The following is a 57,671-nucleotide window of genomic DNA, read 5'->3' on the forward strand; positions in this document are numbered from 1 at the left end:
GATTGGATTGGAGGAGAATGGAGATTGTCGGGAGATCTACTCATATATTTTGAAAATACAAAAAGACTTAGCCTTCTTACGATTGGCAAAGTCTCAATTTGTTGAATTATTAAATCGGCTATCTAAAGAGTTCACACAGACCCATGCTCCAACGGAGCCACAGCTTGAATATTTATGTTATACGACGGAATCACTTCTTCGATCAACCAAAATTCTTTCTTGATCTTGGTCTGTCATTGCTCTGCTATATGTTCCAATAAATCTCCTGGTTGACAACCCAAAGCCGTACATAATTTATCAATTACTTCTAATGACACATATTCATTCGTATTGAGCTTCGCCATTGTAGCAGACGAAATCCCCGTCATTTTAAGTAAGTCCTGCTTCTTTATTTCCCTGTCGATCAATAATTTTTGAAAAGGTTTGTAACTAATCATCTGGTATTCCTTTCACATATGAAGTGAATTTTCTTTAATTATATGAAAGTATATTTCCTTTAGCAAAAACAACTCCAGCTACAACCAATTCTCATCCGAACGGAATCTTTACTTCAAGCAGTTACATGAACTACTATCAGAGGATATACAAAAGACTCAAAAGACTCTATTCCTTTTTGATGACGCAGACTTTTCTATTCAAGCTATTTTAGAGCGTGAAATCTATTTGCAAGGTTTTAAAGATGCTCTTCATCTACATAACGAATTAGATTTATCTTTAAATTGAGAGCCTTTTGGCTCTTTTTTCTTTTGATTCTGTCGTATAACGTTTCTGTATTCATGGCGTCCCACCGGTTTAAGCCCCGCCAGAGGCGGCCGCGATGCGGTTAGTCGATGCGGATGTGTCCGCTGGAAATGCATCCTTGCAGATGGCTTACTGCGGACCGAAGGAGCCGCCAGGCTCCGAAGCATGAATATAATGTTATATGATGCCGCCCTTTTTTAATAGACCCAAGTATTAACCCTCTGACAACATAGCTGTCAAAGGATAACATGTCACGCTGTCTTTTCCTTTTCGACCTTTTGTTTTTCCAAGTATAATTTAAAGTTAGTAATACCAGCTAGTAACAATTGTAACCCTTCACTTATAGCTTCTGAAAAATCGGGAAACTCAAAACTGAAGTTCCCTTCCTTAAGTCCTTCTATACCGAAATCCGTGATATCGGCAATTTTTTTGATTTCAATATCATTCTGAACTGTAACTGACAATGTCAATCGTTTTTGAAGCTCTTTTGCTATAGCATCATTGACTTCCCAGAGTTCTTTGCGATCTGATTTTTCTTTCTTTATTAATCCGAAAATAGCATCAGAAATTTCTTTTGGAAGTCTCTTATTTATTTCATTGGGTTGGACAGGACTTTCATTTAGGTGTGCGTGCATCAATGCAATATTTGACTTGTTGAAAACACAACTACCTGTCAGCAAGTGATAAATGGTACATCCCAGTTGGTATAAATCAGTTTCAATAGAATGTTTTTCACCCTTCCATTGTTCAGGAGCTGCATATGCTGGTGATTTGAAATTAACTACGGTATGTGTTCTAGTAGCAGCATCAATATATCTTGCTAATCCAAAATCGCCAACTCGTGTAACTCCGAATTTTGAAAGAAAAATATTCAAGGGTTTTATATCTCTATGCAAAATATTTTGTTTATGTGCGTAATCTAGTGCTTTACAAATCTCCCACGAAATATACAAGGCTAAGTAATAGTATGTTTCTTCATCAAGAATTGTCTTGTATTTCGAGACAAACTCGTTTAAGTTCATCCCATCAATATATTCCATAACAATATAATGATACTCAAATGAAATATCTGACTTTTCAAGTATGCCATAGTCAAGTACCGATACAATATTGGGGTGACCAATTAAAGAAGCGCCTGTCTTTGCTTCATCAAAGAAAATTGATATTGCTTGTTTCTCAGATCCCTGTATTGTAGTTTTTATCGCTATATTTCTATCAAGAAGTTTATCTCTACCAAGCCAAACTTCGCCCATCCCACCACGAGCAATTAACTCATTCAGTACATAACGATTATTTAATTCCATCTTCGGAAAAAACAAAGTATTGCCCCCCTACAAATGAATGTCCAATCCTACTATCAATTTACATTATTCATCATTTTTTGTATAGAGATTTGGTTTTTGAAGTTTCACATAACGTTCTTGAATTCACGAACCCTCACTGGCTTAAGTGAACGATAGCGAACGGGTCGTCAGACTCAGCCAGTGTAGGGTTGTCCGGCTGCTTTAGCTTCCTTGAAATCCCCCTGCCGGACCGAGGGCGTATGCCCGAAGCGTGAATTTGGTGTTAGGCGATGCCGCTCTGAAATAACCCTCAATTAGTGTCATTAGATCTTTGTAGTGAACTCTTGAATATATTTTTTTCGTTCTTCTCTATATCTTTCTGTGTAATTGCCTTCTTTAAATTCATTTATTACGCTTCTCCAAAAGGATATTGCCGTAATATTTTCTTCCATCTGAGAAACTAACCAATTCGCCTTATACATGTTAAATGCCATTATTGCTGCTTTACGACCTATACCTGATCTTCTATACTTCTGTAAAACCATAAAATCGTATATTACATGTGTTGGATCGGGATCAATATCCATATTCTCAAATAGAACTACCAAAAAACCTACGATTGAACCTTCCACTTCCATAAAAAAAGGGTTCCACCTACCGTCTCCCTCCCAATAAAAATTTAAGTTAATTTCATACTTTCCATTCCTATTTACATCTCGATTTGTGTATTTACTAAAATCATATTCATAAAATTGATACAGATTAGTTAATGTGTCTTTATTCTCCGGCTTAACCGGAACAAGTTTTAGTTCCATATTGACTCCTTTTAGTTTCGCTCTTCGCGGTTTCGCCTAACGTCTTATTTACGAACTTCGTGAAAACAAGGAAAATAATAAATCAAACGAATCATCGTATTTGAAATAGTCCTTTTGAATCATGTTTATATTCTATCATCAAATGGAAGAATATTACGACTGCTAACTATAGTTAAAAACAAAAAAATCCCTGTCTTCACAACAGAAACTTTTTTGAATAAATGATTCACACGGGCATCCCATCAATGACATGTACGTAAGAATCATCAAACGTTAACTCTACATAATATATAAGAGAATAGGTTTATTCCATGTGTACCACTTGACGTTAAGCTTCGTCGACATCAATTAAGAACACCCGCTCCTGGAATCCGCCTCGTGCCTCGGCTTTGTCCGCCCGGAGCTTGTCCAGCTCAGGTACATTCGCTCCATGTACTTCTGCCAGCGCTCGGATGACTTCGAGCATATCCGCTAGTTCTTCCAGCGCGTCCTGATCTTTGTCCGCTGCAAAATACTCCTCAGTCTCTTCACGAAGCTTCGTTCGCAGTTCCTGCTTATAGTCCTCTGAGTCTAATATGCGTGTCCGACATTCCTTACCCTGAGACATAATGATATGCGGGATCTGATCCCGCACTGCTTGTTGTATGTAGGCATTTCAAACAACACCCTTTCTGATATGAAGTTTAAAAATTCAACAATTTAATTGAACGGGTTTTCTTTAAATATAGACGGATACCGCTTAGACGGATCAGCTACGATCCGTTGTGACAGAGACTCTAGAATAGAGTCTGTTTTATAAAGCAACATGTCTACTTCCTCCAGCTTCATCGTCTCCCTGGATGCTTCTTCCTCTCCGGAAACCAGATAATGCATGGTACCCATAAACAGCACCATATCTAAACACGGCTCCGCATCCGAGCGAATTAGTCTAAGCAGATCGTTCATGGATAGACTAATGGATAAAGGCATGATTTGATTTCGATGTACATAAATGGCCTTCGCCATAGAAAACATAGCGCGATCACAAAGAATGAGGCAATTTAGCCATTGATTATGATCACGCATCATCTGGGCAAGCTGCATTTGGTATTGGGCAAGCTTTTGAAAATCCATCATGCAATTCAATATGTTGGTGTCACTATACTTAGGCAATTTGAAATCAGCTTCACTATGTAGTTGGTTGCTTAAGGAGTAGTGTTTCATGGGGGAATCAACTCCTGATTTAGAATTTCATAAATAAGGGTTTTGCAAAATCCTGAAACAAATGTGAGCAACGTAGCATATCATTAGACCACTAAAATGTATAATTTTCTAGCTATCGGACAAGCTTCATAATGAATATTACTATATAGTAGTTTTTAATTCAATTTACTTACTAACGCATATTAATTAGATGTAACTCTTTCTCTACACTTCTAACTATAGAGAGGTGTATTCATGTCAGAACTATTAGAATTAGTCGGTACACGTATTCGAGATATTCGAAAGTCTAAAGGGCTTTCCCAAGAAGCTTTAGCCGAAAAAGCAGGTTTCAATTCGAGTTATATTGGTTTCATCGAGCGTGCGGAGAGAAATATATCTTTGAAAAATCTGGAGAAAATAGCGAAGGCATTGAACGTGGGCGTCTATCAATTGCTTACATATGTGAAGGAAAATGATGAGCTTACCGAAGAAGATTCGAGTATAAAAGCCATTTTGTCTCTCCTAAGAACTCGTGAAACCAAAGATACTGAGCTGGCCTTAAAGATTCTTACGGATATATTTATTAGAATGGATGAACGATGAAACAAAAAAAAGGAACTGCACTCTGCAGTTCCCCACCTACCTCTTACGACAACGCCAGCATCGCTTTCATATCTTCCTCTGCGGTCGTAATTAGCTTCAAGCCAAACATCTCCACCAGTACATCCAGTACACCCGAAGAAATAAACTCAGGCGGCTTTGGCCCAATGCGAATATCCTGGATGCCAAGGCTGAACAAGCCTAGCAGGATGGCAACTGCTTTTTGCTCAAACCAGGACAGCACAATGCTGACAGGCAGCTCATTCACCGTACAACCAAAAGCATCCGCTAAAGCCAGAGCGATTTTCACAGTAGAACCGGAATTGTTGCATTGCCCCAAATCAATATAACGTGGAATGCCAGTATCTCCAACGGTGCCGTAGTCCACGTCATTAAAGCGGAATTTACCACAAGACGTGGTCAGAATAACCGTGTCGTTCGGCAAGGATGTAGCCAGCTCGCGGTAATAGTTGCCGCCTTTGCCTGGTGCGTCACAGCCCGCGATGACGAAGAAACGGCGGATATGTCCGTCTTTGACTGCCTGAATGATCTCAGGTGCCAGCCCGATGACCGTCTCATGATGGTATCCTGTCGTAAGCACTTGTTCAGAGTCTACATCTGCGGCTGGCAGAGCCAACGCGCGTTCAATCAGTGGAGAGAAATCGTCGTTCACAATTTTGGCAACACCCTCCAGCCCTGCTACTTCATAAGAGAAGAAGCGGTCTGCATATGTGCCTTTAATCGGCATAACACAGTTCGTCGTAGCAAGAATCGCCCCTGGGAATTCCTCGAACAATCTGCGTTGATCGTACCAGGCCTTGCCGATATTGCCCTTGAGATGTGCATATTTCTTCAACGCCGGATAACCGTGGGCAGGCAGCATCTCCGAGTGAGTGTAGATATTGATGCCCTTTCCTTCGGTCTGACGCAGTAATTCTTCCAGCGCGTACAGATTATGTCCGGTCACGACGATGCATTGACCTTCGATTTTATTTTGGCTGACGGTAATCGGCTGTGGAATGCCAAAACGATCCGTATGCGCACGATCCAGCACATCCATGATCCGTACAGCTGCATTTCCGACCTTCATCGCCATTTCCAAATGCTCTTGTACATTAAAGTTAGAATTGGTTAAGGTCATATATAACGCTTCATGCGTGATCCGATCCACCTCAGGATCGGTATATCCCAACTGACGTGCATGTGTGGCATAGGCAGCAATCCCTTTTAATGCAAAAATCATTGTATCCTGCAAGCTCGCTACTGTCTCATTTTTTCCGCACACCCCAATGACTTTACACCCGCCACTCGGCGTCTGTTCACACTGATAACAAAACATATCGTTTTCCTCCAAATATTGATAGATATTTGTTCGTTATCTACAGCGTAACAAACCCCTGAACGTGCGGGTGTGATTACACACACACTTTTTAGCACAGATTATCATGAGAGGGCGCAAGGCAATTCCGCAATCCAACATTCCTATTCCGACGAATTTTCCTGAATTCCCCCGCCCTTACGGTACTGCACAGGCGACACGCCCATGGTTTTTTTAAAAGCAGTGCTAAAATAGTGCTGACTATCGTATCCCGTACGTTCTGCTATATCAAGCACAGACAACGTCGTAGAGTCCAGTAGCTGCACTGCTTTGCGGATACGGGCACGCGTGACGAGGGTCACGAAGCTGTCGTTGAGCTCCTTTTTGAGCACACGGCTAAGATATACAGCCGATACCTGTAGCCGCGAGGCAAGAGCTTCCAGCGTCAGCTCGCGATCGGCATAACCTTCCTGAATAAGCTGCCGTGCCCGGCGTACGATGGGAGATAGCTGCGCTTCACCGTACACCCGATCCCGGCTCACCCGGTACGCATTGATTGCGCCTTCCAGCCCACCCTCGTTGGACTCCACATGGGTGTGAACCGCTATATTCAGGTAGCCTCCAATGGCCTGCTCTATAGAAGCGCCGATCGTCTCGGGTGCCTCCTGCCACAGGCATATGCCGATCAGCCCGTTCGCATCGCGAAACAACACATGCGATCGGTCCTCCAGCAGTTCGCCAATAATATTTTCAGCGGCGAAAAGAAACAACTGGCGGTCATTCTCACGCATAATCGTCTGCCGTGCTTCTGCTGCAGGCCACCGTACCGCGCCGATTTGAACAGGTGGCCGGGATGGAAGACGTAAAAACGCCAACTGCTCCATGACGTCTTTTCCCGTGTGCTGTCCTTCCAGCCATTCCAGACAAAACCGCTGACGCAGCAGCGGAATATTCCGTTCAATCTGCCCGGCAGCTTGTTCTACATAGGCGGCGCGTTTGTGCTCCTCGTCCAGTCGCTGACGAAGCCGTGACAATGCAGCGTGAAGCTGATCCGCATTTACCGGCTTCAGAATATAATCTTCTACGCCAAGCCGGACAGCTTCCTGTGCATAAGCAAATTCATCATGCCCGGAAATGATCAGGCAACGGCACTCCGAGCGTCCTTCCCGCAGCCGCCGAATCAGTTCAATTCCATCCATGAATGGCATATTCATATCGACCAGCACGATGTCGATGCTAAGCTGACCAACCAGTTCCAGCGCTTCTTCACCGTCCTCGGCCTCTGCTACAACCTCCATGCCCAGAGCCGTCCAGTCTAGGCAGTCCCGAATCCCCTCACGAATGATCGGCTCATCATCTGCGATCAATACTTGATAACGTTTAGCCGTGGCTATGCTTACTTCTGGTATGGCTTGGTCAATCAGACTCGCCGTTGTCGCGTTGTCTGTTCCCTTGGATTTCGTCATCCTGACCCTCTCCTTTGTCATAAGGCTTCTTCAGTTGCGCCATATCCAGCAGCAACGGATGAGTGATTGTAACGCAGGTACCTGTCCCTTCTTTACTGTCCAATGTAATTCCATATTCCTCGCTAAAAGACAATCGGATACGCGCTTGTACATTCAGCATGCCGTAGCTTCTGCCATTTGTACGAACTTCCTTTTGTTTCCGTCTTCCTTCCATCGCCTCCAGCGGTATTTCCAGCCATTCACGCAGCTCACACAGACGCTCCGCCGTCATCCCTGCACCGTCGTCACGTACCGTCAGCAGCAGCTTGCCGTCCTCGGCTTTAGCTTCTACGCAAATCGTGCCTGGACCACGTCTGGCCTTAATGCCGTGGTAAATCGCATTTTCCACCACAGGCTGAAGCATAAGCTTCAACACAAACAGATCCTTTAGCCCGTCGGGTACATTTAATTCCCAGCGAATTCGGTCACGATAACGGGTTTGCTGGATTTGCATATAGCTTGAGATATGCTCAATCTCAGAGCTCAGTGGAATAAAGTCATCCCCTTTGCTCAGTCCAAGGCGGAACAATCTCGATAACGCCCCCACCATATCGGATACCTCGTCTGCTCCATTTTTTCGGGCCATCCAATGAATGGTATCTAGCGTATTGTATAGAAAATGCGGTTTAATATGCTCTTGAAGACTGCGTAGTTCGGCATCCCGTTTTTGTCGTTCCCTCAGTTCGCTAAGCGACATGAGACAGCGGATTTGCTCCAGCATCCGGTTAAAGCTCCGGCCCAGCATTCCGATTTCATCCCCGCGCTCACTCCATTGGCGAACCGTAAGATCCCCCGTCTCTGCCGTACGCATATAAGACATAAGCCGGAAAATTGGCTGCGCGATAGAACTGGACAATCGCAAGGATGCCGTTAAGCCAAACAGACATACAATGAAAACAAAACAGACAACGTAGAACTGAATTTGCCGCACTTCCAGTGTAGATTCGCGTGCCGGGAATACTCCCACGGTTCTCCAGCCCGTGAACTCGGAAGCCTGGAACATGAACAGCAATTCCCTGCCTCCGGCTTCACGGGTAAACATCCCGCTATCCTCTGGCCCGAACCATTGCGACGGAATGCGCTCAATCAAAGGCATATCTGGCATATATACACTGCGTCCCTTGGCATCTGTCACCATGACATACCCGCTTTTGCCCAAGGTTACATCTCTGGCAGCTTGCGACACAGCCCGCAGCTTGAGATCAATCATAATTACACCCAGTACATGTCCTGTCTCCGAATCCGTGACCGAACGGACGACAGAGACAATTTCACTGTCCTTGTACCGGACATGAGTGGTCACATTACGGTGACTTGGCTGTCCCAGCACAGTGAATATCCCTGCATGCTGCGCCGCCTGTGTGTACCAGTCTTCTTCCGTCAGGCTGCGTGTGCTTCGAGCATACATTTCATTGCTGATATAATCTCCTTTTTCGTTCACGATCAGAATCCCGGCAATTTCAGGATATAACGTGGTAAAACCCTGCAAAAATTGCTTCATTTCATACAAGGTATCCTGCTCCTGTACGGAACTTACAACCTGCTTGGAGCCGGGAGCCTGGTTAAGGAGAGGCTTCTGTGCTTGCTCCGCCTGACTTTCTGGCATCACACTACTCGTATGACCCGCGTGACCATCAGCCAGCGTCCGTCCTTTCCAAAACTCCCCAATTTCAGGGTTAAAGGCAATCAGATACGTCATGTTCTGTAAATTTTCCATTTTGGTATCGAGTGCTTCGTTCACCTTGCCAATTAACTGCATCGTATGGTTTTCCACCTGCCGCTCAATAATCCGCTCCACCGTCCAATTCACAAGCAGGCCTAGTCCCAGTGAAGGCACGATGCCAAACAGCAAGAACAGCACCATGAGCTGATAGCGTAAAGGCATATTGCGCAAGCGTAACCTCGGCATCATTTGATGCATCCCTAAGTGGATGCTCTTCCAATATTTATTTTGCATAATAATCATCTACATTCGCTCGGGTGACGACGGAAATCCCAGTATCCACCCGCACGGGCAGCGGGGTGTTATCTCCAGACGAAGAAGGTGCAGGAATCGTCAAATGATGATGCAGATGGAACAGATATTGAAGTGACCAATAGCCCATATTCCATGTCCCTTGGGCAATCGTTGCCGAGATGGTCCCATCACGAATCATATCCAGTGTCGCTTTATTCGTATCAAAAGAAATAATTTTTAGCGGATGACTGCCTTTTTGGCTCAGTGCCGCCTCACCCACACCTGTTCCTCCGGTGGCTTCGGTCACAAAAATACCCGCCAGTTTCGGATAAGCCTTCATCAACCTTAGCGATTCATCCCTGGACACCATCACGTCAGCACGACCATCTACCACTTCCACCACCTTCATGGCAGGATACTGCCGCTGAATGGTATCGCGAAAGCCGCGCGAGCGTTCCTCATGATTTTGCTGCCCCGGCAGTGTCAGAACAGCGACTTGGCCTTCACGTCCCAACAGCTCAGCCATTTTTTCCGCAGCGGTCACACCCGCCTTATAATTATCCGTGCCCAAAAATGTATACGCCCGGCTCCCCGGCGCTCCAGCGTCAAACAGCACGACAGGAATGTCCGCATCCAGCGCCTTATTAATGACCGGGATCAGGGAGTGTGGATCAATCGCTGATATGGCAATGCCTGCGGGTTTACGGGCAATCGCCTGCTCAATGATGGTCATCTCCTCCTGTGCATCATACCGGGTCGCCCCCCGGTACTCCACCGTTACCCCCAAGGCATCCCCAGCATCCTCGAAGCCTTTGAGCCCGCTTTTCCAATATTCCAAACCGGACTGGAACGTAATCATCATATACGTTTCTCCGATGCTGCCTCGCAGCCCTTTTTCCTCCCAAGCTCCATTCAACCGCTCGGATTGTTCATATCTGAACACATAGAGAGCAAAGGCCGCAATCAACAGCATGTACACCAGCAGCGTTTTCTTCATCCTTCCTCTCCTCTTCCTATGCGCATCCTTAAATTTAATTTGCTTTGTTTTTATTTAGATTGTAAACGCAATCATATTAAATTGGAACCACTTCACTCTCCATACTTTCAGGTAGCGTTAATCCTGCACTAATGTTCCTACGGTACAATACCTACAATTGTGCTAGGAAAAACATGTGCGAATCTTGAGGAAAAGGAGTGATATGGATGAGCAAGCCGCGTATCGCAGAGTGGACAGAACTACGGGGTCTTGCCTACCTCGCTGTCGTGCTTCAGCATTGCATTGGCGAATATATTTATCGCAGCGACATCCAACAGCCGGATTCCGTTATGCTCGCGATGCTGTACCATTTGACACGTTTTGGCACACCGACGTTCGTTTTCCTGTCTGCGGCGCTGTTATTTTATAATGGTAACAAACCGATTGGCTATTCCCGTTATATTGGCAGACGGTTTCGAGATATTTATGTTCCTTTTCTCTGCTGGACGGTTGTTTATTGGGTATGTACTCAGAACTGGTCAACCGCGCAGTGGGGAAATTTATCCTTTTACAAAGGTATGTTCGAGGAAATGATCATCCCTGTCAGCGGATATCATCTATGGTTTGTGGTCATGATCTTTCAGTTTTATATTTGGTTTCCTTTATTTGCAAAAGCAACCGAGCAGATTCGAACGTTTCTACGTCGTTATAGCACCAAAAAGCGCAAGCAGCTTGTTTTGGCTGTCATGCTGATTGCTGCTGCGGCTTATGCGTTGCTGTTACAATGGTCCTACTATGACATGTCTGCATGGAGCGCTTGGTTGCCATCCTTTGGGCAGACCCTGTTAGATTACCGCACTTATAACTTTGTTATGTATTTTTTCTATTTTATGCTGGGCGCAGTGTGCGCCTATATGACGGACACCTGGCGGGGATTGGCCCAGCAGACGTTGCCATGGAATGTATTTGTTTTTATTGGTCTGTTCATGCTCATGGGTCATACGATGCTGATCCAGTCGGGCGATACGATCAATCTCAATATTTCTACCTATCTGAAGCCAAGCACCTTCGTACTGATTGTCTCGCAGTTGCTTTTGTTGTATGGGCTGCTACTTCATTTGCAAAAAGACCCGCGTACCGAGCCGTTTCGTCGTATGCTAAACTGGATCGGACGCTATTCCTTCGGAGGATATCTGGCCCATGCGCTCGTGCTGTCCTTCATATCCTTTTACACCCGTCCGCTTGCCCTAGGGGATCATCATTTTACAGCTACGCTCATTACGTTTGTCGTCGTGGCAAGTGCTTCTCTCGGTATCAGCTGGCTCTTTGCCCATCTGCCTGGCGGCAACTGGATTGTTGGCTCCAAAGGCAGACAGCGATTGAACTGGCGGCTTCATTTTCAGTTCCTTTCCTCCAAACGTGCTTCCAAAAGCACGCAGGAGCTTGGCTAATCTTCTGCCCCAGCGTTTCAGCATAGGGATTCAAATACCGTCAAAGGCTTTTGCAGGGCTCACGTATTGAGCTCTGCTTTTTTGCTGTCTAAGTGTGATGAATCATGTTCCAAACTGATTAACATTTTATGACATGGATATGTATTTTATTTTAAAATAAGTCATTATATTGAATAATTATAAGCATTACGTGGGAGAAATCACAGTTTTGCATAATAGGAATGGGGGGATGAACTCAGCATACCATCGTCGTTGTTAAGGATCTGGTCCAAAACTTGGTGAGGCTGCTTCCTGGTCTGAAACATACGGTTGAACTGATTAATCAGTTCATCCAAAAGTATAGACTGCTCCAGTACACAGGCATGTCCTAGACCATACTCTGCGTAAAGATTATGCATGTGTTGTCTGGCATGTTCCATTTGTTGAATTAACGTTACCTTTTCATCCTTGTTCATCCTACATACCTCCTCATGAATTTCATTTTAAGAAGGGATGTACAAATAGGCCAAGATCAATTTTGAAGCAAAAAATTACAAAAAGAGACCAGCAATAAGCTGGCCAATAAAATGAATTAGTACTCATCAAGATCCACCAATGTGTCCTTGAACTTGGATCGTGCCATGGCTTAAATTTGCAGTTTGAGCTGGTACTGTGAATACCAGTAAGAAACTAGTTACCGCCAAGCAAAAAGCCATCTTTTTGATCATTTTTCTCCCACACCTCCTCATAAATAGAATGGAACTGAGCTTGTGTTTTAGGTGCCGCATTTGTTTTGAAATGAAGAAATAATCCAAAACAATTGGCAATGAGTAATACATGGTTAATTGTAACAGCTTTTTCAAAGGCGATTAATAAACATTTGAAACCATATGTATATCTGCCTTTATTTAGGCTGTACTTGGCTATCTTGTACCAAAACCTTACGTATTCTTCTGTTAACACTTGTTGTGTGTACATGTCAGAAGAAGGTGACTCCTGATACGCTGCAATTTGCGATTCAAACCGTCGGAGAATATGATCTACATCTACATTATAGCGATTAGCCACTTCAAGGACATTCAATAGCTCGGCTAAAATCTCTTTTTCGGCAGCTATATGTTCTACGTAATCTGGCAGAACACTAATATCACCAGACATAAGCCTGTTAACATAAGTATTAATTTTCGCCCACTGTTGATACTTGCGTTTCCAATAAAGCGTATCAGAGTCCTGCTCTTTTACCCAATTTAAATCAGCATAACCACGAATATGCTCTAATGCTTGGTCATGGTTGCCTTTGGCATCACAAGCGTTAGCACACAACAATTCGGCATAAACTATGTATACAAACAATGGTCTGCTTAGCTTTTTTCGTGGCTCTGTTCCTTTTCGCTTGGAATTGTGAACCAGATGATATTGGAGTTGTCCTAACTGACCCATTTGATGTGCGAATTCATACACCTTATCCCACATGCTTAATGATCTATAGACATTCGCCAAATCTTTTAAAGCATCCAGTTGCTCTATCTCATCTAAGCGATCCACAAAAGGGGCGAATTCAATAGCAGCCTGAAGGTTTACTGCCCGATCCTGTCCGACTTTGATTTGGAACAAGCGATACTGGCAGATTGCCAATCGCTCTGAATGTTGCTGCTTTTCGCTTTCAGCTACCTTTTTGTATAGGTAAGCGGCTGCTTCGTTGTAACCGTCTTGGTATACATTTTCGGCGACTTCAAAGAGCGATGGCAGATAATTAGGGTTATCCAATAATAGAATTACAACTCGCTGCAAGCAGTCCAATCGCCCTAGCTCAATGCATCGGTACAGGAACGGGCTGATTTTTTTCCAGTTGAGCGGACATTCTTCAATGCATTCTTCAATATAGCGTTCGTAAAAATAATCCGGTGGTAAATTCATTCCCGCAGTAATACTATCCAGTTGGTGAACCGACATAGATCGATTGCCCGTCACAATACCACTAACTGTACCTACATTCAAATCGATCGTGTGACCAAACTCGGTCATGGTTAAGCTTTTGCGTTTTAGATAGGTTTGAACTTCTGCCTGTATCGTAGGTGTGATTTCCATGGATAAACCACCCTTTCAGCATCTTCATAGATTCCCATTTCAATAATTCATATAGTTTTGAAACTAATAGTATACTTATTGTTTTTCATTCATGATAATACCATCTTTTGGAACATCGATAAATACTTTTACTTTATAGATTTTTATTTTTTTATTAGGAGATTATTGGTTGATAGATTATTATGATAAGGAGAAGGTCACTTGAAAAATACAGGTATGACACGTCCCTTGGACACGTTAGGCCGGATTGTTATTCCTAAGGAATTGCGAAACTCTATGGGAATTCAAGCTGGCGAGTCTTTGGAATTTTACTTGGATGTTGAAACAGGATTGTTAAGTATGCGGAAATATATCGGTGTTTGCTGCCATTTATGCTATTCGGTTCAGGATTTAAGCTATTTCAGAGATTCATTTTTATGTAAAAAATGCATACACGATTTGAAAGGAAACAGCGTCATTTGATCGTCATCACAACTTTGGTTGAACATCTAAGAAGCCTCATTCGTGAGCATCCCACAGCCAAGCAAGGCGAATATGCTGAATGGATTGGCGTGTCACATAGCCGTATTTCCCAGCTTAAAAGCTATTGTAGGTTTCACTTCACTCGCATCCGAGCAAAACTCAATAACCAGTCGCTGTTAATTTCAAGGTGACTGGTTATTTTTTTAATTTGAATCCATACTGACCAAAATTCAACAAGTTAGATTACCAAAACTTATTGATATTGCTGTAAAATATGGATTTAAACTCTTCAAGATGATATATTCTGACTATATGTAATCTTCCTAAAGACGCTTTTAACGGACTTAAACTAAAAATTTGTTAGTGGGTGTATAAATGAAGTCACATGTTCTAATTTATGATGGTTATGTTAGTTTTGAAATTATGCTGGCAACCTATTTTATGAAAACCAAAGGGGATATTGTTACGATTGGAGTAACCAAAGAACCTGTTATTTCCTATGAGGATTTTAAAGTTACGCCTGCGGTAGCCCTTGATGAAGTGGCTGCGGAGGACATTCAACTCCTCATTATACCTGGTGGAGATAACACTCAATTAAAGACAAACAAACAACTTCTAGCTCTCATTCATACCCTGAATAATGATCATAAAGTGATCGCGACCATTTGTTCTGCGACTGAACTATTGGAGCTAGCAGGTGTTTCTCCTAAAAATCATGTGAGTCATCCATCGGGTCTGGAGATCCACAAGAATATCATATCTGCTAAACCCAATAAGTATGTAGATTTTGCAATCGAAATAGGCAAGATCATGAACATTTATACGGATGATGAAGATTTTAATGAAACCATTGATTTTTTTAAGCTTTTTAAAGATAGCTGATTCTCCTCACAACAGTCACTTTATGAAGGAAGTTGAAATATAAGGATAGGATGGGTTCTCCCCATCCTTTTTTGTCGTAAAACAATTCTTCTTCAGAAGACTAAGGCTTCAATTGAGCTTCATTTGAAGTTCCAGATTTACGGTCGAATGTAATCGGACCTTTACGGTTTACAAGCCGCTTCAAATCCACGGTCATTTCATTCTTCAATTTATCGATGAGTTGATCCTCCCGAATGCCTTTGCTTTTAGCAACGTCGGCCAACGATTTCCCTTGCCCCAGCTCTTTCTCTAACTGGACAGGGGTGATACCCAGCAGCCTAGCTACTTTCTCGTTGAGATGGTGATTCAAGCCGCCCGGCCTTTTGCCGTGTCTATGTCTATGCACATGTCCATGCCCGTGGTCATCCTGTGGATCAATATTCCACTGGTGGGCTTCTCCTTGGACAGAATCGTTGGGAGTGAGAGCTTGCAACGGATTACCCGATTCAATACCAGATGCTCCTGCACTCGCAGTACCATACATCATCACTCCTCCATATAGGATAGCAGCGGTCAATTTCCATTGTTTTTTCATGTTGTGGCCCCTCCTTTCATCCTTTTTCATCTATATTTTCTCTTTCAGCTTTTTTTATTCATTTTATATGTTTTTCACAACATTCCTTATTTAAAAATAACAAATTCTTGAAAATTGCAATCTGTTGTACAATGGCGGGTAACAACTAGAAGTCGCTACAAAAACATTTATAAGAGATGCGGGTGATGGCCATGGAGTGGTATTTTGCATACAAAGAAGAATTGGAAAAGGTATTTCGTCAAGCTGAGGAACGGACGGCCACATTTCAGGCTCCCTTTCAGCAAGAGGGGTTAGACTACCTGGCACGGTTTAATCCGTTGCGTGAAGACAGTACTCGTAATTACATATGCTATTTGCTTCCATTTTGGCTGCAGGAACTCACCGGACTGCCTCCCGAAACATGTCGCAAGCTGTCACTCGGCAACGTGTTCGTCATGGCTCATTATTTAATCCAAGACGACGTGATGGACACAGCAGCAGACAACCGTAAAACGCAACTTGCCTTAAGCCAGCTTTTCTATACCGAGTGCCAAAACATTTATCAGGATCTTTTTCCGGCAACCTCCCCTTTTTGGACATATGCCCGGACGTATGTGGACGAATGGGCCGTTAGTGTGGTATCCGAAGGAGCAGCAGACTATTTTCAAGGTGACAGAAATAAGGTCGCACTGAAAGCCAGTCCATTAAAAATGGCCGGAACGGGTGCTCTACTGCTCGCAGACCATGCTGACCTGATCGAGATCGTTACAGCGATGACGGATTTGACCCTGCTCGTGCTCCAAATGTCGGATGATTGGGCAGATTGGGCAGAGGATTTGATGGAGCATAGCTATAACTGCCTATTGTCCCATATTAGCGCCGAACGGAAGAAGCCGTATTGTGAAGGACTAGGACCACAAGAAATTCAGGAAGCGATTTATGTGCGAGGCGCACTCGCTAGCTATGTGAACATTGCGAATCAAGCCGTTCAGGAGCTAGAGACGATGGAGCCTACTATCCACGGCCTGCATAGGTTCGCACATTCCATTGCAGCAGAACTCAGCGAAGAGGCAGCAGAAATTGAAGGCGGACGCTCACATTTGCGAAGAGGCGGGCTTGATTATTGGCTCTCCAAAAATATGAAGTAATGCTAGATTTTTCTGAGTCTTACGTGGTATACTGACTAGGTAAATATAACCAATCGAATGAGAGGGTGATTTTTGATGGCTACTGAAGTTCTTCAAACACAAGTCATTCAAAAAGCTTGGGAGGATGCCAGTTTCAGAGAAAAACTGATGGCAGATCCCAAATCTGCAATTCGTGATGTGTTAGGAGTCGTGATCCCCGATCATATCCAAATCAAAACGGTAGAGGAAACGTCTGACCAGTTCTATCTAGTAATCCCTCCAAACCCTTCAGGTGTGCTTGCTACATCCCAGAAGCCTCGCTCGATGTGGTAGATTGGCACTTGTAGCTTATTTAATCTATACTTCTTAATCTCAGGCGGGTGGGCTCAGCAAGCTTCCCTCCGTTTTCTCCGAACGCAAAAAAGCCGGATGTTATCCGGCTACGGGGAAGCGGATGGTCGCTTCTGTTCCCACCCCTTTTGCACTTGTAAAAGATATTTTACCATTCATCGTTTCAATAATCCGAAATGTCACCATCATCCCCAAACCCGTGCCTTTAGTCTTATTCGAAAAATAAGGCTCACCTAGTCTGGATAAGGTCTGAGCATCCATCCCTTCACCATTATCCCGAATATGAATGACTGCTTCTCCATTGTCCACATAAGCCCATATATGAATATGTCCCTGTTCTCGCAGCGCTTCAATACTATTTTTGATAATATTGATAAATGCCTGCTTGAATTTGGAGGAATTCCCACGCACTTTAATTTCCTGGGGAATATCCAGCGAAATTTTGCCACCTTGCAAATTTGCCATTGGACTGATAATTCCTTCAATATGCTTGAACTCATCCAATATGGTCAACGTTTTGGTATGGTCAAACTCCGGCTTGGCAAAAGTCAGAAAATCGGTAATAATCGCGGACGCTCGATCCAGCTCCTCCAGAGCGATATGCAGATAGTCTTTGTTTTTACCATCCTCCTGCTTGCTCATCAACTGAAGAAATCCACGTGTAACCTGAAGCGGATTGCGCACTTCATGAGCTACAGATGCAGCCAAATCGCTAATAATCTCCATTTTCTCTGAACGTTGAAGCTCATTATTGAACATCTCCAGTTCTCTGGAATACCGAACCACCTGCTTGTGCTTTTCCGCCAGCCTTCTGCCCAAGATCGCAATCAATGCCAGGACAAAACCGAACACGCCCCATTTCCATAAAAACATATTGTAGTGTCCGTCCCGGATAAAGAACCAGCTGAGTTCTGCGATAGTGATGACTGCAAAAAATGCAAAGCCTGTCGATAAAATGATCGCTTCGTGGTCTCCCTTAAGCGCCATGCGAACCGAAGCAAATACCAAAAGTACCATCAAAGCTACGAGCAATATACCGAGGACGATTACACTAAAGAAATAATATACATCGTTGAGTCGCTCCTGTGCTCCTAAATTCACAATCATGATGATGAAGCAGAACAAAGAGTAGGCGGTTAACAATTTTCTGAATTTCCGAATCAGTAAAATCGAATTGATATTTTGCTCAAAAAAGAAGGCTAATGAAGGCAGCAGAATAAATAGCGCCACATCAAAAAGTTGTAAATACAGCTTGCCATAGCCGCGATAGAACGTATATAAAAACGGTGAATACGTTACAATCATCAGACCGATAGACAATACAATCGCACTTAGGGACAACCACATCGCCATACTTGGACGGAACAGGAAAAACGAGCAAATCAATAGCACCAGGGCGATAAAGATAAATGTACTGCCTAGTACAATTTCCAAGACATCCATTCTGACCAAGTTTCCCAACAAGTCACGATAATCACCAGTCATCACATTTCCGATAATGCCCAGTCTATTTTTGCTGCTTTCCGTCCATATGTATAATGTTTTACCACTGTCTTCTGGCTTCAGCGGAATCAGAATACGATTATTCTCATAATTATAGCCACGGTACGATTCATAAAAATTGGTACCATCCTTATACAGCGTAATGTGCCTGCCATAAATATTTTCAAAAAGCACCGCTGGTGTTTCATCATTTAACGAAGGTAGCTTAATACGAATCCAGGCGGTGCCTCTATTGCCTGGCTGCTTGAGTAGCTGTGTATCATCTTCAATATGCATCCAGACCTTACTGTGATCATTTACCTCATCTAAAGAGCCATCCTCGTCTTCTGCTCCCCATCTCATATCCCAGGAGGGGATCTTATACTCCCTTTCCGGGGTCATTTTGGCCGCATAGCCAATGTGGTCCAGCGACAATAGTATCACAATGACCGCTAGCAGAGCGGCGACAGCTTTGGGCACATGCCTCATATTAAGCACCTCAAAGTTACGTAGTAGGATTTACAAATTTGTATATGTTTTAACATTTTTATCTTCCTGAAATTATATTATTCTATACGATGATGTTCATACCTTCTTCATAATAAGGGTATCATGTTCTTTTTAATCATTATTTGTAAAATCTTCATATTGATTAATGATCATTTCCTGTTCGCGTCGCTCCATCTGCTCTCTAAGCCCTATCCAAGGTTCACATTCTTCATCCTCATAGATCGTCCAAATATCGGAGAATAAATAATCGCGTATTTCTACTATTTTTCCGGCCTGTCCGCCGTCTGTCCAATATAAACCATCCGGACGCCGAATAACGGTACGCGAATAACCTGGAGTAGACGCCTTTTGACCTACTCGGATTCGGCTAATCATCGGACCAAACATGTACCATTCCAATTCATATCCCTCCAACTCCTCTTTATCATATCACAGCAGTTACCAAAAAAACGCTAATTGGGAAAGAGCATATCTCTATTCGCATGATTTTAACTTCTTACAGACACACTAACTCTAAGTTTAGCCATTCTGCGGTTTGGGTAAGGTCGAAATAAGCAACAAAAAGTAAAGGAGCTGAGTTAGATGGCAAATCGCGACAATCAAAAGACTGGGCTACAGGATCATGATTTTGAGCCTTCCCTGCAAAATGCAGAAACAAACTGGGAGAATCTGATTGAGGGGCCGGATACTCCTCTGGAGGACGTGCCTGATGCCGATGAACTAACACCGAATAGTCCTGTTGATCCCTCTGCGCCTGCTGAATTCCTGCATGGTACAGATTTGCTGAACGGTACAGACGGGGATGAAGAAGAGCAACTGGACAGTGACGATATTCTGGATTAATTACTGCATATGATAGGATATAAGAAAGCGATTTCTCATCCTGCTATGCGGGTAATGAAGTATATACACCGAAAGGAGTTGACCAATCTCCTATGTATAAAGATCCGATGTCTCAGGCTGATATGGAGTACAAACGCTATAAAGCCTTGAATCCTGTAGAAGAGGATGACCGCAGGACTGCGGACAAGACTCATACGGATGATACCTTAGCCGAAGATAACCCACGAGGAGTCGCATCAGCGAAGCCCGAACCCAGGGATCAAGCAAGATGAAAGAACAGATAGGGAATGCAAAAACTAGAATCGGAAATCAGGGCTTGCCTTCTGCATCCACTTTGTTTAAAATAAGGTCAAATCTTTTGAATACCATGAACAAAGACATAGACGGAGACAAGTAAGCGTCATCGGATTCCCACAGAAAGGTACGTATTGCTGAGAGCGTACCGCTATCCCGCGTTGAAATTCACTCCCGAGTCGAGCCTTGAACCGACGACAGAAGGATTCATTCCTTTGGTCGCAGTAGAGGTTTCCGGAAGCCCCCGTTACGGGCATCAAGCTCAGAGGTTACTGCCGTCGATTGAATGACGTTGACGACTTGCATGTATACTTCTGTAATTAGGGTGGTACCACGGCATTCGTCCCTTGCGACGAGTGCCTTTTTGTGTTATTTTCTGCAAAAAGTCTAAGGGCTGAAAGAAAAAACAATTTAAATTCGGGAAGGGTGTACTGTATGTCAACCAATGAAAATTCTTTGGAGCTGTTGCGGGAACAGCTCGATGCTACAAACTTGCAATTGCTGGAGCTGCTGTCCCAACGCGCTGAACTGGCGGGACAGCTTGGAAAATTGAAAGAAGCTCAAGGAGTGCCTGACTTTGATCCAGTGCGCGAGCAACAAATGCTGGACAAGCTGATTGCAGCTAATCGTGGACCTTTCGACGATGCTACAATTCGCCAGTTGTTCAAAAATATTTTCAAGGCTTCTCTGAACTATCAAAAAGAAGAACACAAAAAACATTTGATTGTCAGCCGCAAAAATCAGCCGGATAGCACGGTTATCAAGGTTAAAGACACACTGGTAGGTGGCAAAGCCTCCATCATGGTTGCAGGTCCTTGCTCGGTGGAAAGCTACCAACAAACGCGCGAGGTAGGTGCGGCTCTCAAGGAAGCCGGTGTGCCGATTCTGCGTGGTGGTGCGTTCAAACCACGTACATCTCCGTATGATTTCCAAGGACTGGGTATTGAAGGCCTACAAATTCTCAAACGCGTTGGCGACGAGTTCGGGCTGGCTACAATCAGTGAGATCGTCGATCCAAGACATTTGGAGGAAGCGATCCCTTACATCGATATCATTCAAATTGGCGCGCGCAACATGCACAACTTTGAATTGCTGAAAGCTGCGGGTGAAACGAGAACTCCGGTTCTGCTCAAACGCGGATTGGCTGCCACCATGGAAGAGTTCCTTCATGCTGCTGAGTACATCGTATCCCGTGGTAATACACAAGTCATGTTGATTGAACGCGGTATTCGTACGTATGAAAAATGGACACGTAACACGCTGGATATTTCCGCTGTTCCGATTTTGAAAAAGGAAAGCCATCTGCCTGTATTGGTGGACGTAACTCACTCTACAGGACGTAAAGACATCCTGGCCCCTTGTGCCAAGGCTGCCCTGGCTGCTGGTGCCGACGGCATCATGGTAGAAGTTCACCCGAACCCGGCAGTCGCTTTGTCCGATGCTCAGCAACAGCTGAACATCCCTGAATTCCACAACTTCCTGTCTGAAGTTAAAGAATCCGGTTTATTCAAAGCGTAAAACTAATTTTGTGCTAAGAGTCATAAACCGCTTTCATTTTGTCAGATTATGATGTAGAATCTAATCAGGATTGTGACTGATCATGCAGGCAAAACCTAAATGTATATATGCTCGACTTTTGTTGAGACATATATATGTTTAGGTTTTTTTTATGCCCAATTCTTGAATAATAACAATACCTGCATGGTTATAATCCTAAAAAATCATCATAGGAACGTTCAGAGAGGGGAACAGAAATGAGAAAAAGAAAAGGGTTAAGCATTTTTGTGTTAGCTATGATATGTATTTTAATCATCAGTGGTTGCAGTGGTAAGTCGCCAGCCGTCGTAAAGGATGAAAGCGCTGCTCCAACAGAACAACCAGCGGGAAATAAAGTGGAAAATAAAGCGACCAAGGCTAGAACGGTTATTACTACTGACGGAGAAGTAGATGATATGAACTCAGTCATACGCTTTCTTCTCTACTCTAACGAAATGGATTTGTCCGGGATTGTACTGACTAGCTCCGTATATCATTATGCAGGTGATGAAAAGGCCGGCATCAAGCCATTCAGATGGACCGGAACCCAATGGGTAACGCATATGATTGATGCCTATGGAGAGATTTACCCCAACCTAATCAAACATGCTGAAGGGTATCCAAAACCTGAATATATTAAAAGCGTTACCAAGATCGGAAATATTTCAAACAAAGGTGAAATGGACAAGGAAACGGAAGGTTCGAATTTCCTGAAAACACTTTTCCTAGACAATGACAAAAGAGATCTGTATGTACAAACCTGGGGAGGAACCAATACCACAGCCAGAGCTCTAAAATCCATTGAAGACGAATATAAAAATACAGATCAATGGGAAACGATTCGGAAAAAAGTAAGTGATAAACTCGTTCTGTACATCATTTTGGATCAGGACGATAGCTACAATAATTACATCGCCAAAAATTGGCCTGACATCAGAATTATCAATGACCAATCTAACTTCTGGCATTTCGCTTATGCTTGGAAAATGCACACGGAAGAAGTAAACAGCAAGTTACACGGGGAATGGAACTTCAAAAACATTAAAGACGGTCATGGCAAGCTGCTAAATATGTATGCCTTGATGGGCGACGGCAATATCATCAAAGGTGAATTGGATGAAGAACAAAGAGGCAGTGAAGCCTACTTGAAGAAAAATCCACAATACGACAAGTATGACTTTATTTCCGAAGGAGATTCTCCATCTTTCTTCTATTTAATTGATAACGGATTACGGAGCATGGAAAACCCAACCTATGGTGGCTGGGGAGGTCGTTTTGGTGTCGTTAACGATAAATTATTTAGAAATACGGTGTTAGATTATGATGTGCATACGAAAAAATTCGAAGCAGAGTACTCTCTGATGCGTTGGTTTGATGATATTCAAAATGACTTTGCTGCCCGTGCAGATTGGGCTATTGCTTCCGACTATAAAGATGCTAACCATAATCCAACATTGACCATTAAAGAAGGATTAGATCTAACGGCTAGTCCAGGGGAGAACATAACTCTACATGCAGAAGGAACAGATCCTGACGGTGATGCATTGACCTATAAATGGTGGAGATATTTCGAAGCTGACACCTATGAAGATTCTAAGGTCAAACCCGCGCAAGTTAAACCTGAAATGCTGGGTGATATGCAGCTTGGGCTTCACCGAGAATTAGCTGAAGGCGAGAAAGTAAACACGATTGACCTGCAAGGTAGCGACACAAATACTGCAAGTTTTACAGTTCCGGCAGATGCGAAGTCTGGGGATACGATTCATATCATTGCAGAAGTACAGGACAATGGTAAACATTCTTTGAAACATTATCAGCGTGTGATTGTAACCGTAAAATAACAGAAGACAGCACTCAATAAATTAGGCTCATGGAATCATACTCCATGGGCCTGTTTATTTTTGCGTATCGGACCTCGGACAATCTCTATACACGTTTAATACTTTTTTCAGTCAAAGGAACATAATATCCCTTTCCATTCGGACCCATGGCGAATTTATTGCGAAGATGGATTAGATTAGGGCCGAATTTGGCCTCCAATTCTTCACGGAACTCATATAGGATTTCCATGATATAAATATCATGAATAATTACTTCCGTAATCGGCATTACAAGACCCGGGTGTAGCGTCCATGCAGCACGGCTGTCATCACCAAGTGAAAGTATGCCAGCTACAACCTCCCGGTCATCCACGCTAAGCACAATCCATCGACCACCGATTTCGGACGTAATCTCCTCACTCATATCATGGCGGTAAACAGTAGCAAAATCAAAGTTAAGATCACCATATGCTACAAGGATCACCTCAATTCCTTGCTGAGCAGCTTGCTCTAAGGCATCCCGGAACATCTCGGCATCCTCTTTCCAAATTTCCAGTAAAATTCGGTGTTTTGCTCCCTTCACGCCTTCATTGATGCGATTGATAATGGCTTCATACCCCGAAATATTCCAAATGTTCTCTCTGTTTTGAAACGATGCTGTGTACTGCTCCAAACTCTCTTGCGCCACGTTGAAAATCTGCTCTGCTTTGCGCTTTCTCTGGGCAATCAATTCATGTGGAGGAAGCGGCACATATAGAGGTGTATTTTCTTGACTTACCATGATGTCCCCACGGTTGACCATTCCCGACAAAACCTCGTAAATCTTGGATCTCGGTACTCCAGAGTTCAATGAAACGGCATATCCCGAAAGTGGAGAGCTTTCCAATAAGGTCACATAAGCTTTGGCCTCATATTCACTAAAATTCAAATCACGTAGAATTTCTAATATATTTGGTTTTGATTTCATGACGTCTTCTCCTCAATTCATGTTCTTCCTTACTATATCACTTCCCCTTGACAAAAACTGATATACAAATTATCTTTTTAGTAGCATTTTCATAGTAGTAACTATAGTAGCTACTATCACTATCATATTTCATAGGGGATGAACTCAGGGAGGATATAACTTGAACAAAGTCATAGCTCATCACAGCGAAAGCAACCGGATTTACTATACTTCTACGATTCTAGCCCTATTGATCTGGAGCACATCGTTTATTGCCACCAAAGCAGCCTATACGACGTTCCCTCCTCTTACCTTGGGTCTATCCAGATTTATCATAGCTTCCATCGTACTAGGTATCGTTCTGCTGATCAAAAAAGAACATGTCAAAGTAAAGCCAAAGGATTTGGCTACGATTTCGTTTAGTGGGGTTTTGGGAATCACTCTTTATTTTTCAATGGAGAATATAGGGGTTAGCCTGACGACCGCTTCCAACGCAGCATTAATTGTCGCATCGTATCCCGCAATTACATCGCTGCTTGAATTTATTTTGTATAAAGTCAAATTATCCAAATATAAAGTCTGCGGCATAGCACTGGCCATGATCGGGGTATATTTCTTAACCTCCGTTGGCGAAATCTCGGATGGTAAGAATCAACTCATCGGAAATTTAATATTGATTGGCACCGGATTTGCGTGGGCGTTTTACACTTTCATGACGCGTAAGGTTGTGGACAAATATCCGCCGGTGACGTTATCTTTTTATCAAACCGTTGCAGGTAGTATCTTTTTCATACCGTTAGCCCTATTAGAAAAGGATAGCTGGCAGGCTCCGACAACGGGATCGTTTATGTTGCTCATGTATCTGGGTGTGTTCTGCTCCGTTATCGCATTTTTACTTTATAATTACGGATTAATCAAGCTGTCACCGAGCAGTTCCGTTTCTTTAATGAATTTGGTTCCGATATTTGGGGTGTTGTTCTCTGTCTTACTATTGCACGAAACGATTACATGGCGCCAAATCATTGGCGGCTTGGTCGTTATTATAGGGGTCTTGATGAGTGCGCATCAAACTAACCGTACCTAAAGATATTGCAGCCCTACAATACAAGGGCGAGTGGCCTTTTTAAAAGATCTCGCCCAGTTGGTTATATCTATGCAGTCGGCTTTTTTTCTTTTATATAAAAAAGGTGGTTATATTGATTGATGAGGTTATCCATAATTACAGACTGTTTGAGCACACTGGCATGATTAAAGCCATGTTTTGCTTGTAAAATATACAGCTTTTGACGGGCATTCTCAAGCTGTTGACGCAAAATGTCGTCTCTTATCATAATATATCCCTCCCTGTCATATGATCAGTGTAAAGGGTTATGAATAATATACTAAAAATAAGGGTTTGGGATAATTATCTAATTGGCCTATCCGGCAGAATGAATATTCTGATCCGTTGCGTTATTTTGGGCTGAAATCGGGAAAACGTTTTTTCCCTTCGCCCATAGCAACAACGCTGCAACCAGCAAGATGCCACCGTTTAATACGAAGATCCAGCGAATGGGCATCCAGCTACCAAGCATGCCGCCAATCAGCGGCCCCGCCATCGTCGCGAGCTGGGTAGCTGATTGATTCAGGCTAAAGGCTCGTCCGCGAAACTCTGGCTTGGTGACTTCCACAGTCATGGCATTAATCGCCGGCATGACAGACGCATAAAACAATCCATATCCAAACCGAAGCGCACCAAAACCAACAAAGTTGGTTACAAAAAACTGCAAGATGTTCCCAATCCCCGAACCGATCAGCCCAATCAGCAACACTTGGGCAAAGCCGATTTTCCCTCCAATCCGGCCCCATCGGGGAGCCATCAGCACTGCCGCGATGCCTACAGCTGAGAATACAATCCCGGAACTTAAAGACGCATGGCTACGGTCCACACCCATTTCAAGCACATACACCGTAATTAACGGTTCCAAGATCATAACAGAAAAGGTACTTAATCCAGCTAGAATAAGCAAAAAGTATAATGGCCGATTAGCAATAGCCTCTTTGATATCATCCCGAACATGCGAGCGGGTACTGGTGCCCTTGAAGCTATCCTCTCTAGCGCCAAATGTCGCGATGAACGCAGATACCAGAACAAGAGCCGCTGAGAAAAAAAAGGCATTTCGATTGCCATAATAATGGCTCACCACACCACCGATCAGCGGACCTATAATGCTGCCAGTCGCTCCAGCAGTCGCCATAATGCCAAGGGCATAGCCCGTTTTTTCTTCAGGCGAGCCCGTTCCGACCAGCGCAATCGCCGCAGGAATAAATCCGGAGAGAAGTCCTTGAAACAAGCGAACCCCTACAAATACATAGGGGTCTGTCACTAAAGCACATACCAGATACAATACAGCCAAGCTAAAACCTGATCGAATCAGCATCGGCTTACGTCCATACTTATCTGCCAGCGAACCCCAAAACGGGGCAATCAGCGCGCTCGCTAAAAAAGTGACTCCAAAGGCAATTCCTGACCATAATTCCAGTTGATCGTTAACGCCCAATTCCGTATTCAGAAAAATAGGTAAAAACGGAATCGACACGGAATAGGCCATGCTGCAAAACAATACTCCGATCCACAAAACAATCAGGTTTCGCTTCCAATATAGATGCATGCTGCCACACGTCCCTTCTGTTCATTCCATTATTACCCTCTAAATTAGAAAAGTCTACCGTAAACCTTAGCCTTTCATCGTGGAACAACCACGAAGAAGCTGATATAATCGAATGGAATGGAGATGATGACATGGCTAAAAAGAGAAATTCGTCTTTCGCTGCTCCTGCGGCTCAGGACAAACCTGCTACCTTAAAGGATCTGTTGAGTCAGGACGTGCTGAACAAGCTTAAGGCTCAAGCCAATGAAGCGCAAGCAGAACAAGACAAGCGTAAAGAAGACGAACGGCAACGTGCCCTTGAAGCAAAAAAAGCTGAACAAAAGAAGCTGGACAACAACTTTGAACATCTGTTGAATAACAGCAATTTGGACTGGCACAAATATAAATAAGCCAAAACCATTGCGGTTTTGGCCTATCTTTACACTTTATGTTATAGCCAGTCACGAATATGTTGTACTGAGTACAGTACCCCTACCCAAACTGGCAGACTGAACGCCATACCCCATATGAGACCTTTAGCCAGTTTTTTGTCTACCTCCATCATGATCCTGCCCCTTTCCTTGGGAATAGCAGCAGTATGGGTCAAGAATACGGCTTTCAAACCCGTATTTCCTTATCCCCAACAAAAAAGGTATGATAGTAAATGGAAAAGTGTTCTGCGCTGTCCCCAAACTATAAATTAGGATGTTACACCATCCAACCTTTCAGGAGGAATATTAATGAACCGAAAATCGATACGCCCATGGTACACATTGTGCCTGCTGGCCATCATGCTCGTGCTGGTTGCCGGATGTGGCACAAAAGCCACCGATGTGGAAGCAGCAAGCCGGACAAGCACCACAACTCCCGCTGCAACTAAAGACAAAAGCAAGGCTGTTTCACATCCAGTTGTCACGATTGTCATGAACGATGGCAAGAAAATCAAGCTTGAGCTGTATCCGGAAGTAGCACCGAACACGGTTAACAATTTCATCTCCTTGGTGCAAAAGGGAGCTTATAACGGTACCATTTTCCACCGCGTCATCCCCGGCTTTATGATTCAGGGTGGTGATCCGCAAGGTAACGGTACAGGCGGCCCCGGCTACAGTATCAAAGGGGAATTCAAGAGCAACGGCGTTAACAATACACTCAAACATACACGTGGCGTATTATCCATGGCCCGCTCAGCGGATCTGGATTCAGCCGGATCGCAATTTTTTATCATGGTTGACGATGCGGACTACCTCGACGGTCAGTATGCCGCTTTCGGTAAAGTAACGTCCGGAATGGACGTGGTCGACGCTATCGTCAACTCCAAACGGGATAGCAATGACAAACCTACCAAACCAGCTACAATGAAAAAAGTTACTGTAGATACGCTGGGTAAAAAATATCCAGAACCCGTCAAAGTAAAATAATCCGTCTTTCATAACGGGATAACCGCAACGACCTTGTGCATACGCATGAGGTCGTTTTTGCTTATCCCCTGATACTTTCTAAGCTGCTGATTCTGTGATGTAGTAAGAGTATATACACAAAAGGAAGCGTTTTCAATCATTATTTTTAGATTTTTTTACTGTTAAATGAGTCTACAGCGTTCGACAAAAGTTACTTAAATAAGCAGTAAACTCGTTTAATTGGATTTGGTCTCGACTGAACGGATGCCTTCCATCTCTTGCAGCAGTGACAACAATTCCTCCACTCCCTCTGACCGAGACAGTTTTAGAAGCATATGAACCATCAACTGCTCACCGTTATTGATGCGCTCGGCGTGAAAGCTGTGAATGGTCAGTTTTTTGTTCTCCAGCAGTTCTTTAATTTGAATCATTACACCCGGCTCATTATCAACCTGAACTACCACTTGCCGTGTGGACGGGGTAGCCATCTGATAAAAACGACTATGGAGCAAGGACTGCGCCGCCAAAATAAACAGCGTTACACCCGCGCCAAGCCCATACATTCCTGCACCGACAGCAATACCAATCCCGGCGGTGGTCCAGATGCCCGCAGCGGTAGTTAGCCCTTTGATTCTATTTTTTTGTGTAAAAATCATTCCTGCGCCGATAAAGCCAACTCCACTTATAACCTGTGCTGCTATTCTGGAAGGGTCCAGCGATAGGTTAGACCATACAGTCTGGTCTTGAAAACCATATTTGGATACCACCATCATAAGCGACGCCCCGATCCCGACAATGAAATGCGTGCGAATGCCTGCCTCCTTCATCCGACTTTTGCGTTCATAGCCGATTAATGCGCCACACAATCCGGCAAACATGACCCGAATCAGGTAATCCCAATCCCACATACCTTTTTCACTCCACTATTGTTTATGTTATGAAAAGATGTTGCCTTAATATATAATTCATGATGCTCCGGCAAATGAGCCGTTATACAGCTGTTATTTTGTTATTACCCAAATTTTAAGGAACCTTTACTTCATGTTCGGGAAGATTGCGGTGTGCCTTTCTTCCCTTGAGTAGCCACAGCTCTGGTGTATCCTGCACACCGTCTATACGGATACTAAATGTTCTCGATGGTAAATTACGTACACGGAGCAATAGACGGTTTCCGTCTGCTGCTGCCTCCACAAGCTCTAGCAGTGTTAGTGAATCATTCGCTAGCTTGCGATTCAAAGCGCGAGTTGAATCTGCGCTGTCCTCCCGGCTCCAAATACGCAGCTCATCTAAAGACGGCGTAGCAATTCGCTTACTGAAAGAAATAACCACCTCATCTTCGGCGGAACGTTCCGCCCTAAGAGGTACTGGAGGCTCATCGTACATGTAGCCTCCCAGATGGTATTCATACGCAGTCCAGGCGTTGTAATCGCCCTCCAGGGCGGTAGCCCCGAATTGCCGCGTCCACTCGCGGTCCCGAACCATCCGCGCGAGCGAACCGATATCCGCCTGCACTCCGAGGGGCAAACCCGGATAAGCGGCGCGTATGGACTGCGCGATGCGAGCATAGCCGCGAATATACTGTGGCGGCAGGCGGCGGCGCATCCAGTCTGGCCAATGGGTCTGGAGTACGTGCATGTCCGGGGCTACGCTCCCGATCATGGCTACCGCGTCCAGACCCTGCCATTCCCGCAGCTGACTGGGAATATCGCCACGCCCGCTCACAGCGAGCGACCATGTCGCCACGCAGATGTCCGGCCGGACATCACGCACACCGCCTGCGCCGTTCACCAGCTCACGGATGAGCCCATTCACGGCGTCCACGCGCAGATCGACCCACTGCGCGTACAGCTTCGGGACCTTCCGGTAGTAGTTCCGCGCATGCTTATCACGAAAATTCGGAATGTCCTCACCGTAGCGCGCGCGGAAGGCACGCTGCGCATGCGGCCCAATATCCCCGTACACTCCACTGCGCAGCCCGTTCCATTCGGGGAAATAAGGCTCCGCCACCTCAAAGCCGTCAAACGGAATATCGGTGACGAGCCGGGCAGCGGCTTTCTTTTTCCATTCCACATATTCCTGGGCAAAATGCGAAAGCCGCTGAAAACCATCATTGGGCTCGCGCAGCAGCTCCATGCGCCATTCCTTCCACGCTGGCGGCAGCTGGGACACACCAAAAGAACCGTTGCCCAGCACCATCGCCCACACCGCGATGCCTCTACGCTGGAAAGCAGCAACAAGCGCTCCATCCACTTCATTTTCACGCACAACAAAATAATGCACGGTTTGGTAGCCCGCAAGGGCGATCTCATCCGCTATGCTATCCCGCGACCGATTGGCGTAATAGGGAAACAACGGATCAATTTGAATACTGGGACCGTTCATGACCCATGGTTTCATTTTTCCAATTTGTGCTATAGCGTCTGACGATTCGGGTCGGTCATTTCTTTTATTGTCCAATTCGATCCACCTCCGTCACTCGCGTCTTCTCCGATACTTGCTCAGAATCTATATATTTGGGCTATAAGTTTCTACTGGTTCGCCTATGTTACCATATTTCGCAAATGGGGTGAAATACAGCGGCAACTGTTTCACCATCAACGTTCAGAGGTATTGGAATAACGAGTCAGGTTTAGCTTATGAACGGAATGGGAGGAATAGTCAATGGCAGAGCAGAGATTGCAAGGAAAGATAGCAGTGGTCAGCGGCGGCGGTTCAGGAATCGGTAAAGCAACCGCCATTCGTTTTGCAGAACAAGGCGCCAAGGTGGTCATGCTGGATCGGACACCTGAGCATGCAGAGGAGACCAAAGCAATCATTGAGCAGGCAGGCGGTGAAGCACTTGTGCTGGAATGTGATATTGCCAAGCCAGACATGATTCAGCAGGGGTTCGCTAAAGTCGTGGAAACATACGGAAAGCTGGATATCGTGTTCGCCAATGCAGGCATTAATGGCACCATGGCCCCTATTGAGACCATGGAGCTGGAGGAATGGGACCGCACGATGAACATTAACCTACGCGGCACCTTCGCCACCGTTAAATATGCTGTTCCATACCTGAAAGAACACGGCGGCAGCATTATCATCACCAGTTCCATCAACGGTAACCGAACCTTTTCGGGTATTGGGTTCTCAGCTTACGCCTCTACCAAGGCGGCTCAGGTTGCTTTTATGAAAATGGCAGCGCTGGAGCTGGCACGTTACAAAATACGGGTCAACGCGATATGCCCAGGAGCTATCGACACGAAAATTGATGATAACACGTACCCTACCGAAGACTTGAAGAAGGTACAAATTCCAGTCGAATTTCCGAAGGGCAGAGAGCATCCGCTGGAGGATGCTCCCGGTGAGCCAGAGCAGGTCGCCAATCTGGTCCTGTTTCTCGCCTCAGATGAATCATCTCATGTATCGGGCACAGAGATCTATGTAGACGGAGCAGAATCGCTGCTGCGTTAAGCATAAAGGGGATCGTTGTCCCCGTATAAGCTACTGCTCAGACATTCTTAGCAGCCTTACCCCAAGTCATTACTAGTGGAAAGGGCTGCTTTTGCATGGCTTTACAACTATTTTATAGCGCCCTGTCAGCACCATGCACAGCTCCTTTGCGAAGGCGGACATACAATCTGCCTCCTGGCAGCACCTCAAACAACAGCATCAGAAGAGAAAAGAATAGCAGTGCAATGACCTCTTCTGCCAAAATATAAACAGGGTATGGTCCCAAAACATCCAATATCGATGGTGTCGACGGCTTTCCGGTCAGAAACATGTAGTTGGCACCAAACGCACGGTCTACAATCCACACCATCAACGCCAAGCCATTGAGGAATAGCATAACTCCCCCTACACTCTTCCATGTCGGTCGGAGTGCTGCGATCCAGGTCATATATAGGGCAGCCAAAATAATAGCACTATGAGCTACGAAAAAATGGATAAAACGATAGTGCGGAAAGGCATAAGCCAAATTAGGCGTAAGTACTGCTTGGAGCGCTCCTCCAATTCCGGCAAACAGGACGACCGGATATAACCAACGGCTGCGGAACATAAGCATCAGGATGGACAACAGCAGTGTCACACTGCACAATTCCAAGGGCAATGATGTCTGGACATCCCAAATATGCTGTGCCACATACCATATATTCAAAGTCACCTCTGAAAGAATGAGGACCGTAATTAATAACCAGCGAATTCCCTCACTTACAGGCTTATTTGACCGAACCCATCCCCGCGTTAGCCACAGCAGCAAAGCACATACAATGAGCCCCAGTATAGCCAACCCATGTGACGGAGTAAAGGCTTCGAACCCTTCCGGCGCATACGCATCGAACCAAGACCCTGACCATAGCCAGTCCATAGAAAGCCCCCTTCGATTTCTTTCTCTCTTTGCATCTTCTATTTTATACCAAATAGTCGAATATGTTCTAGCCGTCTTTCTTGCTTGTTCAATACCTTAACCTTTATGATAAAAGATATTATATTCAAAGGAGAACACTCATGCCGATTAATCGCCGATTAATTACAGATCAGGATTTCAGCGAGGCACTGGAACGTCATCTTCGTGTCCGGGTATTTCAAGATGACCAATTGATTGGCTCAGGCGGGACGATAATCCGTTTTGACGATCAGACCATCGTTGTGCAGTCTAGCGTCAGTGACCTGGCTTACCATCCCAGAAAACAATGTGAATTTTTTGAAATTAAAAAATAGCCACCACACACCGGAGAACCATTTTGCTTCGTTTTCCGGTGTGTAGCAGCTACGTTTTTATGGGTATGCATCATGCCTCACATGACGTTTTTAGTTATAGTTGATTCCACGTGTTTTCATCATGAGTTTATTCGTAAGCACTTTCAAGTCCTCGGAAGAGGATGAAATTTCCTGCATAATAGCCGTCTCCTCATGAGCAGCCGTATAAATTTTGTGAGCACCTTCAGAGAACGCCCCTGACATTTGCTGGATACGATGAATCTGCTCAAAGGTTTGATCCACCCGATTCGTCTGCTCTGTTACGGCTTCTTCCATGGTGCGAATGCTTTCGACAAATTCACGTACAATAGCGTTCAAACGGTTCAGCGTCTGGTCGACAGAGCTTGTCCGTTCCGCCTCAGCACTGACTAGAGACGTTTGCTGATGCATCAACTCCACAGTCTCTACGATTTGTGACTGTACACGGCTAACGATAGCATTAATTTGCTGTACAGACTCCGTACTTTGGGCGGCCAGTGCGCGAATTTGGTGCGCCACTACAGCAAAGCCGTTCCCTTCTTCTCCCGCACGTGCCGCTTCTATAGAAGCATTCAGCGCCAACAGATGGGTCTGTTCGGCAATATCCTTCACCGTGCTTGTAATCGCTTCAATTTGTGAAGCTTCTTTTTCCAGTCGTGCAATCACCTGCTGTGAACGACTATGTGAAGCTGTCAGCTCACCCATGCCATCCATCAGGGATGAAAATACAGTCTGCGTTGAATCCACCGAATGCTCCATATGGCCTGACAGTTCAAGCATATGCCCCGATTTGCTACGCATCATTTTAAAATCGCCCAGCATTCGATCCGCTGTTTTAATTGATTGGGCAGATGCTTGCTTTTGCTGCTCCACGCCATCCAAAATATCTTCTACTACCGTAGACATGGACTCGATTTGCGCCGTAGCTTGTACAATAGCCAAGCTCAGATTTTCTGCACTTTGCGAAGTTGTTCTGGTGCTATACGAGATCTCATTGAACATATCTTTAATGTTCAACATCAGATGCCGAAATGCATCGTACAACACTTTGATTTCATCATCTGAACGACGCTCTGGAATGACGACAGACAGGTTGCCCGCCGAAGCTTCCTCTGCCGCCTTGGCCAATCTAACAATCGGCCGTGTAAGTAATTTTGAGATCAACCAGCCCAAAATGCCACTCCACAGGACACCCAATAACAAAATAATCGAGGTGTATACCCATTCCTGTGTACCATGAGCAAGCCAGTCCTTGAGTACAAAAATAAAAAAAGCGCTTGTTCCATAGGTTATTGCTGAAATCAAGACAAATGCAGTAACCATTTTCGTACCTAGTGACATCTTCATGTACTGTAGCCCACCCCAAAAAACTCAAATTTGATTCCATTTTACCATAAAATTGCTACATTTCTAGTAGTATTTTTCACAGACACCTATATTTATAAGCATAAAGATGCAGAGCCTTAAGTCTCCTGACCTAACTACAAAAACAACCTTCTATTCAGGCAGCAAACTGCGTCAAAAAAAGTGGACGAATCGCTCTGCCGCCTACGTTGCAGGCCATTCGCCACATCTGAAGCGATCTATTGCTTCGCCATGCCATTTTCCATCATTGAGAATAACTGTCATCCTTCTGTTCAACAATCGCCTTTTTAACCGCTTCAATTGTGTCTATTTGGTGACTGTTTTTTTCCAGTACAGTAAACTCCCATAATCCGCTGGTCAGCTTGTCTCCTTGCTGGATATCAAAACGTTCGGAAAGCATCCAACCGCCAATCGTATATACGTCCCCGGCCTCAATATCTGTCTCCAAGCGCCGATTGACCTCATGGATAAGCGCCTGTGATTTGAGTATGTAACGATGATCATCTGTTTTTGTAATGAGTGGTGTTAGCGCTGCGGGGGTTTCGGTATCCGTATAGGAAGGAATGTCTCCAACAATTTCCTCCATAATGTCCTCTAGGGTGACAAGCCCAGACGTTCCACCATATTCATCCACCAGCACCGCTACTGGAATACGTCGTTTTTGCATCTGAATCAGCAGATCCCGAGCCTGAACCGTCTCAATCACCTGAAGCACCGGATGAATGTAAGAAGCCATCGTTGTATTTCCTGTGCTATGCCCACGGGCCAAATCATGCAGAGCTTCCTTCACACGAATCATCCCGATAATACGATCCCGGTCCCCATGTTCAGCTACAGGTAGAAAATTATAAACTTTGTCCTCGATCAGCTCCATAAACTCGGCTACCGTTGCCTGGTGAGATATAGAACGGATGTGGATGCGCGGTACCATAATTTCCTGCGCCGCACGGTCGTCAAAATCAAATACATTGTTCAGGTATCGATATTCTGTCGGTGTAATTTCACCACTACGAAACCCTTCAGATAACGCCAGTCGAAGCTCGGCTTCACTGAGTGCTGCATCTTCTTCGGATACTTTTTTTAGCCCAAAAAGCCCCGTAATGACACGTGAAGAACGACTGAGCACCCAATTCAGAGGATACGTTATTTTATAGAATACCGTAATCGGACGGGCAAAAAACAATGCCATCGGTTCGGCAATTTGTATGGCGAAGGTTTTGGGTACCAGTTCCCCAACGACCACCTCGAAATAGGTCAAAATCAGAAAAGCCAGCAAAAAGGAGAGCACTCCCGTTAGTCCAGCTGGAATATGCGCCAACACAAACAGGGGATGTAGCAGCTTCTCAACTGTAGATTCCCCTAACCAGCCTAGCGCCATTGAAGTTAATGTGGTTCCAAGCTGACAAGCGGATAAATACTCGTCGAGCCGAGACAGAATATTTTTAACAGCTTTCGCATTTTTGTTGCCCTCTGAGGCCAATTGGTTGATACGAGATACCCGAACACGGATAATGGAATACTCTGAGGCCACAAAAAAAGCTGTTAAAGTGATAAGTAAAATAACTAGAATGATATTTATCGTTTCCATAGCCCTCTCTTGCTCCGTTGATGCCGAAGCAAGAAGCACCCCCTTTGACATTCATTTTTGGTTGGAACCATAACATAAGTAATGATGTCCATAATCGTGTATTACCCAAAAATGACAAGGAATAGACTATGTATGTCTTTGTTAACGAATCGCCAGCGGACTCTTTTGCACGATATCTATCCATTGATCAGCTATTAACTGGTGCCCGACCGCTGTCGGATGAACCCCGTCATGCAGCCAATAGGAAGCGTCCGCCTTGGTAGCGGCCTCGTTCAACATGCTCTGGAGCGGCACAAATACGGCCCCATATTTGTCGGCAAGTTGACGTACAATACGCTGGTAGCCCGTTATTTTTTCTTGCCAAATGTCCCAGCGCGCCTCGGTAGCTCCTGTTTTCAAAATAAACGGCTCACACAGCACCAGCCCGGTATCAGGCATCACTTCACGCGTCTCCTCCAGCAGGTGGCAATAGGCTCGTTCAAATCGGTCCGTCACCCCGGACGGCTCCTGCTCCACGATCCGCCAGGCATCGTTCACTCCGATTAGAATACTGAGCAGGTTCGGCTGTAGGCTAAACGTGTCTTCATTCCAACGAGCATACAAATCCGAAACCCGATCCCCCGAAACACCCCGGTTTACAAATTCCGGTTGTGTAGCAGTCAGTCGACTCCCGAGTGTCCCAGCGATCAGATACACATAGCTCTGACCCAGCCAATGGTTCGCGTCCTCATTCCGTCCCCTTCCTCCGTCTGTAATGGAATCTCCTTGAAAAAGAATACGTGTGTGTCCTGTACTCGGCATTTTTCCACTGTCCCCTTTCACAATTTCCAATAATACCCTTATCATACCCCGTATTCTCCGAATTGGAAAGCGGTTTCAGAATTTGAGAGAGTTATAGCCATTATGCAGGTGGATGGTGCTTCCCACCACTATTGCTTGTGCAGCACCATTCCACCTACTCCGTTTTTATGTTAATTTCTCGATTTCAGACCGCGCGGTACTTACACACCTCGCGAAAATTACAGCCGCCGCAGACCCTGCGTGAAGGCATCGGTGTAAAGAAAGACTCGGGCTTGGGTCGATTATAGTAATCATCATCGAGGCAGGACTTCATTTCCTCGATGTAACGTCCTACATTGCCAACTACCTTGTCGATATCCTCTGGTGTGGGGCGATATACTTCATGCTCTCCTGTCATCAAATACTCTACCCGTACCTCAATTTTCTCCAAAGAAAGCTGATAATGCTCCTGCACATAGGAAGCATACAAAAATAACTGGTCGGAGAAGTCGCCTTCCTTACCTGTTTTCCAATCTACAATAACCATGTCTCCGTTGTCTCTACGATAGAGCAAATCCATTTTGACATATACTTTTGTCTCATGTAGGAGCATCGTATCCCATTTTTCCACCTCAACGATTCGGGCCTGGCCCTGTTGCAGCTCACGCCAAACTGCGGTACGGTACAAATTGTGTACCACCGCGTGCTGTCGCTCCTTAATCCGGGCAATCCGTTCCGGAAGCACTTCATCATCGTAGTAAATTTCGGCCAGCATGACCCGATTTTTGGGATCTTGCAGCCATAGCTCACGGTGTAAGGATTCCTTGTAGCTGTCATTCAACATGCTCTTCATAGCGGTCTCCAGAAATGCTGTGCGCGGGACAGCCCCTTTTTCCATCCACCCACGTATGACCGATTCACACATTTGGTGCGTAATATTCCCGAATAAAATATATAAGTTGCTCAGTTGCTTAAGCCGATACAACGTAACTTGTTCTTCAGTGCCCTGTGCCGAATTCCAGCCATTATGCGAGCCGTAATAATGATAATAGTATTTGCGTAAGCATTCGTCGAACGTTTGGGCCCTTGATTGTGAATAGGACCAGGACGGATATATTGCCATGACAGGCCCTCCTTCATTAGAACTTCCATCTCTCTATTATAACGCATGCCTAAGCTGTATCGGCCATAAAAAGAACAAAGACTTTAACCTATAGGTTAAAGTCTTTGACTGACTAGTTAGTACACTTGCTACGAGTCCGTTCAGCATTGATCAATTCGCTTACATTAACAGCACCATCCTCACGGACGTTGACAACGAGCACCGGAGTTCCCAGCATTCCGCTGATCCACTCCTTGTAATCATCCACATGATCATTGGGAAGAATCGTCAAGATCACACCAGCAAAGCCGCCACCATGTACCCTGCATGCGCTATCACCAATTGATTTTAAATACATTTCTGTTAAAGCCAGTGCAACCGATACGTCTTGTTCCCGATCAATCCCACTCCTATATACGTTCTGTAGCCATTTCCAGGAAGAGTTGCCAGATTCGGTGACCAGCCTTAAGAAATCAGAAAAGCGTCCTTCCTGCAGCGATTTCACTTGCTCATCTACACGCTTGTTTTCTTCAAAAAAATGCAAAGCACGGAGCACTGCCCGATCCCCCGCTTTTTCCCTAACCATTTTGAGATTGGCGTACAGATTCTCGGGCATTAAGTCACGGCAAACAGAAGCGCCTAAAGACTGAGCCACAGCACGCATTTCGTTCGGCACCGCTGCGTAGTCATCCGTTAAATCAGCGTGATTTCCACCTGTATTTACAATAACCAGGGAATAGCCGTTTTGTTCAAAATTCCAATGGACTGGATTAATGATCGGTTCCTTGGGATTTTCAAAATCAATGGAAATCAAGCCGCCATATGCGCAAGCCATCTGATCGAGCAGCCCCGAAGGCTTGTTCCAATAGACATTCTCCGCATACTGACCAATTTTGGATTTAGCAACAGTATCTAATGCTCCCTCGTTATAAAAATGATTTAATATTGTGCATATCAACATTTCAAACGAAGCGGAAGAGCTTAATCCTGAAGCAGAGAATACATTACTCGATATATAAGCCTGAAATCCTCCGATGCGATACCCGAATTCAAGTAAACCAGCTGCAATGCCACGGATCAGCAGCATCGTACCGTCATCCTCCGGTTTTGGTGCCAAGTCGTTTAAATCAATGACGTATTTCGTTTGGTAGCCTTCAGAAAAGAAGGTAATAACAGGTTCTTCCACTCTAGCTGCTACAGCGATCGTATCAAGTGTAATACTGCCTGCCAGCACCTTCCCGTGGTTGTGGTCTGTATGATTCCCTCCAATTTCGCATCGCCCTGGAGCACTAAATAATTCAATATCCCCTACACCAAAATGCTCCTGATACGCCTGTATAAGTGATTGATATCTAGAGGTTTGCTCGAAAACTTGTTGTTGACCGTACATTCGAGCAAGCACCATCTGTCCCTCGCTGGAATTCAATAGCTCCATATCTTTCATCGTATATCCCCCTACTTGTATGTGTTTTCCACTCAGAATGATGCTTTAATTATCTCAATTTTTCCTGTGTAAAAGTATGGCACAATTTTAATCTGTAAGCGCTTATTTTAATCGCTTTTATGAGCATTTTACCAATATAACTAAAAAAGAACCAGCCCCTAATCCGGACTGGTTCCTGTATTTATACCTGATTCATTCCATGTAATAACCGTTAAGAAGAAGAAGGTGTACTTTGATTTCTTTTTAATCGCGTTTCAGTACATATTCTCCAGCATTGTTACGAGTTACAGTAGCGCCAAGTACCTCTGCAACAGATTTGAAAGGAACATACAATGTGCCATATTCATCCGTGTATGGAGCTTGTGGCAACGTCAATGTGCTTCCTTCCAGTACAGCCTGCTTGGAGCCGCTTTTCAGCTTAATCGTTTTACCAGTAATATCATCAATTACAGTTGTTTGTTTTGCAGCTGCATCCCATTTTAGTTCTGAGCTCAATTCACCTGTCAGTTCACGCAGTGGGATGAAGGCCGTACCTCCACGATTCTCCAAAACGTAGTAATCGTCTTTAGGATCGAAAGTGGTTTCTACTTTTGTAATTTCCAAATCATTTTTTAAAATATTGTAGATCGGAGAATTTGCTTCAAAATTGCGCAGCGTCGCTCCCGGAGTTAATTCAGCTTGTGTATTCAAGTCAATAACGCCGTTAGAAAGATCTACTTTATCGGCCGTTACACTACCATTGACGTTCCAGGCTTGAGTCTCGGTCAGAATGGTAAAGGACTTCACCGGAAGATCGTCCACATCTGGCAACGCGACTGTCAAGTCTGTCAGCGCTTTGCGAACATTTCCTTTTTCATCAAAATACATGTCGTTTTTCAGCACCGTGTTGGCACTCAGGACTGTTTTGATTTCAGGTGCCTGTGCATACATAGTGCTGACTCCTACATCATACTGTGCCACAGCCAGGTCCAAATACTTTTTAACCTCAGTGTAAGCCTCGTTGACCAGCTTTTCTTTGTTTTCATTTAGTTCTGTTGTTACTTTATCACTACCCTCAATAGCTACGCCGGAAGCGATGGTTTTAGTCACATCAATAGCTTGGCCGATCAATTCTTTTAAGCCAGCTTCATCCTTGGCCAGATTTGTCAGGAACGGTTTTACCAATGCAACCAGTTCATCACCGCGCAGTTCTGTATGGAGACGGGTCAGTTTCACCTTGTCTTTTTCACCGTATACTTCTTCGGTTACAGATGTTGCAGAAATGGTCGAAGGGTTAGGAGCATGCTTAAGCATAAGTGCAGCGGCTGTTTTGGTCAGATCTCTCACGTCTTTGGAATATGCATAAGGATCAAACCCAGCAGGCAGACCGCTCAAACGCTCTTGCGAGTTCAGAGATATGTAATAAGGTTTTTTGGCACCTTCCAGGTGAATAGCCATACCTTGGCGATCCAAAGCAAGCTCAAATGGCAAATTATACTTATCAATGTGTAAAGTACCCTTAGCGGAAGCAACTTCCTCCGATTGTACCTTAGCTTCATCTACAGTCACCGAAATCGAATTAATCAAATCTACGATTTGTTGATCTCCTTGCGTGATTCCTTCTTTTGGAGTTAATTTAAGAGAAATTTTCTCCGTTGTCTGCTGGGATTTCACATCAAGTGTTCCCAATAAATTTTTACTTACATCAAATCCGCCTACTGCCTGGCAACCTGTCAAAGCTACCATTAACAGAATAAGAGGGACGGCAATCCATTTTTTTATGTTCATATTAATCCCCTTTCAAGATATTTCCGTAATCTCTTCTATTATCTCAGTGTTAACACGCATTGTAAATGAGTAGAATAGAAAATAAAACTAGTTATTTAGGATCAATTTTCAGCCTGAAGCATCCGGTAAGCCAGGAGTGCCATCTCCAGACAACGACGTTTGTCAGGGTCTGCCAAATTCCCCTCTACGATTTCATTAATTTTATCCAGTCGATTATAAAGAGTCTGCCTATGAATATACAAAACTCCGGCGGTATCACGCTTGGAGCCATGACATTGAAAGTAGGCATCCAGCGTATCCAGAAGCTGCATATGATGCTCACGATCATGCGCAATCAGCTCGCCCAAATGATCCTGTACAAATTCTTGTAGAAAAGGAATGCGGGGCACTGCTTTCAACAATTGATAGATTCCGATGCTGTCGTAAAATAGCCGATCCTTCATGACCGGGACGCTTCGCGCGACTTCAATGACCTGATATGCCTCTTCAAAACTGCGGTCCGTCCCGGTCATGCGGTGCCTTACCTTACCAAAGCCTGCATGAATGCGCACTTTATCAAGCTGTCCTGCGGCATAGTTCTGAATATATTGGACCGTATGAGCCAGCACTTTTTTCATCTGCGCTTCGGAACGCAGCGTTAATTCCTCCTTGGCACAAAGGATGTAGCATTGACTTCCTTTCATCATCAACAGATTGTGCAACGCTTCTTTTTTCAATAGAGAACGAAGCAGCACTAATACATCCTGATTGATGGATTCCTTGCGCACCTGACTCGCGTCCTTGTCCTGATGCTCTACCTCGATGACTCCTGCCCAAAATAAATACCGACCCTTCGTTAACAATCGCAGTCCCATCCGGGTCTGGGCCTGTTCTTCATTAGGAAGCTGGCCGTTCAATACATCCTGAATCAGTTCATTTTGATTACGTAGCAATCGGTCTTCAAGAAACTGTGTTCTCAGTACCAATGTAGCGGCCGCCTTGGCTGTGTAATCAATGAGCAGCGACATTTCTTCCGTCGGCATTTCATTATGCAGTACCACACCTACAGCGGAAAACACCTGACCGAAGCATACAACAGGCTGAAACAAGACGGCAGTGGAATCATTCAGGTGAAACAGCAGGTGCCCTTCACGATCGGCAGTCATACTGGATTCCACTTCATTGGCATAAAAATCCGCAATATGGTCTGCCACATCCGGCTGGACGGAAGGCACGAATCGATTGGTATCAATGGAGGACATGTAGATGACCTGCCGGGCAGCGTAGTCATGGAGCACACGCAAGAGGGCATTCATATCGGTGCTGCGTAGGGTTTCCTGCTGAAGCTGACGTGAAAATCGCTCCAGATCTTTTAATAGTTCATGATGTCGGTTAATAAGTAGGGAGTGAATATCTTGTGTAATTTCAACAAAACGCACCGGCTGCTCAAATATGATGACCGGGAAGTGATGCCGTTCCGCCAGCTCCAGTATTTCAGAGGGGATCTCATGGATGCTCGTGCCCAGCTCCACACACAATCCTGCGGCTTCCGAGCAGATCAGCTGCTCCATATACTCGGCGCGCTCTCCCCCCTTCCGGATTAACCACAGGCCGGTCGTCAAGATCAGGTCATGACGGCTCACAAAGGGGGATACATTGGTGATTTCTAGCACATGAACCCAACCCACACGGCGATTTACGCCCTGTTCCCCCGCTGCCAGCTTCGCCCGCCGGAAAACAGGACGTTCCAGCACATCCGCAATGGTAAATGTTTTTTTACCTTTCATCGGCATTCTCCCTATGTGTATGTCTTTATGTCATTTTATATGACATATATTCATCAAAAAGTCGAGCCTTCAAGTCAGATAATCCGACAAAATGTATGATGCGAAGGAGTCGCACCCCTTGTAAACTGTACCTAATCTAACATGAATTGCATTTATCGGCTTGAGTCCATGTAACTAATCAGCAGGCTGCATACAAATGATAGTGCAATTTTCTAAGCTCGTTTGGTCGCATCCAACAGTAAACCATAGCAGGGGTAGCTGCCCTAAAACACGTTCAACAAACATTGATTCTGCAGCGTAGCTGCCCTAGAGAACATGATCAACAAACATTGATTCTGCAGCGTAGCTGCCCTAGTGAACATGATCAACAAACATTGATTCTGCAGCGTAGCTGCCCTAGTGAACATGATCAACAAACATTGATTCTGCAGCGTAGCTGCCCTAGAGAACATGATCAACAAACATTGATTCTGCAGCGTAGCTGCCCTAAAAACAATCATTTGCCGTTGGATAACAATTATTTTTAGGAGAGGTGAAACGAATGAAAATTGGGATTCCAAAAGAGATTAAAAACAATGAAAATCGTGTCGCTCTGACACCTGCGGGTGCTGCTCAAATGATTCAACACGGACATCAAGTGTTTGTAGAAAGCCATGCAGGGGTTGAAAGTGGCTATACAGACGGAGATTATGCCACTGCGGGTGCGATCCTTGTTCAGCAAGCGGCAGATGTGTGGTCCCAGGCGGATATGATTATCAAAGTAAAAGAGCCTCTCCCCTCTGAATACGGGTATTTTCGACCAGGTTTGATTTTGTTCACCTATCTGCATCTGGCTGCCGAGCCCGCACTGGCCCGGGCTTTAACAGACAACGGCGTGGCCGCCATTTCCTATGAAACGCTAAATGTGGAAGGAAGCCTACCGTTGCTTACCCCCATGAGCGAGGTTGCAGGCCGAATGGCTGTACAAATCGGAGCACAGCTGTTGGAAAAACCAAAAGGCGGTAAAGGCATCCTACTGGCAGGTGTGCCAGGGGTCAAACGCGGTAAAGTAACTATTATTGGCGGAGGGGTGGTCGGCACCAATGCTGCCAAGGTCGCTATCGGTCTCGGCGCAGATGTTACACTGATCGATCTAAGCCTGCAAAGATTGCGCCAACTGGACGATATTTTTGGCAATCAGCTCCATACATTGGTGTCCACCCCTTCCAACATTGCTGAAGCCGTGGCGCAAAGTGATTTGCTGATCGGTGCTGTCCTGATCACTGGTGCCAAAGCACCGCGGCTCGTAACAGAAGCCATGGTGCAGACGATGCAACCCGGTTCAGTGATTGTCGATGTCGCCATTGACCAAGGTGGCATTGTTGAGACGATTGACCACATCACGACACATGATCAGCCAACCTATGTAAAGCATGGCGTTATTCACTATGCAGTAGCGAACATGCCTGGCGCAGTACCACAAACCTCCACGCTCGCTCTGACGAACGCAACGCTCCCCTTTGCTCTCCAACTTGCGGATCTCGGTGTGCTAGAGGCACTTCGCAGAAGCAAGCCGCTGCTTAGCGGTACCAATGTCCTGAACGGACATATCACCTACGAAGCAGTCGCCCGTGATCTGGGGTATCCTTATGTTCCTGTGGAACAGGCATGGCAGACCAAAACCCTACAATAGAAAAGAAGCAGCACAAAGAACCATACACTTTTCCCAGTAAGGATTAAAGTGTATGGTTCTTTGTATGCTGCATCTACCAAACGTAGCCGCATTTTAGACGGCTTCTGACGAAAGGAACGTTTGGAGACGGCTATAAATATTCGTGATTTCTTCCTGCGACATGCGCACCAGTCCACTAGACGAAGGTGCCACAAATTCATGCATTTCGGGGATTAGTGGTTCAGGCTGAAATCCCCAATCCGCTTTGGATTTTTTACTATATTCGGTGTACACGCCTTTGCCGACAAAGCAAGCGACCTTGGGGCGGTATTCCATTAGCTTCGCATGCAGCTTCAGACGCCCTTCGGCGTATTCCTCACGGGTAATGTCCTCCACTCCCCTGGTAGGACGGGAGACAATGTTGGTAAAACCGAAACCCAGCTTTAGCAGCTCCCGATCTTCCGATGGATCGTATAAGCGAGGGGTCAAGCCAGCCCCCTCCAGTATGCGCCAAAAGCGGTTGCGCGGATTAGCGTAATGATGTCCTACCTCGCCGGATTTCAGACTGGGATTAAAGCCGATAAATACAACGGATAATCCATAGTCGAGATGATCATCTACCTCGTGTAGTTCTGTCTCTGGTTCTGTCATCAGGCCCCTCCTTCCTCAAACCATATCCAGCGGCTGCTTCCTCGTTGGCGGAGGAAAAGCTTCGTCTATTTGTTGAAGTTGTTCAGGGGTGAGCCGAATGCTTGCTGCCGCTGCATTTTCTCGTACATGCGATTCATGTACCGCCTTGGGAATTGCCCACACATCACCGTCCCGTATAACCCATGCGAGTGCAATTTGCGATGGAGTTACTCCGTGGCTGGCAGCAATGTCTACCATAACGGGATTCTCCAGTAGTCCTCGTCGCAGGCGTCCACCTTGGGCAATCGGGCAATAGGCCATTACAGGCACCCCATGCGTACGGCTCCAAGGAAGCAGATCATATTCGATACCTCGCGAAGCCGCGTGATACAGCACTTGGTTGACAGCACAGGCTTTGCCATTATTCAGGCTCCAAAGCTCCTCCATATCGGATTTGTCGAGATTGGACACGCCCCAGTTGCGGATTTTGCCTTGCTCACGCAGTTTTTCCATACCTTGTATTGTCTCTTCTAGTGGAATATTCCCGCGCCAATGCAGCAGATACATGTCCACGTATTCGGTTCTCATTCGGGTTAGGCTCGCTTCGCAGGCTTGAGCCAATCCTTGACGGTCCGCATGATGAGGGTAGGCTTTGCTGACAAGATACACATCGTCCCGGCGGCCTCGAATGGCCTCCCCGACGATCTCTTCTGCGCCGCCCTCCGCATACATTTCAGCCGTGTCTACTAGCGTCATCCCCAGCTCGAAGCCAAGTTGAAGCGCACGCACCTCCTCCTGCCGAAGGGAGGCTTTTTCGCCCATATACCACGTGCCCTGCCCAATGAGTGGTACTTCACGACCGTCCGTCCATGTAATCGCACTTCTCTTATGTTGACTCAACTACATTCCCTCCTTAGGAGCCTGGTGTCACAGGCTTGTCAAATACATGACTCTGCGTCCAGTGCTGACCACCATCCGAGGTGGTATATAGGATCGGGGCCTGCTCTGAATCCGAGAAAATAGCCCAGCCTTCCTTGGCATTGGCCATCCCGATTTGCTGACCGCCATAACCATCAAAGCCTTGTTTGCCATTGTTCCACGTCTTGCCTCCGTCATTGGTCCAACCAATCGTATTAGGCTTGTCACACGGTGCACAGTAGCCACCCATCAAAGCGGTACTGATGTTAACCGCATAGAGCATGCCTGGTGCTGTCCCTTCATTTTTGGCAACCTGATTGTCTTGCTGGCTAACACCTGGTGCAGGACCGCCGCCGGCAGTAGAATTCGCCAGTACAGTACGCCAGCTTTGTCCGCTATCAGCCGTATGCCAAAGCGAATACGACGTCTGATTCATCCCCGTATCTCCAACCAGCTCAATCCATGCGTTGCCCCGTCCTACCGATCGAATAGTTACTCCGTTCAGAGGCCCCTCGGTTGTCCGCGACATGACAGGAGTCCAATCTTGACCACCGTTAACGGTGTGCAAAATCTGGATCGAGCGATCTGTTTTCTGGGTTACTGCCCAGCCGTTTTGCCGATCATGAAAATATGGCTGTCCTACCATGTGGCTAGGCACAAGGAGCGAAGACCAGCTTTGTCCACCATCCTTGGTATATTGGTTGCCACTAAATCCTTCCTTGGATGATACAAAGTGTAAAAAGTCCGCTTGTCCTTGCTCAGGTACAGTCCCGACAGCTTCCCAATGCTTGCCGCCATCGTGAGTTGCCAGCAGTGAACCACTATCTTCCATAACAGCCCAGGCCTGCTCTCCATTCAAGGCAAAAATCTGTTGAACCGTACCTTTGCCTTGATACTGCACATTCCAAGCTGAACCGACTGAACCGGATGGAGCCGCGTCTGTTCGGGCAATCCATCCATTACCGCCGATCCAGCCAGATTGGCCGTCGATTAATCGAAGCGCGGTAATATTGTCCATGCGGACGTTCGCTATACTAGCATCTGTCTTCGTTTGCCCTCCTGTCTCCACTGCTCTGTCAGTGCTGGACGGGGATGTGCTGCTTTTGCCGTCAGAAGCAGTCTGCTGTTCCGGTGTATCTACAGTGGCTCCCGAATCATTGACTTGTGTCGATGCAGAATCCTTTGGTTTATTCTGAGCCGTTTGTCCTGTTTGTGATCCTGTTTCACAACCTGCTGCTACTATGGCTACGGCGAGTAAAAGCACCCAAACCGATGTTTTTTTCTTCATTTTTGTTCATCCCCTTAAGTTGTTGATATACTTGCTGCGCGGGTATTGTATTCACAGCAAAGCATATTCTATGTATTACCCTGCTGTATTGGTTTCACTCTTGCGGTGAATATACGATACTGACTGTATTCGAATCGTTATAGGATTACGAGTTTACAGGAACAAAGCCGCCTTTTTCAATGGCCTGAGTTCCTGCTTCGCTTTGCAGCCATTCGAGTAATCGTTGCATCGAAGCACGTGGCTTTTCGCCTTCGCGTGTAACTACAAACAGTTGGGCTGTGAATGGATATTGTTTCGAACGAATGTGTTCTTTGTCGGGCTCCACTCCATTAATAGATAAAAATTTGACCTCTTGACGATTATGCATCACATTTGCGAAATAATAAAATGAATAACCGAGCGCGTTGTGATCCTTGTCAAAATCAGCAATTGCATTAATCATCTCACCCATTATACCAATTCGGAGTTCCCGAGGCGGTTCAGCCATGTCCTGACCTTTCATCACTTTCTTCTGCATATATGTTTGGCTTCCTGAGTTTTCCTCCCGCTGATAAGCAACGATCGGCTGATTCTTGCCCCCTACTTCACGCCAGTTACGAATAGATCCTTCATATATGCTGCGCACCTGCTCCGAAGAAAGTCCGTTAACCGGATTGCCTTTATGAACGAGAAAAATAAACGCATCCCACCCGATAGGTGTAAGCTTCATTTGAATTCCCCGACTTTTCGCCAGGCGCAATTCCTCATCGGATGGACCCGCCACCAGTATCAGATCCGCCTTCTTTTCAATCAGATTGACATAAGCCTGATGTGTTGTGTTGAATCTCAGTTCGTGAGCCGCACGAACCTTGTTCATTCCGGTCAATTCATGCAGCATATCCTGTGCGAATGGAATGGCCGCTGTAGCGCCATCTACTACCGGAAAATCCCTCTCCGCAATGTACGGACGCTGAGGAAGCATGAGCGTAATCGTCAGCACAATGATGAGCGCAGCAGATATTGCAGCTACAACCCATTGCCATCTATGGTCCACCTTTCCGTGCTGGTCGGTCACCGCTGGATAGCGATCTACCCCAACACCGACTACCATGCCAGCTATGGGCAGCAGTGCGGTCAGCAGAAACCAGATTCCACCGAGCTGTGTATATGACCCCAATACTTCCAGTATAGGTTCCGCCCAAGCGTGATAGAGTGAAAAAAGCTCCCACGCTCCTCCAGATACTTCGGCAAGTTGGCCGCCAGATCCTCGTAGTCCTATAATCCACAACCACAGCCCGCATAATAAGGATGCTAGCCCAGTCAGCATCAGCAGAAGCTTATGCATATTGGACATATGCGCACTCAAAGCACCATAAGCTGCAAAAATGAGACCGACCAGCCATACATATAGCAGCAATATTACAACCACGGTTATATCCGTCACACCTTCATGCCTCAGCAAATACTGCACTTGAGGTGCTACAACCATACTCCAAATAATATTAAACATGACTGAAAACAATCCAAACATAAACGTACCGACCAGCCATGGCCAAAACCATGCTATCCGCACAGAATTGCCCTCTTTCGGCTTGCTTATAACTTCCTTTGGTTCAGACATGTACATCCCCCTATATCTTATAAATGAAATGAGTCTGTAAGCTATTGCTTCTTCATTGTACAATTATGGTAAAGATTAGTATACGAAAGGGTAGTAAAAATGACAAAAAGGCCTCCCCTACAGGATAGGCCTCTTTGGTATCGAATCTTCTCTATATCGCTCTGGCATGGATTAAAAAACGATGCTGCTTCACGTCCCAATAACCATCACGTTTAATATCCAAATACAGACTATACAGCTGTTCTATATATTTCTCTGGCTGGAAGTCTGCAATCTGCCATTCAATAACTTTTAAGTAATAGACAATCGCTCCAATATCGTAAAAGCGCTGGATCGGAAACTGTTCCCGCTGCTCTACGATTTCAAAACCATTACTTTTCAAACCTGCAATTGCTTGAGGAAGAGTCCAGTCCGCATACACGTAATCAGGTGCTCCCAAGCGGGCGTTAAGGCCTGCACAATCCAAGCCTCCTGCCTGTTGAGTCAAAAACGTACCTCCTGAACGCAAAATACGGTGCACTTCCGCTGGCGAAAATGACTCATGCTTGTTCAGCACAAGGTCGAACCCAGCATCGTCAAACGGAAGGGAATCGTCATCATGAATAGCCATCACGCGCACACCCAGCGGCTCCAATCTTTGCTTGGCGATAGGTACGTTCGGTGCATATGCCTCTGTCGCACATATGATCTCTGGAAAAGGGCGCAACTGCGACAAGAACTCTCCCCCGCCTGTTCCCATATCCAGCATCGCCTTCGAGGCATGCATCAACGCCAAAGCCTTGCTGGCATAAGACCAGTCCAAAGGCTCGCTCGCCACTCGTCCCGTGTCCGAAATGAATGAAAAATCCCATCCGGAAAATGACTGTTTATGATGATCCAACAACTGTAGAAATTCACGATCTTCTGTATATTTCATATTTTTTTGCTCCTCCACTATTGGACTGTACAATATTGAACTCTTCTCTCTGTATGTTCTACGTTGTATCACTCTGGTCTCTATTTATGTCCGTTCTAATGTGGAGGAGCTCTTGCCCGTCGATGAGGTTGTTATATGTCGTGTCCGAACCATCCCATGTTCATCTACCTCCGTCCATATTCCCTCTAAACCAGATACTGTCCCTCGTAGGAGCTTAAGGAACTGCCGGTAATGCCTTGGCAAGCTCCGGTGTCATATCGTTCGGAGTAAAATAGTAATAGCGTGTATGGGGATCTGAACTAAATAAAGGTTTGATCTTGACTTGAACCAAGTAAGTGCCTTTCGCCATATCTGGAGTATAGCTATTAGATCTACGCTTTTCCAGTACAGTGCTCCACAGCTTCGGATCTTCAATCGTTATTGCTTTGTGCTTTTGTTGAATGCTTCTAAATATTTTATAGTCTTCAATATATTGATTGGGTTGATAAGGCTCCATTTCCTGAGAAATAATAGGAACAGCCCGTATCGAAAAAATATCCTTGGAATCAATGATGACCTTATCCGCATACCCTTTTTGCTCTAGCCAATCTGTAAGCTTGTGATATGAAGCCGGCCAATTAAATGAAATTTCACGATGCCAGCTCGGTTCGTTATTGGTAGAGGATGACTCTTTATTTGTAATAGAAACATTCCCCAGAGGGTATCGATGTGATTGCATTTCGCTATAACTCATATTTAATACTTCTTCTCTGAGTACAGCTTCAAATTCACGAGTTTCTTTGGGATTGGTTAAAACCACTCGTCTTTCATTATCATCTACGGATTCGATATTGATCGTCTCTGCTTTTCCTTGCAGCTTATCCAGCTTGTATCTCACCGTTTTATAAGGCTCTGCTTCCATCACTTTAGTCAGTTCTGTCCGGAAAGGCTTCTCCGGGAATGTATAGCGGCGAGTCATGGTGGAACCATCATCCAAACGGTAGACTATGAATGCCGATTCGACGGCCAGGTTTTTGGACAACATTTTCTCGCCAGCTGCATGTGCACGTACGAGTTCTCGATGTAAATTCAGTACAGAGGCGATATAGGCCCTATCTTGGGAGTAATAAGCTTCTTTTTCTGCATCTCCCCCTAGAGGCTCCTCTTGCCCGACATAAACTTTTTCTACGGAGTGTGCTGTTGGAATCCGTCCCTCATAACCCAACCAACCTGAAATCGGGATATACAGTACCAGCCCCATGATCACACCGTAAACGACCATTTCCACCAAAGCACGAACACGCACAATTTGCCACGTCTTGCGGACGACCATTTCTACAACGATATAGCCTAAAATAGCTCCAAGTGCATACCCGAAAATCGACCAATTAGCTCCTCTTGTACCTGCATTATAAAAATAATCGCCTAGTACAAGCATGGCGCATAGTATAACCCCTGCCTTGAACAAAGGTTGAAAGAAAGAAAACGCTATAGCCTGAGTCGCCTTTTCGACCAAGCGTTTACGATACAAACCATAACTCAAGGCGACAAACAGCACAGAGATACCTAGATAGGCGAGTAGCTCCATGTAAGAAAAGGCGCGCTGTGGCAAGTTGTCCATAATGCGTACAAACGGCGATAAGTTTTCCCAAACATTATTATTGCTGCGAAACTCCGAGCCATTAATATATTGAACAACGGTTTCTCGCACCCGCACATATCCGTATAAATTACGTTCCAGAAAACGCCCTATCATCATGAATAGAAACTGAGGCAATAGCAGCAAAACATACACTACTACGGTCTGTAGCAACGATTGTCCCACACAAATCCCTACAAACACAGTAAAAGTAAACAAGAAAATCGTAAGGACGGACACAACCAAAGCCCACGATCCAACGTCATTAATTTGAAAAATATAAGGCAGTTCGACTGACGTGTTAACCCAAGCAGTTACTCCCGCAGTCAGCCATACAGGTACAAGTAAAAGAACAAGACCGCTAATTAAATGTGACGTTAATAGATGCTCTCTACGCAAAGGTAGGCTATGATACAAATCGGATGGCCCCTGTCGCTGAACAAAACGAAGCAGCATCACACCTGCCAGCACGGGTACGGTCATTAAAATTAATTTTTGCAATTCATTACCCGAGTTTGTGCTATCGAACAAGCTTTTTAAAACCACTCGCGGTTGTTCATCACCAGTGCTCATAAACAATGGCAGCGGTACTGTAAACAGCAATCCTGCCAAGTACAATAGACCGATCCAGCCATGCTGTCTCAGGCATTGGCGAATTACGCCGCCGCTACAGAAGAATCGGTTGGATGTCATAACCTGCGTCCTCCATTTCATAAATGAAAATTTCTTCAAGCGTCAACGGCAGCAAATCGAACACATGCGGCTCATACGCTTCAATCGTTTCTGCAATCCGCTCTCGCTCACCCCGGATGATAAGCAGCAGAACACTGCCCCTCCGCTCCTTATGTACAACCGAAAGTTGGCCACAGACAGCTTCCTCATGCATGCTGTCCCGAAAGGCAACCTGCACCTTATGCGTATCGGATTTAAGGTCATCCACCTCTTTTTCCAACAGCATCCGACCTTGGTGCATAATGCCGACATGATCACACATGTCTTCAATCTCACGCAAATTATGAGATGAGATCACGACGGTCATCTCACGTGCTGCGGTTTCTTGGAACAAGAGATTTTTGATCATTCTACGCATCACGGGGTCCAGACCATCAATGGGTTCATCCAAAACCAGCAGCTCTGGCATGCAGCTCAAGGCAAGCAAAAAAGCGGCTTGGCGCTTCATCCCCTTGGAAAAACGGTGAAGTTTGCGCTTCGGGTCCAGCTTGAAAATCTCCGTAAGCTGTGTGTAGCGTTCTTCACTCCAACTTGGATAAATGGAGCGGTAAAACCGGGCCATCTGACGAATTGTCGCTTGCGGGAAAAAATAAGGGGTATCCGGCAAAAACAGAATGTGCTGCTTGGCTTCAGGCTGCTCATACACCGGCTGTCCACCGATTAGCACCTTACCAGTATCCGGCCGGTAAATCCCGGCAATGATTTTGAGCAAGGTCGTTTTCCCTGCCCCGTTCGAGCCCAGCAGTCCAAAAATGGAGCCCTTCTTTACCGTCAGGGCGAGCTGATCGACAGCCTTTTCTTCCGTAAATGTCTTTGTGACTTCCCTTAATTCAATCAAGGGACATCCCCCTTTCCTTTGTTTGCATAGCTTCCACGTATATGTCGTCCACTTCCTGCTGTGTAAAACCGAAATGGACAGCTTCGATCATCAGTTTTAACAATGCCGCCCGAATCTCATCCCGCTTTATTTGTTGCGGCTGCTGCTGGGTAGGCGTGACAAAGCTGCCTTTGCCCTGAACGGAATAAATATATCCTTCGCGTTCCAGCTCGCGATACGCTTTCTGAATCGTATTCGGATTCACCGTAAGTTGAGCGGACAATGCCCGTACAGAAGGCAATTGCTCATCCGGCTGAAGCGATCCGTACACGATCATTTCCTTAACCTTCTCCATAAGCTGTTCGTAGATCGGCTTACGGCTGCGGATATCCAGCTCGAACATGGACTTCCTCCTTTCAACACTGGCTCAAATTCATGTATACATGTTCAACTGTTCTAACTGTACTATCATTAATAGTACAGTTAGAACAGTTTGTCAATCTTTTCTTTGGACATTTCTTACAAAAAATAGCCGCGATGCAGAATGCATCACGGCTATTTCTTTTTAGCCTTCCTTTGAATCATAAGGCTGATCACGGCTTATATTCGCAAGTGTGTGCCCTTCCGGCAGTTTTAGATCCAGTTGGAACCGGAATGTTGCTCCTCTGGCCTCGTCACTATCTACACCAATGGAACCCCCCATTAGCTTGACCAGGTTTTTGCAGATGGACAAGCCAAGACCTGTCCCTCCATATTTCCGGTTCAGTGCCGGATGAAGCTGGGAAAAAGGCTGAAACAACAAATGCTGACGGTCTGCCGGGATGCCGATTCCAGTATCCGTTACACTAAACTCAATCAGGCATTTCTTTTTACGGCGGCTGTAAGCCTTTCTCTCCACAAAAATATTTACACGCCCTCGCTCCGTAAATTTGATCGCATTGCTCACCAAGTTCACCAATATCTGTCGGATACGCACATGATCACCGACTAGCATCCCTGGCATTTCCTGATCTATATGCCATTCTAGCTGGATTCCTTTTTCCATAGCCTGCGTCATAAATAGGTCAGCTACACTGCCAACCACATCCTCCAGCACAAAAGACTCATGCAGCAACGACATTTTGCCAGCTTCGATTTTGCTCAAATCCAGTATCTCATTCAATATCTGCATCAAAGCGTTGCTACTGCTGGTAATAATATCGATATAGCTACGCTGCTCCTCATCTAATTCCGTGTCTGCCAGTAATCCTGCCATGCCTATAATGCCGTTCATCGGTGTACGAAGCTCATGACTCATCACAGACAGGAATTCTGACTTGGCTCGATCGGCGCGTTCGGCAGACTCCTTGGCCCGAATAATCTCCTTTTCATTCGTCCTGTCTACAAAAACCATCACCGCTCCTTTTCGTTCGCCGTTATCCATCAAAGGGCTGATTCGATAGGAGGCCAGAAAACTGGACCCGTCTTTTTTCCAAAATACAGCTTCCTCTGCCTGATAAGAAGCGCCGCTGCGAATCGCTTGGAGAATAGAAGCCTGCTCGTCCGGAAAATGGCTGCCTATTTCGTCAGCATGGCGAATGACGTCTATACATGAACCGTTCAGCGGGTTGGCTGATCCTATGCCGAACATCTCAACAGCTGCCGGGTTCATAAAGCGGACATGTCCTTCGGTATTCAAACCCACAATTCCTTCGGATACTGCATTCAAAATAAGCGAATGTTCGTTACTGAGCTTTTCAATCTGAGCAATGTAGTTTTTAAGAGGGGTAACATTCTCTATAATCCCGTAACAGCCTACAATTTCTTCTTGCACGAAAATCGGGATATTCGTCATCTTGATGAATAGACGCTCCCCCTCCTTATGTATGAATTCCGATTCATAGGTTTGTGTCTCCCCCTGTTTGGCCATTTCGATATGTCGTTTGATTTTGTCCTGTTCCTCAGAGGAAGCCATGACAAGTATTTCAGCTCCAAGCAGCTCATCCCTCGTATAACCCGTAAGCTTCTCCAAACTCGGATTCACGCTCAAAATATGACCTTCCATATTCATGGCGCATATCCCGAGTGGATTATGCTGAAATAGTGACTTATAACGGTTTTCACTTTCACGAAGACGTTGCTCGATTTCCCGGTGCTCTGTAACATCCTGTATCATCCCGACTACTTGAACAGGCTTGCCTGCATGCTCGTCCATCTCAGCTTCCCAGATCGAGCGCAGTACCTTCTGTTCCCCATTGGGCAATACAATCCGGTAAAAGGTTTCTTCGTGAATTCCCTTTAAGATCACGTTGTTGATAATTTGCTTCATCCGTTCCGTATCTTCGGGATGAACTGCCTTCATGAAAGCGTCAATACTTGTTTCAACCGGCTTGACACGATAGCCAAATATGCTGCGAAATTCCTTGGAAAAATGCATAACATTGTTGACCAGATCCCAGTCCCATGAGCCGAACATCGCCAACTGTTGAGCTTTTGCCAGGTTCTCCTCGCTCTTCTGGCGCTCTGTGATATTTCGTCCGATGGATAGAACTCGCTTGATCTTGCCCTGTTCATCCCGAATAATACGGTACGATACTTCCAGCCACAAATAATGCCCGTCCTTATGACGTACACGCCGCTTCATGATGCCTGTTTCCTTGAACATTCCATGTACACGCATGTAATCGGCATCTTCGATATGGTAAAATTGAAGCCGTTTTTTGCCGAGCATTTCCTGCTTCGTATAGCCAAGGAGTTTTTCCACCGAAGGAGAAATATATTGAAGTATGCCGTCTGCCGTGCTGTAAGAGATGACATCCGGCGTATTTTCGGTAATCAACATGTACAAATCCTCATTGTCCGAAAGCACCTGCTCCATGTCCTTTTTCTCCGTGACATCCATTGCATACGCAATCAAATAAGATTGTTCGGTAGCCTCATCATCAAATATGGTTAATTCCAGCGATAGCCAGACAGTTGTTCCCCGTTTATGCTTCAAACGCAGCTCTGTCTTGTAGACTTGATCCGTAGCCTTTAGCCAACCTGCATAGGCCTCCCTCAGCCCTTGCTGATCCTGAGCCTCATTATACAAGAGATGGTAATATCGGATATCCAGTAATTCCTCCTGCTCATATCCGACCATTTTGCAAAAGGCGGGATTGACATAAAGACACTTCCCCTCCCTCGACAAAATCACGATTCCTGTCGGGGCATGATTATACATATGTTCCAGCAAAGGCAGTCGTTGAGCAGCAGAAAACAAATGAATCTCCTCCTCTATATGAAAGACATTAAAACATGTATGCACAAAAGATTGCCGATGCAGGTTCATCGGCAATCTCTAGATTATTTTTTTATACCACCCGGCTAAGAAAATGACGCAAAAATCGCTCAGCAGTGAGTTGCAATTGCCTTCTCTACCGAGATGTTGCTAAAAGTGGTTGTTGACCCCCACAGTAGATTAGTATTCTTTCTTCATTATACACAATTTGAATGCTTATTCCCTTGGTCATCGAATTCTTTATTTGAAGACGTTAAAAAAGGCTACAGCAGTTGTGCCGCAGCCCTTTTTCAACAATTATCAGTTATTCAAGTGTATATATTCACCTATTCCTAAGGCTCGATTCCCCATACCAGCTTATCGTTGTGGAACAATGTTACTTTGTTCCATTCAGCATAAGAGGTTTTGGTTGGATCGAAGGAATAGTCATTGGATTCGTTCAGATTAGACCAGTCGCTATTGTTCATGCGGATCTGAATATCACCTGTTTGCGCGCCAGCAGCAAGCGTGCCGGCAGCAGCACTGAATCCAATTTCAATATAGTTGTCTTTAATGGTACGCAGCACGTTATCATTACCTACTTGCGCCCAGTCTACCGCAGATTGCAGCTCTTGGCTGCCATCTTTCGTGAAGTAATAGCGGATTTTAAGCTCGCTCAACTTCACTGGTGTTGTCCCTTTATTTTTGAGATTAAAGAAAGGCTTGGCAGCGTTATTCGCTGGATCCGTGTCCCCAGCACGATACATTACAACCAGATCACCCGTTGGATCTGTAGGATTCGTTGGATCTGTCGGTGTACCTTTTGGCTCAGCGCTTACCGTTGCGGAATCCTTACTTGTTCCTTTCGCATTCGTAGCACTTACAACATAGAAGTAAGTTGTTCCGTTCGTCAGTCCCTTATCCGTGTACTCTCTTTCCGTTACAAGAGGCGCAACGGCTGTAAAAGGACCTGCTTCGCTAGTAGCACGTTTTACCGTGTAACT

General features: G+C 45.3%; 51 protein-coding genes, 2 pseudogenes and 1 other annotated feature (1 of these 54 cut by a window edge). Of the genes and pseudogenes, 16 read left to right on the forward strand and 37 right to left on the reverse strand.

The annotated features are described in order from the left end of the window. Positions 1-233 precede the first annotated feature (233 nt). From G7035_RS03120 to G7035_RS03140, 5 genes and pseudogenes are all read right to left on the reverse strand, one after another. Entirely contained in the window at positions 234-437 is a 204-nt protein-coding gene (locus G7035_RS03120; protein ID WP_019686344.1) for a helix-turn-helix domain-containing protein, read from the reverse strand. 555 nt (positions 438-992) lie between these two features. Beyond that, positions 993-2,045, reverse strand: coding sequence for a serine/threonine-protein kinase (locus G7035_RS03125; RefSeq protein ID WP_154654535.1), 1,053 nt, complete (start codon positions 2,043-2,045; stop codon positions 993-995). A gap of 302 nt (positions 2,046-2,347) precedes the next feature. After that, entirely contained in the window at positions 2,348-2,839 is a 492-nt protein-coding gene (locus G7035_RS03130; RefSeq protein WP_019686341.1) for a GNAT family N-acetyltransferase, read from the reverse strand. 328 nt (positions 2,840-3,167) lie between these two features. Continuing rightward, a pseudogene (locus G7035_RS03135) lies at positions 3,168-3,493 on the reverse strand (nucleoside triphosphate pyrophosphohydrolase). A gap of 45 nt (positions 3,494-3,538) precedes the next feature. Then, positions 3,539-4,042, reverse strand: coding sequence for a hypothetical protein (locus G7035_RS03140; RefSeq protein WP_019686340.1), 504 nt, complete (start codon positions 4,040-4,042; stop codon positions 3,539-3,541). A 234-nt stretch (positions 4,043-4,276) separates the two neighbouring features. Between G7035_RS03140 and G7035_RS03145 the strand changes: the two genes are divergently transcribed. Then, on the forward strand, positions 4,277-4,624 hold the full coding sequence (locus G7035_RS03145; protein ID WP_016821354.1) for a helix-turn-helix domain-containing protein: 348 nt from the start codon (positions 4,277-4,279) through the stop codon (positions 4,622-4,624). Positions 4,625-4,667: 43 nt separating this feature from the next. On the opposite strand, the gene hcp is transcribed toward G7035_RS03145, so the two are convergent. From hcp to G7035_RS03165, 4 genes are all read right to left on the reverse strand, one after another. Continuing rightward, positions 4,668-5,960 (reverse strand): hydroxylamine reductase, encoded by a 1,293-nt coding sequence (hcp, locus tag G7035_RS03150; protein ID WP_017426382.1) that lies wholly within the window; start codon positions 5,958-5,960, stop codon positions 4,668-4,670. A 143-nt stretch (positions 5,961-6,103) separates the two neighbouring features. Beyond that, positions 6,104-7,405 carry a response regulator gene (locus G7035_RS03155; RefSeq protein WP_019686339.1) on the reverse strand — a complete coding sequence of 434 codons (1,302 nt, stop codon included), beginning with the start codon at positions 7,403-7,405 and terminating at the stop codon, positions 6,104-6,106. Continuing rightward, the gene (locus G7035_RS03160) at positions 7,356-9,356 is read right to left on the reverse strand and encodes a cache domain-containing sensor histidine kinase (protein WP_115293061.1); all 2,001 of its coding nucleotides are present in this window, start codon (positions 9,354-9,356) and stop codon (positions 7,356-7,358) included. The genes G7035_RS03155 and G7035_RS03160 overlap by 50 nt, the downstream gene beginning before the upstream one ends. 34 nt (positions 9,357-9,390) lie before the next feature. After that, positions 9,391-10,398 (reverse strand): substrate-binding domain-containing protein, encoded by a 1,008-nt coding sequence (locus G7035_RS03165; RefSeq protein ID WP_019686337.1) that lies wholly within the window; start codon positions 10,396-10,398, stop codon positions 9,391-9,393. Between the two features lie 206 nt (positions 10,399-10,604). Between G7035_RS03165 and G7035_RS03170 the strand changes: the two genes are divergently transcribed. Beyond that, the gene (locus G7035_RS03170) at positions 10,605-11,828 is read left to right on the forward strand and encodes an acyltransferase (protein ID WP_019686336.1); all 1,224 of its coding nucleotides are present in this window, start codon (positions 10,605-10,607) and stop codon (positions 11,826-11,828) included. 200 nt (positions 11,829-12,028) lie between these two features. Here the strand turns inward: G7035_RS03170 and G7035_RS03175 are convergent, their stop codons facing one another. Beyond that, entirely contained in the window at positions 12,029-12,283 is a 255-nt protein-coding gene (locus G7035_RS03175) for an aspartyl-phosphate phosphatase Spo0E family protein (protein WP_019686335.1), read from the reverse strand. Between the two features lie 214 nt (positions 12,284-12,497). Continuing rightward, positions 12,498-13,895 carry a helix-turn-helix domain-containing protein gene (locus G7035_RS03180; RefSeq protein WP_019686334.1) on the reverse strand — a complete coding sequence of 466 codons (1,398 nt, stop codon included), beginning with the start codon at positions 13,893-13,895 and terminating at the stop codon, positions 12,498-12,500. Between the two features lie 201 nt (positions 13,896-14,096). Here G7035_RS03180 and G7035_RS27885 point away from each other — a divergent pair. Together G7035_RS27885 and G7035_RS03190 are read left to right on the forward strand one after the other, a co-directional pair. Further along, positions 14,097-14,548, forward strand: a pseudogene (locus G7035_RS27885) (AbrB/MazE/SpoVT family DNA-binding domain-containing protein). Between the two features lie 184 nt (positions 14,549-14,732). Next, positions 14,733-15,239 (forward strand): DJ-1/PfpI family protein, encoded by a 507-nt coding sequence (locus G7035_RS03190; protein WP_019686333.1) that lies wholly within the window; start codon positions 14,733-14,735, stop codon positions 15,237-15,239. Between the two features lie 100 nt (positions 15,240-15,339). Here G7035_RS03190 and G7035_RS03195 read toward each other — a convergent pair whose 3' ends face one another. Beyond that, positions 15,340-15,813, reverse strand: coding sequence for a hypothetical protein (locus G7035_RS03195; protein WP_019686332.1), 474 nt, complete (start codon positions 15,811-15,813; stop codon positions 15,340-15,342). 191 nt (positions 15,814-16,004) lie between these two features. Here G7035_RS03195 and G7035_RS03200 point away from each other — a divergent pair, with 191 nt between their 5' ends. Both G7035_RS03200 and G7035_RS03205 read left to right on the forward strand, forming a co-directional pair. Continuing rightward, positions 16,005-16,940: a hypothetical protein gene (locus tag G7035_RS03200; RefSeq protein WP_029514872.1), complete on the forward strand. Its 936-nt coding sequence runs from the start codon at positions 16,005-16,007 to the stop codon at positions 16,938-16,940. A 75-nt stretch (positions 16,941-17,015) separates the two neighbouring features. Further along, positions 17,016-17,252 (forward strand): NHLP leader peptide family RiPP precursor, encoded by a 237-nt coding sequence (locus G7035_RS03205; protein WP_016821365.1) that lies wholly within the window; start codon positions 17,016-17,018, stop codon positions 17,250-17,252. Positions 17,253-17,351: 99 nt separating this feature from the next. On the opposite strand, the gene G7035_RS03210 is transcribed toward G7035_RS03205, so the two are convergent. Together G7035_RS03210 and G7035_RS03215 are read right to left on the reverse strand one after the other, a co-directional pair. Then, on the reverse strand, positions 17,352-19,241 hold the full coding sequence (locus tag G7035_RS03210; protein WP_019686330.1) for an ATP-binding protein: 1,890 nt from the start codon (positions 19,239-19,241) through the stop codon (positions 17,352-17,354). Between the two features lie 132 nt (positions 19,242-19,373). Continuing rightward, the gene (locus tag G7035_RS03215) at positions 19,374-19,661 is read right to left on the reverse strand and encodes a hypothetical protein (protein WP_016821367.1); all 288 of its coding nucleotides are present in this window, start codon (positions 19,659-19,661) and stop codon (positions 19,374-19,376) included. A gap of 183 nt (positions 19,662-19,844) precedes the next feature. On the opposite strand from G7035_RS03215, the gene G7035_RS03220 reads away from it, so the two are divergent. From G7035_RS03220 to G7035_RS03235, 4 genes are all read left to right on the forward strand, one after another. After that, positions 19,845-20,105, forward strand: a complete 261-nt coding sequence (locus tag G7035_RS03220; RefSeq protein WP_019686329.1) for a hypothetical protein — start codon at positions 19,845-19,847, stop codon at positions 20,103-20,105. Between the two features lie 92 nt (positions 20,106-20,197). After that, positions 20,198-20,377 carry a hypothetical protein gene (locus G7035_RS03225; protein ID WP_016821368.1) on the forward strand — a complete coding sequence of 60 codons (180 nt, stop codon included), beginning with the start codon at positions 20,198-20,200 and terminating at the stop codon, positions 20,375-20,377. 99 nt (positions 20,378-20,476) lie between these two features. Continuing rightward, positions 20,477-20,750 (forward strand) — a binding site (T-box leader). Between the two features lie 84 nt (positions 20,751-20,834). Beyond that, the gene (locus tag G7035_RS03230) at positions 20,835-21,917 is read left to right on the forward strand and encodes a bifunctional 3-deoxy-7-phosphoheptulonate synthase/chorismate mutase (protein ID WP_013369718.1); all 1,083 of its coding nucleotides are present in this window, start codon (positions 20,835-20,837) and stop codon (positions 21,915-21,917) included. Between the two features lie 236 nt (positions 21,918-22,153). Continuing rightward, positions 22,154-23,776, forward strand: a complete 1,623-nt coding sequence (locus tag G7035_RS03235; protein WP_019686328.1) for a DUF1593 domain-containing protein — start codon at positions 22,154-22,156, stop codon at positions 23,774-23,776. 85 nt (positions 23,777-23,861) lie between these two features. Here the strand turns inward: G7035_RS03235 and G7035_RS03240 are convergent, their stop codons facing one another. Beyond that, a complete protein-coding gene (locus G7035_RS03240) occupies positions 23,862-24,722 on the reverse strand; it encodes a TrmB family transcriptional regulator (RefSeq protein WP_019686327.1) in 861 nt (286 codons plus the stop codon). Between the two features lie 160 nt (positions 24,723-24,882). On the opposite strand from G7035_RS03240, the gene G7035_RS03245 reads away from it, so the two are divergent. Beyond that, positions 24,883-25,785, forward strand: coding sequence for a DMT family transporter (locus G7035_RS03245; protein WP_019686326.1), 903 nt, complete (start codon positions 24,883-24,885; stop codon positions 25,783-25,785). 67 nt (positions 25,786-25,852) lie between these two features. On the opposite strand, the gene G7035_RS03250 is transcribed toward G7035_RS03245, so the two are convergent. After that, on the reverse strand, positions 25,853-26,032 hold the full coding sequence (locus G7035_RS03250; protein ID WP_013369715.1) for an aspartyl-phosphate phosphatase Spo0E family protein: 180 nt from the start codon (positions 26,030-26,032) through the stop codon (positions 25,853-25,855). 87 nt (positions 26,033-26,119) lie between these two features. Continuing rightward, a complete protein-coding gene (locus G7035_RS03255) occupies positions 26,120-27,352 on the reverse strand; it encodes an MFS transporter (protein WP_019686325.1) in 1,233 nt (410 codons plus the stop codon). Between the two features lie 131 nt (positions 27,353-27,483). On the opposite strand from G7035_RS03255, the gene G7035_RS03260 reads away from it, so the two are divergent. Together G7035_RS03260 and G7035_RS03265 are read left to right on the forward strand one after the other, a co-directional pair. Then, positions 27,484-27,741, forward strand: coding sequence for a YqkE family protein (locus tag G7035_RS03260; RefSeq protein ID WP_016821374.1), 258 nt, complete (start codon positions 27,484-27,486; stop codon positions 27,739-27,741). A 330-nt stretch (positions 27,742-28,071) separates the two neighbouring features. Next, positions 28,072-28,749, forward strand: coding sequence for a peptidylprolyl isomerase (locus G7035_RS03265; RefSeq protein ID WP_017426371.1), 678 nt, complete (start codon positions 28,072-28,074; stop codon positions 28,747-28,749). A 215-nt stretch (positions 28,750-28,964) separates the two neighbouring features. On the opposite strand, the gene G7035_RS03270 is transcribed toward G7035_RS03265, so the two are convergent. Next, positions 28,965-29,636, reverse strand: coding sequence for an MgtC/SapB family protein (locus G7035_RS03270; protein WP_019686324.1), 672 nt, complete (start codon positions 29,634-29,636; stop codon positions 28,965-28,967). A 115-nt stretch (positions 29,637-29,751) separates the two neighbouring features. Then, positions 29,752-31,185, reverse strand: coding sequence for a hypothetical protein (locus G7035_RS27785; RefSeq protein ID WP_019686323.1), 1,434 nt, complete (start codon positions 31,183-31,185; stop codon positions 29,752-29,754). A gap of 204 nt (positions 31,186-31,389) precedes the next feature. On the opposite strand from G7035_RS27785, the gene G7035_RS03280 reads away from it, so the two are divergent. Further along, the gene (locus G7035_RS03280) at positions 31,390-32,181 is read left to right on the forward strand and encodes an SDR family oxidoreductase (protein WP_019686322.1); all 792 of its coding nucleotides are present in this window, start codon (positions 31,390-31,392) and stop codon (positions 32,179-32,181) included. Between the two features lie 112 nt (positions 32,182-32,293). Here G7035_RS03280 and G7035_RS03285 read toward each other — a convergent pair whose 3' ends face one another. Then, positions 32,294-33,076 carry a YwaF family protein gene (locus G7035_RS03285; protein ID WP_019686321.1) on the reverse strand — a complete coding sequence of 261 codons (783 nt, stop codon included), beginning with the start codon at positions 33,074-33,076 and terminating at the stop codon, positions 32,294-32,296. A 140-nt stretch (positions 33,077-33,216) separates the two neighbouring features. Between G7035_RS03285 and G7035_RS03290 the strand changes: the two genes are divergently transcribed. Continuing rightward, a complete protein-coding gene (locus tag G7035_RS03290) occupies positions 33,217-33,429 on the forward strand; it encodes a hypothetical protein (RefSeq protein WP_016821380.1) in 213 nt (70 codons plus the stop codon). Positions 33,430-33,519: 90 nt separating this feature from the next. Here the strand turns inward: G7035_RS03290 and G7035_RS03295 are convergent, their stop codons facing one another. The 7 genes from G7035_RS03295 to G7035_RS03325 form a co-directional block, all read right to left on the reverse strand. Beyond that, the gene (locus G7035_RS03295) at positions 33,520-34,794 is read right to left on the reverse strand and encodes a methyl-accepting chemotaxis protein (RefSeq protein WP_016821381.1); all 1,275 of its coding nucleotides are present in this window, start codon (positions 34,792-34,794) and stop codon (positions 33,520-33,522) included. A gap of 262 nt (positions 34,795-35,056) precedes the next feature. Next, entirely contained in the window at positions 35,057-36,400 is a 1,344-nt protein-coding gene (locus G7035_RS03300; protein ID WP_016821382.1) for a hemolysin family protein, read from the reverse strand. Positions 36,401-36,541: 141 nt separating this feature from the next. Further along, positions 36,542-37,246, reverse strand: a complete 705-nt coding sequence (locus G7035_RS03305; RefSeq protein WP_017426366.1) for an SGNH/GDSL hydrolase family protein — start codon at positions 37,244-37,246, stop codon at positions 36,542-36,544. A gap of 139 nt (positions 37,247-37,385) precedes the next feature. Continuing rightward, positions 37,386-38,303, reverse strand: coding sequence for a RecB family exonuclease (locus G7035_RS03310; protein ID WP_019686320.1), 918 nt, complete (start codon positions 38,301-38,303; stop codon positions 37,386-37,388). A 112-nt stretch (positions 38,304-38,415) separates the two neighbouring features. Beyond that, entirely contained in the window at positions 38,416-39,726 is a 1,311-nt protein-coding gene (locus G7035_RS03315; protein ID WP_019686319.1) for a galactokinase, read from the reverse strand. A gap of 243 nt (positions 39,727-39,969) precedes the next feature. Further along, positions 39,970-41,493, reverse strand: a complete 1,524-nt coding sequence (locus tag G7035_RS03320) for a copper amine oxidase N-terminal domain-containing protein (protein ID WP_019686318.1) — start codon at positions 41,491-41,493, stop codon at positions 39,970-39,972. Positions 41,494-41,594: 101 nt separating this feature from the next. Next, on the reverse strand, positions 41,595-43,259 hold the full coding sequence (locus tag G7035_RS03325; protein ID WP_016821387.1) for a PucR family transcriptional regulator: 1,665 nt from the start codon (positions 43,257-43,259) through the stop codon (positions 41,595-41,597). 541 nt (positions 43,260-43,800) lie between these two features. Between G7035_RS03325 and ald the strand changes: the two genes are divergently transcribed. Next, positions 43,801-44,931 carry an alanine dehydrogenase gene (gene ald, locus G7035_RS03330; RefSeq protein ID WP_019686316.1) on the forward strand — a complete coding sequence of 377 codons (1,131 nt, stop codon included), beginning with the start codon at positions 43,801-43,803 and terminating at the stop codon, positions 44,929-44,931. Between the two features lie 93 nt (positions 44,932-45,024). On the opposite strand, the gene G7035_RS03335 is transcribed toward ald, so the two are convergent. The 10 genes from G7035_RS03335 to G7035_RS03380 all read right to left on the reverse strand — a co-directional run. Beyond that, positions 45,025-45,561: a mismatch-specific DNA-glycosylase gene (locus G7035_RS03335; RefSeq protein WP_019686315.1), complete on the reverse strand. Its 537-nt coding sequence runs from the start codon at positions 45,559-45,561 to the stop codon at positions 45,025-45,027. A gap of 15 nt (positions 45,562-45,576) precedes the next feature. Beyond that, entirely contained in the window at positions 45,577-46,440 is an 864-nt protein-coding gene (locus tag G7035_RS03340) for an aldo/keto reductase (protein ID WP_019686314.1), read from the reverse strand. Between the two features lie 13 nt (positions 46,441-46,453). After that, positions 46,454-47,746, reverse strand: coding sequence for a beta propeller repeat protein (locus G7035_RS03345; RefSeq protein ID WP_017426358.1), 1,293 nt, complete (start codon positions 47,744-47,746; stop codon positions 46,454-46,456). A gap of 145 nt (positions 47,747-47,891) precedes the next feature. Further along, positions 47,892-49,346: a PstS family phosphate ABC transporter substrate-binding protein gene (locus G7035_RS03350; RefSeq protein WP_017426357.1), complete on the reverse strand. Its 1,455-nt coding sequence runs from the start codon at positions 49,344-49,346 to the stop codon at positions 47,892-47,894. A gap of 151 nt (positions 49,347-49,497) precedes the next feature. Further along, on the reverse strand, positions 49,498-50,262 hold the full coding sequence (locus tag G7035_RS03355; protein WP_016821393.1) for a class I SAM-dependent methyltransferase: 765 nt from the start codon (positions 50,260-50,262) through the stop codon (positions 49,498-49,500). Positions 50,263-50,476: 214 nt separating this feature from the next. Continuing rightward, a complete protein-coding gene (locus G7035_RS03360; RefSeq protein WP_017426356.1) occupies positions 50,477-52,573 on the reverse strand; it encodes a DUF6449 domain-containing protein in 2,097 nt (698 codons plus the stop codon). Beyond that, positions 52,548-53,450, reverse strand: a complete 903-nt coding sequence (locus G7035_RS03365) for an ABC transporter ATP-binding protein (RefSeq protein WP_016821395.1) — start codon at positions 53,448-53,450, stop codon at positions 52,548-52,550. Before G7035_RS03365 ends, G7035_RS03360 begins: the two co-directional genes overlap by 26 nt. Next, positions 53,443-53,832 carry a GntR family transcriptional regulator gene (locus G7035_RS03370; RefSeq protein ID WP_016821396.1) on the reverse strand — a complete coding sequence of 130 codons (390 nt, stop codon included), beginning with the start codon at positions 53,830-53,832 and terminating at the stop codon, positions 53,443-53,445. Before G7035_RS03370 ends, G7035_RS03365 begins: the two co-directional genes overlap by 8 nt. Before the next feature lie 162 nt (positions 53,833-53,994). Continuing rightward, entirely contained in the window at positions 53,995-56,670 is a 2,676-nt protein-coding gene (locus G7035_RS03375; RefSeq protein WP_016821397.1) for a PAS domain S-box protein, read from the reverse strand. Positions 56,671-57,020: 350 nt separating this feature from the next. Then, positions 57,021-57,671, reverse strand: partial view of a glycoside hydrolase family 6 protein gene (locus G7035_RS03380; protein ID WP_019686313.1) — the 3' portion only. 1,503 nt of this gene lie beyond the right edge of the window; the window shows 651 of its 2,154 coding nt (coding positions 1,504-2,154); the start codon falls outside the window, past its right edge; it ends in the stop codon at positions 57,021-57,023.

This window comes from Paenibacillus polymyxa (genome assembly GCF_015710975.1).
Taxonomy (GTDB): Bacteria; Bacillota; Bacilli; order Paenibacillales; family Paenibacillaceae; genus Paenibacillus; species Paenibacillus polymyxa.

Bases quoted from the DNA above. Each gene is read 5' to 3' on its own strand.
- G7035_RS03120 (WP_019686344.1), bottom strand. From the start codon at position 437: ATGATTAGTTACAAACCTTTTCAAAAATTATTGATCGACAGGGAAATA.
- G7035_RS03125 (WP_154654535.1), bottom strand. From the start codon at position 2,045: ATGGAATTAAATAATCGTTATGTACTGAATGAGTTAATTGCTCGTGGT.
- G7035_RS03130 (WP_019686341.1), bottom strand. From the start codon at position 2,839: ATGGAACTAAAACTTGTTCCGGTTAAGCCGGAGAATAAAGACACATTA.
- G7035_RS03140 (WP_019686340.1), bottom strand. From the start codon at position 4,042: ATGAAACACTACTCCTTAAGCAACCAACTACATAGTGAAGCTGATTTC.
- G7035_RS03145 (WP_016821354.1), top strand. From the start codon at position 4,277: ATGTCAGAACTATTAGAATTAGTCGGTACACGTATTCGAGATATTCGA.
- hcp (WP_017426382.1), bottom strand. From the start codon at position 5,960: ATGTTTTGTTATCAGTGTGAACAGACGCCGAGTGGCGGGTGTAAAGTC.
- G7035_RS03155 (WP_019686339.1), bottom strand. From the start codon at position 7,405: ATGACGAAATCCAAGGGAACAGACAACGCGACAACGGCGAGTCTGATT.
- G7035_RS03160 (WP_115293061.1), bottom strand. From the start codon at position 9,356: ATGATGCCGAGGTTACGCTTGCGCAATATGCCTTTACGCTATCAGCTC.
- G7035_RS03165 (WP_019686337.1), bottom strand. From the start codon at position 10,398: ATGAAGAAAACGCTGCTGGTGTACATGCTGTTGATTGCGGCCTTTGCT.
- G7035_RS03170 (WP_019686336.1), top strand. From the start codon at position 10,605: ATGAGCAAGCCGCGTATCGCAGAGTGGACAGAACTACGGGGTCTTGCC.
- G7035_RS03175 (WP_019686335.1), bottom strand. From the start codon at position 12,283: ATGAACAAGGATGAAAAGGTAACGTTAATTCAACAAATGGAACATGCC.
- G7035_RS03180 (WP_019686334.1), bottom strand. From the start codon at position 13,895: ATGGAAATCACACCTACGATACAGGCAGAAGTTCAAACCTATCTAAAA.
- G7035_RS03190 (WP_019686333.1), top strand. From the start codon at position 14,733: ATGAAGTCACATGTTCTAATTTATGATGGTTATGTTAGTTTTGAAATT.
- G7035_RS03195 (WP_019686332.1), bottom strand. From the start codon at position 15,813: ATGAAAAAACAATGGAAATTGACCGCTGCTATCCTATATGGAGGAGTG.
- G7035_RS03200 (WP_029514872.1), top strand. From the start codon at position 16,005: ATGGAGTGGTATTTTGCATACAAAGAAGAATTGGAAAAGGTATTTCGT.
- G7035_RS03205 (WP_016821365.1), top strand. From the start codon at position 17,016: ATGGCTACTGAAGTTCTTCAAACACAAGTCATTCAAAAAGCTTGGGAG.
- G7035_RS03210 (WP_019686330.1), bottom strand. From the start codon at position 19,241: ATGAGGCATGTGCCCAAAGCTGTCGCCGCTCTGCTAGCGGTCATTGTG.
- G7035_RS03220 (WP_019686329.1), top strand. From the start codon at position 19,845: ATGGCAAATCGCGACAATCAAAAGACTGGGCTACAGGATCATGATTTT.
- G7035_RS03225 (WP_016821368.1), top strand. From the start codon at position 20,198: ATGTATAAAGATCCGATGTCTCAGGCTGATATGGAGTACAAACGCTAT.
- G7035_RS03230 (WP_013369718.1), top strand. From the start codon at position 20,835: ATGTCAACCAATGAAAATTCTTTGGAGCTGTTGCGGGAACAGCTCGAT.
- G7035_RS03235 (WP_019686328.1), top strand. From the start codon at position 22,154: ATGAGAAAAAGAAAAGGGTTAAGCATTTTTGTGTTAGCTATGATATGT.
- G7035_RS03240 (WP_019686327.1), bottom strand. From the start codon at position 24,722: ATGAAATCAAAACCAAATATATTAGAAATTCTACGTGATTTGAATTTT.
- G7035_RS03250 (WP_013369715.1), bottom strand. From the start codon at position 26,032: ATGATAAGAGACGACATTTTGCGTCAACAGCTTGAGAATGCCCGTCAA.
- G7035_RS03255 (WP_019686325.1), bottom strand. From the start codon at position 27,352: ATGCATCTATATTGGAAGCGAAACCTGATTGTTTTGTGGATCGGAGTA.
- G7035_RS03260 (WP_016821374.1), top strand. From the start codon at position 27,484: ATGGCTAAAAAGAGAAATTCGTCTTTCGCTGCTCCTGCGGCTCAGGAC.
- G7035_RS03265 (WP_017426371.1), top strand. From the start codon at position 28,072: ATGAACCGAAAATCGATACGCCCATGGTACACATTGTGCCTGCTGGCC.
- G7035_RS03270 (WP_019686324.1), bottom strand. From the start codon at position 29,636: ATGTGGGATTGGGATTACCTGATTCGGGTCATGTTTGCCGGATTGTGT.
- G7035_RS03280 (WP_019686322.1), top strand. From the start codon at position 31,390: ATGGCAGAGCAGAGATTGCAAGGAAAGATAGCAGTGGTCAGCGGCGGC.
- G7035_RS03285 (WP_019686321.1), bottom strand. From the start codon at position 33,076: ATGGACTGGCTATGGTCAGGGTCTTGGTTCGATGCGTATGCGCCGGAA.
- G7035_RS03290 (WP_016821380.1), top strand. From the start codon at position 33,217: ATGCCGATTAATCGCCGATTAATTACAGATCAGGATTTCAGCGAGGCA.
- G7035_RS03295 (WP_016821381.1), bottom strand. From the start codon at position 34,794: ATGAAGATGTCACTAGGTACGAAAATGGTTACTGCATTTGTCTTGATT.
- G7035_RS03300 (WP_016821382.1), bottom strand. From the start codon at position 36,400: ATGGAAACGATAAATATCATTCTAGTTATTTTACTTATCACTTTAACA.
- G7035_RS03305 (WP_017426366.1), bottom strand. From the start codon at position 37,246: ATGATAAGGGTATTATTGGAAATTGTGAAAGGGGACAGTGGAAAAATG.
- G7035_RS03310 (WP_019686320.1), bottom strand. From the start codon at position 38,303: ATGGCAATATATCCGTCCTGGTCCTATTCACAATCAAGGGCCCAAACG.
- G7035_RS03315 (WP_019686319.1), bottom strand. From the start codon at position 39,726: ATGAAAGATATGGAGCTATTGAATTCCAGCGAGGGACAGATGGTGCTT.
- G7035_RS03320 (WP_019686318.1), bottom strand. From the start codon at position 41,493: ATGAACATAAAAAAATGGATTGCCGTCCCTCTTATTCTGTTAATGGTA.
- G7035_RS03325 (WP_016821387.1), bottom strand. From the start codon at position 43,259: ATGAAAGGTAAAAAAACATTTACCATTGCGGATGTGCTGGAACGTCCT.
- ald (WP_019686316.1), top strand. From the start codon at position 43,801: ATGAAAATTGGGATTCCAAAAGAGATTAAAAACAATGAAAATCGTGTC.
- G7035_RS03335 (WP_019686315.1), bottom strand. From the start codon at position 45,561: ATGACAGAACCAGAGACAGAACTACACGAGGTAGATGATCATCTCGAC.
- G7035_RS03345 (WP_017426358.1), bottom strand. From the start codon at position 47,746: ATGAAGAAAAAAACATCGGTTTGGGTGCTTTTACTCGCCGTAGCCATA.
- G7035_RS03350 (WP_017426357.1), bottom strand. From the start codon at position 49,346: ATGTCTGAACCAAAGGAAGTTATAAGCAAGCCGAAAGAGGGCAATTCT.
- G7035_RS03355 (WP_016821393.1), bottom strand. From the start codon at position 50,262: ATGAAATATACAGAAGATCGTGAATTTCTACAGTTGTTGGATCATCAT.
- G7035_RS03360 (WP_017426356.1), bottom strand. From the start codon at position 52,573: ATGACATCCAACCGATTCTTCTGTAGCGGCGGCGTAATTCGCCAATGC.
- G7035_RS03370 (WP_016821396.1), bottom strand. From the start codon at position 53,832: ATGTTCGAGCTGGATATCCGCAGCCGTAAGCCGATCTACGAACAGCTT.